The organism is Mycolicibacterium sp. XJ1819, from assembly GCF_053483675.1.
Map to the genome: position 1 here is coordinate 1 of NZ_JBEFST010000029.1, position 56,563 is coordinate 56,563.

Genomic DNA, 56,563 nt, shown 5'->3' on the forward strand with positions numbered 1-56,563 from the left:
ACTGGACAGGCGCCGAAACGACGCCCCGTGCCTACAGCGACATGACCGTCAGGACAGCAGCGCGCGCGCCATCACTACGCGCTGAATCTGGTTGGTGCCCTCGTAGATCTGGGTGATCTTCGCGTCGCGCATCATCCGCTCGACCGGGAAGTCCACCGTGTAGCCGTAGCCGCCGAACAACTGCACGGCGTCGGTGGTGACCTCCATCGCGATGTCGGAGGCAAAACACTTCGACGCCGAGGAGATGAATCCCAGTGCGGCTTCGCCGCGTTCGGCGCGCGCGGCCGCACTGTAGACCATCAGCCGGGCCGCCTCTACCTTCATCGCCATGTCGGCGAGCATGAACTGCACACCCTGGAAATCGCTGACCGGCTTGCCGAACTGCTTGCGCTCCTTGGTGTAGGCGATGGCGGCGTCGACGGCGCCCTGCGCGATACCCACCGCCTGCGCACCGATGGTGGGCCTGGTGTGGTCGAGGGTCCGCAGCGCGGTCTTGAAACCGGTACCGGGCTCGCCGATGATGCGGTCGCCGGGAATGCGGCAGTCCTCGAAGTACAGCTCCGTGGTGGGCGAGCCCTTGATGCCGAGCTTCTTTTCCTTCGGGCCGACGGTGAAGCCCTCGTCGTCCTTGTGCACCATGAACGCCGAGATACCGTTGGCGCCCTTGTCCGGATCGGTCACGGCCATCACGGTGTACCAGGTGGACCGGCCGCCGTTGGTGATCCAGCACTTGGTGCCGTTGAGAACCCAGGAGTCGCCGTCCTCGCGGGCGCGGGTGCGCATCGAGGCCGCATCGCTGCCGGCTTCGCGCTCCGAGAGCGCATAGGAGGCCATCGCCTCGCCGGCGGCCAGCGACGGCAGCACCTGCTTCTTCAGGTCCTCCGAGCCCGCCAACAGCAGGCCCGTGGTGCCGAGCTTGTTGACCGCGGGTATCAGCGAGGCCGACGCGTCGACGCGCGCGACCTCCTCGATGACGATGCAAGTGGCAACCGAGTCGGCCCCCTGCCCGCCGTACTCCTCGGGCACGTGCACCGCCGAGAAGCCCGCCTCGTTGAGCGCCTTGAGCGCCTCGTCCGGGAACCGGGAGTTCTCGTCGACGTCGGCCGCGTATGGCGCGATCTCCTTCTCACACAGCGACCGCAACACCTCACGCAGCTCGTTGTGCTCGTCGGACAGCTGGAACAGATCGAAATCGGGATTTCCCGCGAAACCGGCCATGACGAACTCCTTGCTACTCGCCAGTGAATTTACTCGCCCCCGAGCAGGCGGTCGCGAAGCGCGGCGTCCTTCTGCAACACGGTGGCGGCGAGTTCTGACTGAAATACTTCCATCCGCTGCCGCAGGCCCGGGTCGGCGGCTCCCAACATGCGCACCGCCAGCAGCCCGGCGTTGCGGGCTCCGCCGATCGACACCGTGGCCACCGGCACCCCGGCGGGCATCTGCGCGATGGACAGCAGCGAGTCCAGTCCGTCCAGTTCGGCCAGCGGCACCGGGACGCCGATCACCGGCAGCGGCGTGGCCGACGCGACCATGCCGGGCAGATGCGCGGCGCCGCCCGCGCCGGCGATGATGACCTCGATCCCCCGCCCGGCCGCGCCGTGCGCATACTCGAGCATCCGGTCCGGCGTGCGATGGGCCGAGACGACCCCGACCTCGAAGGGCACGCCGAATTCGGCCAGCGCGTGCGCGGCGGCCTCCATGACGGGCCAGTCACTGTCGCTGCCCATGATCACACCCACCCGAGGCTGCTTCGGCTGCGGCATATCAGTGGCCACCATCCCATCCGTCGGTCCATTGCGCGTGAGACAACCAGTGTGCCGCCCGCGCGGCCCGTTCACGCACGTTCGTCACGTACGCCGCGTCGTCCAGAGCGCCGTCGGCGGCGCCCAGGATGTTGACGTGGCCCAGCTTGCGGCCGGCCCGCTCGGCCTTGCCGTACAGCTCCACCCTGACCTCGGGCATTCGCCCGAACAGGTGGTGCAGTCGTTCATCGAGGCTCATCGCGGGCGGCTGCGCCGCGCCCAGCACGTTGGCCATCACGGTCACCGGGGCGATCGGCGCCGTGTCGCCGAGCGGGTAGTCCAGCACCGCGCGCAGGTGCTGTTCGAACTGGCTGGTGCGGGCGCCGTCGATGGTCCAGTGGCCGGAGTTGTGCGGTCGCATCGCCAACTCGTTGACCAGCAACGCGCCGTCGACGGTCTCGAACAGCTCGACGGCGAGCACCCCGACCACACCGAGGTCATCGGCCAGCTTCAACCCCAGGTGGGTCGCCGCCCGGGCCAGCTCGCCGTCCAGTCCCGGTGCGGGCGCGACGACCTCGACACAGATGCCGTCGCGCTGCACGGTCTGCACCACCGGCCAGGCCGCGCCCTGCCCGAACGGCGACCGCGCCACCAGCGCCGCCAGTTCCCGGCGCATCTGCACCTTCTCCTCGAGCAGCACGGCGACACCGTCGGCGAGGTAGTTGCCGACCACCTCACGGGCATCGGCGAGGTCTCGGGTCAACGTGACCCCACGGCCGTCGTAACCCCCGCGTGCGGCCTTGACCACGATCGGCCCGTCGATACGCGCGGCGAAGGCGTCCACGTCGGCAACAGTGGCGGCCTCGTCGAACCGCGGCACCGGAGCGCCGACGGCGGCAAGCCGGCGCCGCATGACGAGCTTGTCCTGGGCGTGGATCAACGCCTGCGGGGGCGGTGACACCGTCACCCCCTCGGCGACCAGTTTGTCCAGGAACTCGGTGGGCACGTGCTCGTGATCGAAGGTCAGCACGTCGGCGCCCGCGGCCGCGCGCCGCAGCGCGTCGAGGTCGGTGTGGGCACCGATCACCACGTCGGGGGTGACCTGCGCGGCCGGATCGTCGGGCGAAACGGCCAGCACACGCAGGGTCTGGCCCAGCGCGATGGCCGCCGCGTGCGTCATCCTCGCGAGCTGTCCACCGCCGATCATCGCCACCACCGGGGGCGCCTCCGAGGCTCTCAGCACACGCGTTATGTTGTCATGCCCTCGATGCGCCGTTTCACCGGCCGCGACCTGCGCGGCTACACGTAATCCCGCCGATTTCCGTACACTGTCCTGTTGTGTCCTTTACCGATGCGACCATCGCGCGGCTGCCCCGGCCCATCCGGCCGTACTTCGAACGGCACCATGAACTGATCAAGTTCGCGATCGTCGGCGCCACCACTTTCGTCATCGATTCGGCGGTGTTCTTCACGCTGAAGTTGACGGTGCTGGAGCCCAAACCCGTCACGGCGAAGATCATCGCGGGCATCGTCGCGGTGATCGCCTCCTACATCCTCAATCGGGAGTGGAGCTTCCGTGACCGTGGCGGGCGCGAACGCCACCATGAAGCGTTCATGTTCTTCGCGTTCAGCGGCGTCGGCGTGCTGCTTTCGATGGCGCCGCTGTGGTTCTCCAGTTATGTGTTGATGTTGCGGGTCCCCGAAGTCAGCCTGACCGTCGAGAACATCGCGGACTTCATCGCGGCCTACATTGTCGGCAACCTGTTGCAGATGGGCTTCCGGTTCTGGGCGTTTCGCCGCTGGGTGTTCCCCGACGAGTTCGGCCGGAACCCCGACAAGGCGATCGAGTCCACGCTCACCGACGGCGGGATCGCCGAGGCCATCGAGGATCATCTCGACCCGGCGCTGCACCCCGTCGCCGCGACCGGAAACGTCACGCCGCTGCGCAGGCCCTCCCGCCGCGCCAGGCGGCTGGCTCAGCTCGGCGACTCCTCGGAACCCAACGTGTCGAAGACTTCGTGATAGAGCAGGGAATGCACCTGCTCGACACGTGGTATGTCGTTGAACTCCAACGGGTCCTGCGACGCTGATTCGATGATCAGTGTGCCGGTCCTCAGCATCCGGTCGACCAGAGCGTGGCGGAACTCGACGCTGTTGATCCGCGCCAGCGGGATGTCGATGCCGCTGCGCGTGAGCAACCCGTGACGGAACATCACCCTGCGGTCGGTGATCACGAAATGTGTTGTCAGCCAGGACAAGAACGGCCACAGCGACAACCATCCGACGACGATCACCCAGATCGCGGCGATCACACCCAGCACGACATTGCGTGCCGTGTCTGACCAGTCGGACTGGGTGACGAACCCGACGCCGAACGCCGCAGCCGCGCTGGCGGCGATCAACACCAGCGCCGGAAAGATCAGCCGCTTCCAGTGCGGATGACGGTGAAGGACGACCTGTTCGTCCCGTGCGAGCACATTGTCGGGGTAGCCCATCGGCTGCGGCTCAGTAGGCGCCGTTGCTTCCGAGCACTGCCTTGAGGGTCTTGGCGCAGATGATCAGATCGCTTGCCATCGACCAGTTCTCGACGTAGGACAGATCCAGCCGGACCGACTCTTCCCAGGACAGATCGGAGCGTCCGCTGACTTGCCACAGACCGGTGATGCCGGGCTTGACCAGCAGGCGCCGGCGCACCGCGGGGTCATACTTCTCCACCTCGCGCGGCAGCGGCGGGCGAGGCCCGACGACGCTCATCTCGCGCCGCAGAACGTTGATGAATTGCGGTAACTCGTCGATGCTGAACCGGCGCAGGATGCGGCCGACGGGGGTGACCCGCGGGTCGTCGCGCAGCTTGAACAGCACCCCGCCCTTCACCTCGTTGAGCTGCCAGAGCACATCGAGTTGCTTGTCGGCGTCGACCACCATGGTGCGGAACTTCAGCATCCGGAACGGTTGACCGTTGAGTCCGATTCGCTCGGCGGCGTAGAACACCGGCCCGGCGCTGGTCAGCTTGACCGCGATCGCGGCCAGCAGCAGCAATGGCGACATGCCGATCAGGGCCGCCAGCGCGAAGCAGAAGTCGAAGGCCCGCTTGCCCATCCGCTCGGCGCCCTGATACTGCGGCTTCTCCACATGCACGAGCGGGAATCCCGCCACCGGCCGCATCGACAGGCGCGCGCCCGCGACGTCGACGACACCTGGCGAGACGACAAGATCGACGTCGACGGCTTCCAGCCGCCACATCAGTTCGCGGATGCCGTGCACGCCGAAATGGTCGGAACCCGTGACCGCGACGGTGTCGGCGCCGACATCCTTGACCGCGTCGAGGGCGGACACCTCGTCGCCGAGGACGGGTACCTCGTGGCCGTTGACGGTGATGGTCTCGCCGCGACCCTCTCCATAACCGGGAATGCCCACGCCGACAATGCGATAGCCGGCGCGCGGGTCGCGGGTCAGCTCACTGGCGAGCGTTTCCACCGCGTCGGCCGATCCGATCGCCACCACAGCGGTCTGGAAGTTGCCCTTGGCCCTGCCGCTGGACAACTGCTGGCGCCACAGTCGGCGGCTGATCAACAAACCGATACAGCCCGTGGGCAGCGCGATGATCAGATAGCCGCGCGCCACATCTGTCTGGGTGATGAGGCTGACGATCGCGATCAGGCCGAAGGTCCAGAACGTGGCGTTGATGATCCCCCGGTACTCCTCGGGGCCCGCCCCGAGCACGCGCGTGGAGCGGGTGCGCAGGATCGCCAGCGCCAGCAGCCAGATCACCGCGAAGGAGGTCGAGAACAAAACGATGTAGCGGTTGGTGAACTCGTCGAGGGCCGCGACCCGGCCGAACCGGACGTATTGCGCAAGCGCGATGGCCCCGCATACGACCAGCGTGTCAGTGATGACGAGGCGCCGCGCGTAGTTCTTCTGCCATGCGGTCCGCGAAACCGTGTCGCGAAGCGTCATCACAGAGGTCATCCGGCCGTTCCTCCCGGCTAATACGTCTGATGACCGGTCGCGCCGTAGGGCTGCACGTAACTCCGGCGCGCTCAAGTCGTTGATGAATGGCAACGCTAGCAGACTTCAGCTACTTCATGGAAGAAACTAGCTATTCCATTTTTCCTCGCTGCCATCAAACCGGCCACCCACACCGGCCGCACTGGCCGGTACCCAGCGGCCGCATATCGCCAGCGAAGGGAGACGGCGGAGTACCACCGTGCTAAACCGCCTGATAGGCGCATTTCAGCGAGCTTGTGGACCACGCCCATGCGGCTTCCATCGGGAGCAAGCACGCTCCGCATCCGCCATTAGCAAGCCCGGAGATTGACGAATCAAGATGCGCGTCGACGAAAGTCAGCAAAGCGCTTGTGTCATTGTGCCGAGTGCGGCCGCGGCAGGGTACTTGAACATCAAAGTTCCCGCAGAACATGCGCTGCGGCACGAAGCCAGCGAAGTACACTGAAACACGTTCTACCGGCGATTTCGTCCGGCTCAGATGCTCAGAGCCCACGCAGGTGCACCACGTCGCCTGCGGAGACGACGTGGGTCCGGCCGTCGGCCTCGACGATCAATCGGCCCTGGCCGTCCACCGACGTCGCCGTCCCGACGATCTCGGTGCCGGCCGGCAGCATGACCCGCACCTGGGTCCCGACGGTCGCGCTGCGGTCGAGGTAGTCGCGCACCAGCGTCTGTTGCGTCGCAGCGTCCCGCCAGGCGTCGATGCGGCGGGCGAGTTCGAGCAGTAGCCGGTGGGTCAGCCGGTCCCGATCCGGGTCGGTCAGCCCCAACTCCAGCAGCGAGGTGGCGTTCGGCTGGCCGACTACCTGCGGGCGCAGCGTGACGTTGAGCCCGACTCCGACGACGATCACCGGTTTCGGCGAGGCCACCTCGGCCAGAATGCCCGCCAGCTTGGCGTCGCCGACCAGCACGTCGTTGGGCCACTTCAAATGTGCCCGCAGACCGGTCTCGGCGGCCACCGCGTCGACCACCGCGACGCCGGTCGCCAGGGGCAACAGCCCCCAGCTGTCCGTGGGCACCGTCGTGGCGTCCACGCCGACCGAGAGCGCGATCTGGGCGCGTGGGGTGTCCACCCAACTGCGCCCGACCCGGCCCCGGCCCGCGGTCTGGTGTTCGGCGATCAGCACGGCGCCGCCGATGTCCTCCCCGGCGGCCGCCCTGGCGAGCAGATCGGCGTTGGTCGAGCCGGTCTGGTCGACGACGTCCAGTCGCCGCCACGGCCGCCCGGGTCCGGTGAGGCCTGCGCGCAACTCGGCGACCGACAGCGGCGGCGGACCGTGGTGTGCCGGCTCGGCGATCGCCGGGGGGCGCACCGGCGAGACCGGGTCTTCGATGACGGCCACGTCGGCCAGTTCGGGGTCGGGTTCCTTGCGGTCGACCTGCAGCCGCCAGGGCGGCCACAGGAACAGGAAGAACACTGCCGTCCCGAGCGTCTGGATCGCGAGTGCGGTCGCGACGCCGTAGGCGCTCTTGATCCACACCGCCGCCACCAGGGCGGCGGCGAGCTGCGCCACGGTGTAGGTGACCTTCATCATGAGGACCTGGCGGCTCTTGTTGAACGTGCGCAGGAACAGCGATTGCACAACCGACAGGCACGCCGCGACGAACCACGCGGTGGTCGGGATCATGATGCTCTGGGCGGGAATGAACGACTCACCGAGCAGGTAGAAGCCGACCTTGGCCGGGATCAGATAGAAGACGAGCCCGATTGTGGCGGTGGCAAGTGCCGTCCATGCCGTGATGTGCGCGAGAATCCGCCACACCTGTCGCGGGGTGGCCGAGGCCCGAACGCTCTCGGGGATCAGCACGATCTGCACGGCGGCGCCGATGATCCCGATGGGGGCGAACAGCGCCATCGCACCCCGCAGCGCGCCGGTGGTGTCGGCGCTCATCAGTGCGGTCACCAAGACGAAGACGATCAGCACACCGGTCTGCTCGAGGCCTGCGTCGACGGCGAACCGGACCCGGTGCTGCCAGTCGTTTCTGATCCACTCGACGAAGCCGCGCATCGTCGGCGCGACCCGCAGGCTGATCGCCATAGCGACGAACCCCACCGCCGCGAGGAAGCCCCAACTGGCCAGGATCGTGCCGGGGTTCACGTAGGGCAGTTGCAGCCAGGCGCACACCAGCGCCACGAACGCACCCAGACACCAGATGCCGTCCCACAGCGCCGCCACCTGGGGGCGTCCGATGGTCATCGCGACATACCGCAGCAGATCCTGGCCGAGGACGAACGGCGCGGACACCGCCAGCGCGATGGCCGCGAAACCGAGGCGTGGGGTGAAGGGCAGCATGGCGATGACGAGCACCGGGCTGACCGCCAACGCGGTGCTCACGGCCAGCGCCCCACCGCGCCGGATGTCGGCGGCGGACTGGTTGGCCGTCTGCAGCAGCGGGATGCCCAGGCCGCCGCGCAGGCAGGCCAACAGCGCCACCAGCAGGGTCATCAGAATCGTGATGAGCCCGAAGGCGTCCGGCGAGGCCGCCACGGCGACCGCGAACACGATCAGGCCGTTGCTGATGCTGGAGAAAGCTTGGTCGATGCCACCGGACATCGCCCGCAGCCGCCGCGGGGCGACGGTCTTGGTCACGGAGCCGTCACCGCAACCTCGACCAACCCTCGACCCAATTCGGCCAACATCGGCCCCTTTTCGCTTGTCCCGGATCGCCAACCGGCGTCCAGCATAGGGGTGCTGTCCGGCGTGACCTACTCGCCCGACACCGCTCAGCTCGACGGGGGTGTGTAGCGGATCCAGTCGATCAGCATGGTGGCCGGGAACACCGTGCTCTCATTGGGCGGAGGTCCCTGACCGCCGATCGTGACGCCGAAGGTCGGGAACATCGGGTGGTCGTTGAACGGCCACACCGCTCCCTGCGGCAGCGACGCCGGCGTGTAGGTCGCGATCTCGTGGTTGTCGACCCCGGTGACGATCTTGTCGGGTTCCCACCGCATCCAGAACTCGTGCCAGTTTCCGGTGACGTCGAACGGCGCCTTGTTGGCCAGGCTGAATCCGGTGCCGTGCATTCCCGACCCGGACAGCCGGTCGGCGCTGTCGATGATGTCGACCTCGCCCGCGGCCGGCCACCCCTTGCTCATGATGTCGGTGCCCAGCAGGAACAGCGCCGGCTTGACCCCCTGCCCGTTGGGAATCTTCATGCGCGCCCGCAGGGTGCCGTAGCAGATGGCGAACTTGTCCAACGAGTGCAGGCGGGCGCTGGTGTAGTCGTACCAGCCGTACGGCCACACATACACCCGCTCCTTGATCGCGTTGATCGCGAGGTTGCCGTTGCCGTCCAGCGACGCGTTCTCGGTCTTGTCGGTGTTGATCTGCAGATTGCCTCCCGCCGTCTGGTAGCTCCAGACCTGCGGGTTGGGGCGCTCGCCCGCGGGGCCCTCGAACTCGTCGGCGAAGGGCTGGGTGGCCGCCTGCGGAGAGCTCTGGCAGGTGACCGGCGGCGGCGGCGGACCCTCGCCGGCGACGATGGACACCTTGTCCAAGAAGACGCTGCGGTCACAGCCGAGCAGGTTGAAGTCGGTGTCGAACTTCACCGCAATGGTGTGGTTCCCCGCCGACAGCGAGACCGGTATCGAATACGGGGTCCACGTGGTCGGCTTCACCGATTCGGTGCGGACCGGACTGTCGTTGACGAGCACCGTCATGCTCGGCGGGCCGAAACACCATTTGCCGCGCGCCACCACCACGATCTCCTTCACCACGGTGGTGGTGACGGCGATCGACGCCACCGAGTTCGACCGCATCTGCAGCGCCTTGCCCCCCGACGCCGCGGCATCGTCGATCACCTCACCCGCGGTCGCCGGCGCCAAGGTCATGGTGTCGGCCTGGACGGTGGTGGTGTCGGCGGCCCATGCGACCGACGCGAGCGATGTCGCCGTCGCCAGGGCAACCAGTAGGGCAAAGATCGAGCGCAGACGCGGCACTGCGTGCTCCTTGGAAGTCATCAAGATCAGAGGAAGATCTGGCTCAGCTTCCCTTGTGTAAGTGGAAGTAACAACAGCCTCATCTATCACTTTGGTAACAATGCGATATCGACCTGCGGTTTGGGCACGACGATCGCGGGTACAGCCGCCTGTAGGTTGGCAAACGGACGTGCGGCGGTTCGCCGCCGTGGCTCACAGGCTTGAGGCTTGAAAGGTTGCGATGGTCGATCACGTCGCCGGAAAACGGTCGCGCCGGATATCGGGTTGGACACTGCTGCGGGCCGCCGTCGCGGTCGCCATGTCGATCTCGCTGTTGATGATGTCGGGCTGCACCAGGGTCAGCCACGCCGAGCACGCCGGGCCGAGTTGCCCGCCCGCGGCGCCGCGCGCCGACGAGTTCAACGGACCCGCGGGCGCCCCGCCGGATCCCGCCATGTGGAGCTACCAGCTGACCGGCGGCAAGCTGCAGGTCTACACCGACTCCCCGCGCAATGCGTCGCTGGACGGAAACGGCAACCTCGCGATCAACGTCCTGCGGGAGACGATCGTGGTGCCGCCGTACCCGCCGTTCGAGTACACCAGCGCGCGCGTGCACACCCTGGGCAAGTTCGAGCTGTGCTACGGCGACCTGCGCGCGCGCATCCGCGTTCCGGGCGCCACCGGGCTGCTGCCCTCGTTCTGGCTACTCGGCACCGACCTGCCCGCCGTCGGCTGGCCTCGCTCGGGCGAGATCGACATCATCGACGTGGCCGGCTACCTGGCCGGTTCCGGCCTGCACGCCCCCGGCATCGACAAGGCCGACAAGGCGCCGTTCGATGTGCTCAACGACTGGCACGAGTTCTGGATGCGGTGGGAACCCGACAAGATCGTCACCGGCGTCGACGGCACCGAGATCGCGACGTACACGCCCGACTCGGTCGGTCCGTTCGGGCGCTGGATGTTCAACAACCACCCGATGTTCGTGATCCTCAACGTGGGTGTGGGTGGCCAGGCCGGCCCGCCGGATCAGACCACCCAATTCCCGGCGACCATGCTCGTCGACTGGATCCGTTACACCCCGCTGTAGGTTCGCTGGCTAACATGGCCGCGTGACGGTCGAGGCGCTGCGTTGAAAATTCTGCACGTCCAGGAGACGCTCTCGCCTCACTACGGCGGACCGGCGAGTGTGCTGCCGAAGCTGACCAGCGCCCAGGCGGCGGCAGGCCACCAGGTGGTCATCGCGACGACCACGGCCGACCACCCCCGCGGCGTCTACCACGAACCGGGTTGGGACACCGTCGGCGACGGTTCGGTCCAAGTGCTGTACTCCGCCGTGGATTTCGAGCCCCTTCGGATTTCGCGAAGCCTGTTCGGTTATCTGCGGCGGGCCATCTCCGACTTCGACGTGGTCCACGTGCACGGGCTCTACCGGTTCCCGTCGACGGCCTCGGCCGCACTGGCCAGGCGGCGCGGGGTGCCCTACGTCATCAGACCCCACGGCTCGCTGGACCCGTACCTGTACGGCAGGAGCACCACGGGCAAACTGCGACTGAAGCGTCTCTACGAGCGGGCGTTCGACCTGCCCAACCTGCACGCGGCGGGTGCCATCCACTACACCGCCGAGGACGAGCGCGAACGGGCGGCGTTTCTGAACCTGCGGGCCCCGTCCTTCATCGTTCCCAACGGGTTGGACTGGAGCACCTACTGCACCCTGCCCGCGCGCGGCGTGCTGCGTGAGCGCTGGGGGTTGGGCGACGCACCCTTGGTGTTGTTCTTGGGACGACTGCACTTCAAGAAGGGATTGGACCTGCTGGTGCCCGCGTTCGACGAGGTCCGCAGGCGAATTCCCGACGCGCAGTTGGTCATCGCGGGGCCGGACAACGAGGAGTACGGGCAACAGGTGCGGGGCTGGGTCGCCGAACGCGGCCTGGACTCCGCCACCCACTTCGTCGGGCCGCTGGGCGGGCCCGACGTGGTACAGGCCTACGTCGACGCAGATGTGTTCGCGTTGCCCTCCTACACCGAGAACTTCGGCATGACGGTGGTGGAGGCGATGGCGTGCGCACTTCCGGTCGTCATCTCCGACCAGGTCAACATTCACTCCGAAATCTCCTCTGCCCGAGCAGGATTGGTGACGCGTTGCGATGTCGGGGAGGTGGCCGACGGGCTTGCGACTCTGCTGCTCGACGCAGACCGCCGTCGGGCCATGGGCGACGTCGGTCGCAGGCTCGCGCAGGAGCGCTACTCTTGGCCGGCCATCGTGGATGCGCTGACCAAGGAATACGAGGCCGTCGTCGAACGCGCCGCTGATCGCTGAGGACATCCGATGAACCGTGCCGCCAAGGTCGGCAAACTTGCCCGCATCCTTCCCGTCGCGGCCTGGCGTCGGGCATTGGCGCGCCACCGGGTCGCGGCGGCGGTCGAACACGTCGGTGTGCTGGGGCACCTGGCAGGCCTGCGCACCGTCGTCGACGTCGGCGCCAACCGCGGCCAGTTCGCGCTGGCCGCCCGGCACTGCCACCCCGAGGCCCGGATCGTCTCGTTCGAGCCGCTGGCCGCGCCCGCGGCGACCTTCCGCGCGGTGTTCGCCGGCGACACCCGCACGTCGCTGGTCAACGCCGCCGTCGGACCGGCGCCCGGCGAGGCGGTCATCCACGTGTCGGCACGCGACGACTCGTCGTCTCTGCTGCCGATCACCGCCGCCCAGAACACCTTGTTTCCCGGCACCGCCGAGGTCGACACCGACACCGTACGGGTGACCCGGCTGGCCGAACACGTGCCCGCGGCCGACATCGAAACGCCCGCGTTGTTGAAGATCGACGTGCAGGGTTTCGAGTTGCAGGCGTTGGCCGGCAGCGACGACGTGCTCGACCGGTTCGAGTGGGTTTACGTCGAATGCTCGTTCCTGGAGCTGTACGCCGGACAGGCCTTCGCCGACGACGTCATCGGCTGGCTGCGCGACCACGGGTTCGCGCTGACCGGGATCTATTCGGTCAGCTACGACTCCGAGGGCCGCGCCGTGCAGGCGGACTTCCTGTTCACGCGCCGGGCACGCTGAACGACTCCGCGCGCAGACCGATAGCATCGTCAAACATGACAAGCGTTAGCGAGCGGTCCGTCGAGCCCTCAGGCGAGCACGAGATCGACATCCACACCACCGCAGGCAAGCTGGCCGATCTGCGCAGGCGCGCCGAGGAGACCCTGCACCCGGTCGGTGAGGCGGCGGTCGAGAAGATCCACGCCAAGGGCAAGCTGACGGCCCGTGAGCGCATCCTGGGGCTCCTCGACGAGGGTTCGTTCGTCGAACTCGACGCACTCGCGCGCCACCGCAGCACCAACTTCGGACTGGACTCCAAGCGCCCTCTCGGCGACGGCGTGGTCACCGGTTACGGCACCATCGACGGCCGTGAGGTGTGCATCTTCAGCCAGGACGTCGCGGTGTTCGGCGGCAGCCTCGGAGAGGTCTACGGCGAGAAGATCGTGAAGGTCCAGGACCTGGCGATCAAGACAGGCCGGCCGCTGATCGGCATCAACGACGGCGCGGGCGCCCGCATCCAGGAGGGCGTGGTGTCCCTGGGTCTCTACGGCGAGATCTTCCACCGCAACATCCGCGCCTCCGGCGTCATCCCGCAGATCTCGTTGATCATGGGCGCGGCCGCGGGCGGGCACGTCTACTCCCCCGCGCTCACCGACTTCGTCGTGATGGTCGATCAGACCAGCCAGATGTTCATCACGGGACCCGACGTCATCAAGACCGTCACCGGCGAGGACGTCACGATGGAGGAACTCGGCGGCGCGCACACCCACATGGCCAAGTCCGGCACCGCGCACTACGTGGCCACCGGCGAGCACGACGCGTTCGAATACGTCCGCGAACTGCTGTCCTATCTGCCGCCCAACAACTACGCCGATCCGCCGCGCTTTCCGGTTCCGGTGCCCGAGGGCGGCATCGAGGACAACCTGACCGACGACGACCTCGAGTTGGACACGCTGATCCCCGACTCCCCCAACCAGCCCTACGACATGCACGAGGTGCTCACCCGCATTCTCGACGACGGGGAGTTCCTGGAGGTCCAGGCCGGTTACGCGCAGAACATCGTCGTCGGGTTCGGTCGCGTCGAGGGCAGGCCGGTCGGCATCGTCGCCAACCAGCCCACGCATTTCGCCGGGTGCCTCGACATCAACGCCTCCGAGAAGGCCGCGCGGTTCGTGCGCACCTGTGACTGCTTCAACGTCCCGATCGTCACGCTGGTCGACGTGCCCGGGTTCCTGCCGGGCACCGACCAGGAATACAACGGCATCATCCGCCGCGGCGCCAAGCTGCTCTACGCCTACGGCGAGGCCACGGTCGCCAAGATCACCGTGATCACCCGCAAGGCCTACGGCGGCGCCTACGACGTGATGGGCTCCAAGCACATGGGCGCCGACGTCAACGTGGCGTGGCCGACCGCGCAGATCGCGGTGATGGGCGCCTCGGGAGCCGTCGGCTTCGTCTACCGCCAACAGCTGTCGGAGGCCGCGAAGAAGGGCGAGGATGTCGACGCACTGCGCCTCAAGCTGCAGCAGGACTACGAGGACACGTTGGTCAACCCCTACATCGCCGCCGAACGCGGTTACGTCGATGCGGTGATCCCGCCATCGCACACCCGCGGCTACATCGGGACTGCGTTGCGACTGCTGGAACGCAAGATCGTGCAGTTGCCGCCGAAGAAGCACGGGAACATTCCGCTATGAGCGAGCAGCAGCCCCACGAGCCGCATCTGCAGGTCGTCAAGGGCGAGCCGACCGAGCACGAGGTGGCTGCGCTGATCGCCGTGCTGGCCGCTGCGTCGGGCGGCGCCACGGAGCCGCGCGAGCAGGAAGAGAACCTGTGGGGCCATCCGGTCGGCCGGTTGCGCTATACGACCTTCAGTTGGCAACGGGTGACGCTGTTGGAGCGCACCCACATGCGTCGCCGCTGACCCGCCCCCCACGGCCAATGTGCTTGCCGTTGCTAAGCAAATTGAGATCATTTGCGCAGTGCCGTTTCACCGGCCTCGGGGGATGCCGAATTCGACGTTTTCTTTTATTGGCCCGTGCGTAAAAATTAATTCTTTGCCTGGTGCGCCTCTCGACGTTGCCCTCGCAGTGCCCGGTCGCCGATCGACAATCCCGTCAAGAAAGCGGCGTCAACGCCGGCTTCGCTCGACTCACGTGCGACCGCGGTAGGCCGGAGACCTGCCGAGCGGACCTCATCCCAAGACTGCGGACGGGCCGACCCGGTGCCCCTGGCCCAGTTGCAGCAAAGCGCTCGCGGATCCTCCGCTCCCGGAACCGACACGGCCAAAGTCGGGGAACCCGCTAGGCAATCATGATCGACCTACGCTAAGGTTGCTGACCAATCACCTTTAATTAGCTATTCCGGATCCCAGTCGTCCGAATCTGCGAAAAGGACTTGCATATGACGGGCAGGCACACGAAGCCGAGCAAGCCGAACGCCGTTCTCTCCGCCGCGTTCACCATGGGCCTCCTGACCGCTGCGGCACCCGCTCTGCTTTACGGCTTTTCGACCGAAAAATTGCCGCAAGAGTCAATAAAGCAGCCGCAGAACATCGCGGTGTCGCTGTTCGGATCATTTACCCCAAATGCGCTTATCGCCGCCAATAACGATGTCCCGAATTCGGGCTACACGTCCCAATCCAGCGAACCGGTGATCTTTGCGCAACAGGACGTCGACGAACCCGGTACCGATGCCGGCGACCCCGCGCCGGACGACCTGTTCCCGAACCTGCCGAGCAGCATCGGCGGCGTGTCCATGCCGACGGCGCCCGACGTCACCGACGCGTTCACCTCCGTCGGCGTGAACCTGACCCAATATTTCGCGAGCTTCCCCCCGTTGCCCAACGGCAACGTCGCGTCGGCCGTCGGCACGGCACTGGAGGGGTGGCCGTCGGCCTCCCCCACGGCCTCACCCACGACGTTCACCGACGTGTACCGCGTCTTCGTCCGCCACGGTGACGAGACGAACCCGAACGCGGGCCTGCTCTTCGGCAACGGCTATGACGGCGCGGAGGGCCAAGACGGCGGCCGCGGCGGCCTGCTCTTCGGCAACGGGGGCAACGGCGGCGCAGGCGTCGAGGGCGTCAACAACGGCGCGGGCGGTAACGGCGGCGACGGCGGAATGCTCTTCGGCAGAGGCGGTAACGGCGGTGCAGGCGCCAACGTCACCGCAGAGGGCGATGCCACCGGCGGGGCGGGCGGCCATGGCGGCAACGCGGGCGGCGGCTACTTCGGAATCGGCGGCGCGGGCGGCGCGGGCGGCACGGCCACCAGTCTGTACGGCGTGGCCACCGGTGGTGTCGGCGGCAACGGCGGTAGCACCTCGTTCATCGGTGAGGGCGGGACCGGCGGCGCGGGCGGGTTGGCCACCAGCACCTCGGGCGACGCGATCGGCGGCGCCGGCGGACTGGGCGGCAACGCGGGCAAGGACAACGACCGCACCTCGGGAATCACGCTCGCCATCGGCGGAGCCGGCGGAGCCGGCGGAGACGCCGTGACCCAGACGGGCGACGCCACCGGCGGCGACGGCGGAACGGGCGGCGGCTACGGCATCGAAGGTGCGGGCGGTGTCGGTGGCGCGGGCGGCAACGCCACCACCGACCTCGGCAACGCCACCGGAGGCAACGGCGGAAACGGTGGCACAGGCACCTTCAACGGCGAGGGTGGCGCAGGCGGAAACGGCGGCACCGCCACCGTCACCACCGAGGGCACCGCAACCGGCGGCAACGGCGGCGACGGCGCGCACGGGGCCGTCGAGGGCCGCGGCGGGGTCGGCGGTAACGGCGGCGACGCCTACGGCGCCACCGGAGAAGCCAAGGGCGGCACCGGCGGCAAGGGTGGCGACAGCGGCCTCGGCGAAGGCGCGAAGGCCGGCGGCGACGGCGGCGACGCGTTCATCGTCGACGGGATCGCGATCGGCGGCGACGGCGGCGTCGGTGGTCTCAGCCCAACCCACCGCGGCGGCAACGGCGGCGACGGCGGTGACGGAACGGCCCAGAACGGGTTCGGTTTCGGTGGCCTCGGCGGCCTGGCCGGCTCGGGCGCGGGCGGCATCCTCAAGGGTGTGCTCGGCAAGAACGGCATCGGCACCGGTTCCGACAACGGCTCTGACTCCGACTCCGATTCCGGATCCGACGACTAACCGCCGCCCCGCAACAATCCGCGACGGTCGAGCCCGGCCGGGTCATCGGTCGACCATCGGGCGCAAGTGGTGTGCGGCGTGATCGCACGCATGACCGATGGTTAGGATTCCAGCCAGCGCTGGACCGCAGGAAGGACACTGGCCCCTATGATGACGCGGCGATTCTTCGCGCACAGTTGGCTGACGGGAGTACTGCGTTTCCCGGTGTCCAGGCATCTGCCCCAGGGCATTTATCTGGCCAGGGACGTGCGCCGGTTCTTCCCCGACCTGAAGGTGAACCGCATCTTCGATGTCGGCGCCAACGAGGGCCAGACCGCGATTCAGCTCGCACTGGCGTTTCGCGAGGCCCGGATCGACTCCTTCGAACCGGCTCGGGAGACATACAACAAGTTGGTCAAACGGGTCGACTGGAACAAGCGGATCCACTGCCACCAATTGGCGCTGGCGGCTGAATCGGGAACGTCGAAAATGATGACCGACACCGATTACTCGCACAGTTTCCGAATGGACGGATCGGGAACCGAAACCGTCGTCACCACGACCGCATCCGAATTCTGTTCGGAGCACAATATCGACACGGTCAACTTGATGAAAGTCGACACCGAAGGTTACGACCTGGAGGTGCTCAAAGGCGCCGAGGATTTGATCAAGGAACACCGCATTGATCTCATTCAGGTCGAGGCCGGAATGAATCCCGAGAACGACTTTCATGTCCCCTACGCGGATTTCGTCGGCTACCTCGAGGGTTTCGGCTACCGGCTATTGGGCATCTACGACCAATCCCATGAATGGCCGAACCAGGCACCCAACCTACGACGGGCAAACATCGCGTTCATGTCGGAGAAGCTCAACTACGGAAGCGCACTGACCGTCCGGTGGTGACGTAGGCAGGCGGTGAGGCCGGGCGGGCACGAAACCATCTGTCCCGCAGGCGAATCAGCGCACGTCAACCGAGCCCGCATTACCGGGCTCGGTGACGCTACCAGCCCCTAGACGCGGTGGGTGCTGCGCGCGCGCCTGGTCTGCTCGTCGTCGGCAACCCGCCGGCGTTCCTCGCTGGGCGGCTCCGCCTCGGCCTGCCGCACCGACTTCGCGGACTCGCAGTAGACCATCCCCACCACGTTGGCCTTCACGCCCGCCAGGCGGTCCTGCACCCGGTGCAGGTCCGAGAGCCGGGCGCGGCGCCGGGTCACCACCAGGATGCCGTCCGCCGCGGCCGCCGAAGCGATCGCGTCGTTGCTGCCCAAAACGGCCGCGCAGTCGACGATCACGTACTCGAAGCGGTTGCCGAGCTCGGCCAGTAGCCGGCCGAAGTCCTTGGACGCCAGCAGGTCCGCCGATCCGTTCGTGGCGTTCGAGCCGGCACCCAGAACCGCCAGACCGTCGCTCTTCGTCGGCAGCAACACGGAATCGACATTCGCTCGGCCGGCCAGCACGTCGGCCAGTCCGGCTTCGTTTCTGACGCCGGTGACGCGGCTGAGCTCGCGATCGGTCAGGTCGGCGTCCACCGCCACCACGTGGTTACCCGCGTGCGCCAGCGCCGCGGCCAGGTTGATCGCCACGGTGGTCTTCTCGGCGCCGGGCCGCGCGCTGGTCACGACGAGGCGTCGCGCGTTGTGGTCCCGCGAGCTCGCCACGAACGACGTGCGCAAACCGCGGAACGCCTCGGCCGCGGGGCCGGTGTCGGACTCGAAGTCGATGATCTTGTCGGCCGATGCGGGGACGACGCCCAGCGACCGCGCACCGAGCGCGACCTCGGCGTCCTTGTCATCGCGCACCCGGTTGTTCAGCCGTTCCAGGATCAGCGCCAACAGCACGCCGACCAGCAGGCCGACCACGGCGGCGACGGGAATGGTGATCAGCGGCTTGGGCCACACCGGGTCCGGTTCGACCTGGGCAGTGTTGATGACGGTCACCCGGGCCGCGGGGGCACCGCCACCGCTGGGCACGTCGAGGGTCGACACCGCGTCGGCCAGCGAATCCGAGACCGCGTTGGCCAGACGCTGGGCGATCAGCGGATCGTGGTCGGTGGCCGAGATCGTCATGGTGGTGATCAGCGGATCGACCTCGACCTGCACCTGCTCACGCGCCTGTTGCAGCGGAACGTCGAGACCGGCCTCGTCGATGGCGGGGGCCAGCACCGCATCCGAGTACACCAGCCGTGCATAGGTGGCCACCCGGTCCTGCGAAGACTTCACGCCGTCCCAGGCCGAAGCCATCGTCGAGGTGCCCGAAGTCACGTAGACCGTCGCGTTCGCCTTGTAGTCCGGCTGCTGCCACCAGCAATAGCCCAACGCACCCAGCGCGGCGGCGACGGTGAGACCCAAAATGAGTGCCCATGATCGGACTAGGGTGGTGACAACTCCCCGTGCGCCCGTACGAGGTGACTGGTCGTTCATTAATTTGACCTATCAGTCGACTGCTGGATTGACATGTGAGAAACGGCGTGCCGCGGTGAGGATGCTACATGACTCCGCGGCTACGAACAGTAACCTAGCAAACGATGCGCGGCGGACTTGCGCGCTGTGGCAGAATCCGACGCGCACGCCGACAGGGCGTGCGCACAGAAAGGTTCAATGGCGGTGGCCGGAAGCACTCTGACGTTTCCAAAAGCATTTCCGATGGCCGCTGTCGCCTGCCTGGCATTGGCGGCCTTTACCACGACGTGGGGTGGGCTGAGGTTTCTCCCCGCCGGGCAAATCGGCGACGTTTTCCTAATGTTGTCGCTCGGGCTGATTTTTCTGTTGATCGTGTTCGGCGATCTGCGTTTCTCGACACCGTTTTGGGTGTGGATAGCGCCCATTGCGGTGATCCTGTGTTTGGCGATCCGGTGGCTGGCTCCGATCCCTTACTCGCACATCATCATGCGCTACACCGAACCGCCCTACGAGCCGAACAACTTCCCCAAGGCAGCGTTCTGGTTGGCCGCGCTCATTCTCGTGCCGTTGGCGATCATCGCGTGCACCAAGCTCTACGAACGCACACCGCAGCTGGTGATGGGGGCCTTCACCGCCGGGGTCTGCGTTTCGAGCGCGGTGGGAGTCAGCGATCTGATGGGGTGGACCGAAATCGCCATCCGCTTCGGCTCGGGAGGTGAAGCCACCCGGCAGACCGGCCTGACCGTGCACCCGGTGATGCTGGGCTTCACCTGCGTGCTGGCGATTCCCTTCGCGCTGTACTTCCTGTATTTCCATCGATTCAAGTGGATTTGGGGCATTGCCCTGGTTCTGCTGTTCGGCGGGGTGCTCGCCTCGGGATCACGCGGCGCTCAGGTGGGGGCGCTGCTGTTCTGCGCGCTGTCGGTGCTGTTCGCCCCCCGACAGAAGGTCAGCTTCCGGCAGGCGCTGCTCACGGTCGTGATGTCCGGGGTGGTGGTGCTCCTTGTCGCCCAATTGTTCATGGGCGACGTTCTGAGCCAGCTGGTGCGGTTCGGCGGCGGCATCGACGCGGGCGGCAGCGACAACCAGCGGACCCGGCTGGCGCAGCAGGCGCTGGACGACTTCCAGAACTTCCCGATCGCCGGCCTGGGTCTGAAGTCGATTGTCAACGCGCACAGCATCTATCTGCAGTGTCTGCAGGCCGGTGGGGCCATCCTGCTGATCGGGATGCTGATCTACTGGCTGTGGTGTCTACGCGACGCCTGGGTGCTGGCCAGACGCGGGTACGTCGTCGCGCGTTATCTGTTCTTGTCGATCAGCGCCTGGCTGGTGCTGGGCATCATCGAGAACCAGCTCACCGACCGTCTGCTCTACTTCTCGATCGGTTGCGTCGCGGCCATGTCCACCCTCTACCTACAGGCTCGCAACCACGGGCCCGATCCGGTGTCGCAGGACGTCAACGATGCCACCACCGCACAGCTTCAGGACAGCAGGAGGTAGTCGTCGTGTTTCGCACCGCTACATCAAGAACAGTGGCCGCGCTCGTCATCATCGTGGGCCTCGCGGTCGCGATCGGCGGGGTGGTATGGCTGCGCAAGGACCAGTCGGTATCTCCCCCCGAGGCCGCCCCGGCCACCCTGGCGCCCAGGCCCGACGCACCTGGAGGCGAGGACTCGAACACCGGGCTGCGCAACGAGTTTCGCGTCTACCCGCGGGCCGCTGTGCTCGGCGACACGACGGCGTTGGGGTATGTGGGCGATCTCGGCCGCGGCTGGGTGGAGGAGCTGGCCAAGCAGATGTGCTGGTCCATCTCGGCGAAATCGGCCGAACTGGAGACCGGTTACACCAACCCCGGTGGAAAACCCAACACCTCGGCGTTCACCGAGCGGGCCGACGATGTGGCCATCGGACAACCGGAGATCGTGATCGTCGAGGGCGGCCTGCACGACTACCGGGCCACACCCGATCAGCTGCAGAGGGCCGCCTCGTCGGTCTTCACCACCCTGAAGAACCAGCTGCCCGCCGACACGATGATCGTCGCGGTCGGCCCGATCGCCGGCGACGTGGTGACACCCGAGGAAGTGGCCATGGTGTCGGGTCCGATCGCCGCCGCCGCCGAGGACTCCGGCGTGATCTTCATCGACCCGATGGCCGAACGCTGGCTACCCGACGCCAGCTTCTACTCCAACGACGGGTTCCTGCCCAACGGCAAGGGACAGCTGGAGTACGCCACCCGGTTCGCCGCCGATCTGCGCGGCCGCGGCGCCCCAGCGGGTTGCTGAGGTCGCCGGCGTCGTCTGCAGGCTTGGGTACCGGTTCTAGGGCGCTGCCCGGGTACCGGCCCAGACTTCGGTGAAAGCGACCGTCGAATCTGTCAGGCCGTCTTTGGCCCACGCCTCGAATGTCGCGTAGTGGCCCGCCCAGTCGGCGATACGTTTGTCCCTGACGGTGCGACGCTGCCCGTCGGGCAAGCGGATCAGCGCCCGATCACCGTTGAGAAGGACCTCAGTCTCATACACCGTGGTGCCGTCCTGCTCGAGCGGCGGATCGAACCGGCCCGCCATGATCATGTCCAACTCGGGAATCTCCTCGCCCTCCATGGGAGGCCACACTCCATAGCCCCATCCGTATGCGGTCACCGAGAGGTGCACCGGGAAGGGCGGACGAAAGATCTTGTTGGACACCACAAGCGCCATGGCGCCGTCCGGGGTGCCTTGACGTGGTTTGAAGACCCAGCGGGCGCCGATCTTGACGACCGGCTCGCCCAGGTCGGGGGTGTGAAAGTAGCTGCCCGTCTGCCCGGGCTCGGTCGGGTCGATGGTCAGCTTGCCGTCGGCGATGCGGAACCTGGCCCCAGGGTCGGTCTTGGTTTCGTTGACGGACACCTTCGAGGGTCCGTCACCGAATGTCGCGGGTGGTTCACCGTCGGGGAAATCGGAGAAATCCAGGCTGACCGTCGACAGCGGCGGCATGTTGAGGCTCTCGACATCGGCCTTCTGACAGGCTGTCCCGGCCGTGGTCAGGACAATCGCGATCGCCAACGCCGCGATCCGTCGGCGGCGCACGCTGGGGGCCTGCACGCTATGTGGCGCGCGAATTCAGCGGCGAATGCGGCGACCAGCGAGACTTCACCAGTTCCTCGCGGAACACGGTGTCGTCGAACTTGGTCTCCTTCGTATAGAAGACGGTGCGATCCCAGAACGCGAAATCCTTGAGCTCGCGGACATACTTCGCGGGGGAACCGGCGTACAGTCCGCACGGTTTCAGCGCGTCGTCACGGGACTTGATCAACACCGAACCCGCTGCCAGAACGGACTTCTCGGGCAGCCGGGCGCCCTTGAGCAGGATGCAGCCCGTGCCGGTCATCGAGTTCTCCTCGAGGATGATCTGCCCGACGGTGGTCTCGTTCTTCTGCAGGTCGATCTCGTGGCTCTGCAGGATGCTCTTGAGGCCACCGACGCCGGAATTGCGCCGCAGGACGATCTGACCGCCGCAGTCGAGATAGTGCCGGCTGGTGATTCCGGACAGCTCCTCGACGATGAAGATGCCGACGTAGTCACTGAACTTCTGATACGCGATCTGAGCGGTGATGTAGTTCCAGTTACCCAACCCGGTGTTCGCAGCCATCCGGACATGGCGCAGGTGCCGGAAGGTGTTGCCCGCGCCGATCGCCGAGTGATCGCCGATCCAGAACGGCCCACAGCCCAAAACCAGAGTCGGCCCGATCACGACGTCGTCGCCGATCCGGTTGCCCAGCTTGCGCAGTGCCCACAACTTGAACGGACCGCTCGGCAGCAGCCAGGCGAAAAGCGACAGAAGCGCATTCGGCCGAGGCTGCGAGGCAATACTTTCTGCGATCCCCGCTACCTCGTCGTCGATGCCGTCGGTGTCGGCGTCGCGAGCAATCGTCATACCCAGTACTCCCAACCTGCGTCGGTCCACTTCGTCTTGTCGAGACACATCCGGCCGTCGATGACCACCGGCCGTCGCACCCGCTCCCGGATGCGGCGCGGATCCAACTTCAAGAACTCGTCCCATTCGGTGAGCACCATCACCACATCGGCACCCTCGCATGCTTCCTGCGCCGAATGAGCGTAATGCAGCGTCGGAAACAGGTTTCGGGCGTTCTCGACAGCCTTGGGATCATATGCGGTGACCATCGCACCCTGCAGTTGAATCTGCCCGGCGACGTTGAGCGCCGGCGAGTCACGCACATCGTCACACTCGGGTTTGAAGGCCACGCCCAACACCGCGACACGCGCGCCCAGAAGGGACCCGCCGCACGCCTCCCGACACAACCGCACCATCCTGGTCCGGCGGCCCATGTTGATCGAGTCCACCTCGCGCAGGAACGTCAGCGCCTCGGCCGCGCCCAGCTCACCGGCCCTGGCCATGAAGGCACGGATGTCCTTGGGCAGGCAGCCGCCGCCGAACCCCAAGCCCGCGTTGAGGAACCGCCTGCCGATGCGCGCGTCGTACCCGATGGCGTCCGCAACGGCCTTGACGTCGGCGCCGGCCGCCGAACAAACCTCGGCGATCGCGTTGATGAACGAGATCTTCGTCGCCAGGAACGCGTTCGCGGTGGTCTTGACCAGTTCGGCCGTGGCGGTGTCGGTGACCAGAAACGGAGTCCCCTCGTCGAGCAGCCGCGCATAGACCTCCCGCGCCACCTCCTCGGCCCGGCCGCCCGGTTGGGTTCCGACCACCAGCCGATCGGGCTGCAGGGTGTCCTTGATCGCGTTGCCCTCGCGCAGAAACTCGGGGTTCCAGGCGATCTCGACCTCGACGTCCTTGGCGAGTTCGTCGGCGCGATTGGCCAACCGATGCGTGGTGCCCACGGGCACCGTCGACTTGCCGAAGATGACTGCGTCGCGGGTCAGCAGTGGAACCAGCGTCTCGATGACGGCGTCGACGTAGCTGACGTCGGCGCTGTACTCACCGTCCTTCTGTGGTGTCCCGACCGCGATGAAATGGACGTCACCCCACTCCGCGGCCTCCTCGTAAGAGGACGTGACCCGAAGCTGACCGGACGCGAGGTGGGTGCCGTACAACTCGGCCAGGCCGGGTTCATAGATCGGCACCTGGCCGGCGGCCAGCTTTTCGAGCTTGGCCGCGTCGACTTCTACGCCGAGTACTTCATGTCCTAGTTCGGCCATACAGGCCGCATGGGTAGCGCCGAGGTAGCCCATGCCGAAAACCGTCAGTCGCACGGCCACCTACACACGTTGATCCGGCGATGCGCCATCATCACTCCCTCGACCTCGGCGTAGCAACGCACCACGCTAATGTGCAGCAAAAGCTCCCGCCGGTCAAGCGGAGACACCGAACCTTTCGGTGCCGCGGCCCGCACATGACCGAACGGCCGAAAAAACACACATGCTTATCAGCAGGTTCAGCATAAACCAGCTACCAGTTCGTTCGGGCGACGGGCAATCGATACGTCGAGTGTTCGTTATCTGCAGACCTAGCCGGGCAAACAGGTGGTAGGTACGGTGAGCCGAATGACCCGACTCGTCCTCGGCTCGGCTTCTCCCGGTCGCCGCGCGGTACTGCGCCAGGCAGGAATCGACCCCCTGGTGCTGGTCTCGGGCGTGGACGAGGACGCCGTGCTGGCGTCGCTGGGGCCCGGGCCCGCACCCGCCGCCGCCACCGCCGCGCTGGCCGCCGCGAAGGCCGAGCGGGTCGCCGAGGCGCTGGATGCCGCGACGGCCGACGACGCTGCGGTGATCGGTTGCGATTCAATGCTTTATCGCGGTGAGCAGCTGCTGGGAAAACCCGACTCGGCGGATTCCGCGCGGGCCGGCTGGCGGTTGATGTCGGGCACCGCGGCGCAACTGCACACCGGGCACTGTCTGCTGCGGTTACGCGGCGGGCAAGCCGTCTATCGGGGCACCGAAACCACCGTCACCACGGTGCGTTTCGGCACGCCCACCGCGGAGGAGATCGACGCCTACATCGCCAGCGGCGAGCCGTTGCGCGTTGCCGGCGGCTTCACCATCGACGGACTGGGCGGATGGTTCGTCGACGGCGTCGACGGTGACCCGTCCGCGGTGGTCGGTATCGGCCTGCCCGCGGTTCGTCGGCTTCTGCGCGCGGCAGGTCTGACGATTCCCGCGCTGTGGGCGGCCAACCCGGTCGACTGACGACCGAGTCAGTGCCACTTGTGGATACCCGACGCCAGCGCGGACCGCACGCCGCGGACCGCCGCGAGCAACCGACTGTCGGCGTGCGGGTTTCCGCAGTGAATCACCAGGGTGGCGCGCAACGCGCCGGCGGCGGGCGCCATCGCGGCGTGCAGGCTGCGATACCCCCAGAAGACGTACGCGTCACCGGCCCGTATGCGATGCAGGTGACCGCCGTCGGGGTCGAGCACGCGGTTGCATAACGTCCGCCGATACCAGGGATCGACCAGACGGAGCTTCTCGACGATGTTGACCGTCACCGAGCGCCGGAACGGACGGTGATTGGCAAACAATGCCAATTCGCCGGACGGCACCGACCCGCCGTCGGGCGCGATCAGCGGGATGACCACCGCCACGGTGTTCGAGTCGTAGTGAAACCGTGACGCCATCGGTCGCCGCGCCCGCCCGAACGACACATTCAAGACGCCGTACGCGTCATCCTGTGCGCCGCGCGCGTTCGGGCACCCGATGCGCGCCAATTGAGTGACAAGACCGTGCAGAACGGGGTCGGTGACGATTTGGCTCAGCGAAAGTTCGGGCTTGTTCTGCACGTCGACGACGCTGAAGTCCGCGCCGTTGTTGGCGTCCGACAGGCGACGCACTTCGGTTTGCGCGGATTCGAGCAGATCGGGTGGCACGCAACCGGGCAGACACACCACGCCGAGCACATCGAGGTGCTCGGCGATATCGGCGGCGCGATCTGCGCCGGAAAGGCGTTCGACTGTCACGTCATACCTTTCGGGCGCCGACAGGCGAGGCCATCGGAGGGACTGGGCAGAGAGCGAAACCGGAACACCATAACGCGGGTTCGCCCCACGGGGTCGCCGCGGCCCGACCGCACGCCCCGAGCACCGGATCGGGTGCATCGCGCGGCACGCGCTTGAGTAGGCTCATGGTGTGTCGCTTCCTGCCGATCCCGATCCCGCCCTGCAGTCATATGCCCATCCCGAGCGGCTTGTAACAGCCGACTGGTTGTCGGGTCACCTCGGCCAACCCGGCCTGGCCATCGTGGAGTCGGACGAGGACGTGCTGCTCTACGACACCGGCCACATCCCGGGCGCGGTGAAGATCGACTGGCACACCGACCTCAACGACCCGAACGTGCGTGACTACATCACCGGCGAACAGTTCGCCGACCTGATGAACCGCAAGGGCATCTCGCGCGATGACACCGTCGTGATCTACGGCGACAAGAGCAACTGGTGGGCCGCGTATGCGCTGTGGGTGTTCACCCTGTTCGGGCACCCCGACGTGCGGCTGCTCAACGGCGGGCGCGATCTGTGGATCTCCGACGGCCGGGAGACCACCCTGGACGTGCCGACCAAGCAGACCACCGGGTATCCCGTCGTCGAGCGCAACGACGCGCCGATCCGCGCCTTCAAGGACGACGTCCTGTCCATCCTCGGCAAAGAGCCGCTGATCGACGTGCGCTCACCGCAGGAGTACACCGGCGAGCGCACACATATGCCCGACTATCCCGAGGAAGGCGCGCTGCGCGGCGGCCACATCCCGACCGCCAAGTCCATCCCGTGGGCCAAGGCCGCCGACGACAGCGGCCGGTTCCGCGGCCGCGCCGAGCTCGAGGAGCTCTACGGGTTCCTCACCCCCGAGGACAACACGGTCGTGTACTGCCGCATCGGTGAGCGCTCCAGCCACACCTGGTTCGTGCTCACCCACCTGCTCGGCCTGCCCAACGTGCGCAACTACGACGGCTCGTGGACCGAGTGGGGCAACGCGGTGCGCGTGCCCGTCGCCGTCGGCGACGAACCGGGTGAGGCGCCCTGACGCCATGAGCATGCCCGCAGCCCTGGCCGAAGTGGTGTCGGACTTCAAAGAGGTCGACGGCCAGGACAAGCTGCAGCTGCTGCTGGAGTTCGCAGGAGAACTGCCGCCGCTGCCCGCCGACCTCGAAGAGGCCGCGATGGAGCCGGTCCCGGAATGCCAGTCTCCGCTGTTTCTGCATGTCGACGCAGCCGACCGGGAGCGCGTGCGGTTGTACTTCAGTGCGCCCGCCGAGGCGCCGACCACCCGGGGCTTCGCGGCGATTCTGGCAGCCGGCCTCGACCAGCAGCCGGCCGACGCCATCCTGGCGGTGCCGGAGGACTTCTACAGCGACCTCGGTCTGGCCGCGCTGATCAGCCCGTTGCGGCTTCGCGGCATGGCCGCGATGCTCGCGCGCATCAAACGGAACCTGCGCGTCAGCTGACGCGGCCGGCTGTCCGCGACCCTGAATTGGCGGTTTGCTGGCGCGCCTGCGATATTTGACGCAAAATCTTATTAATTGCAACTAGCCCTTAGGGAGTCCTTTTGCGCAGCGGCAACCGGGACATCGTCCTGTACGAACTCAACGAAGTCCCATGGAGCGTTGTCGACTACTACGTTCGACGACGACCGAATTCGCACTTCGCCGCGCTGGTCAACACCGGTCAGTCGCTGACCACGGTCAACAGTGGACCCGTCGCGTTGCAGCCGTGGCGCACGTGGCCGACGTTGCACACGTCGTCCTATGACCACAACTCGTTCGACCTCGGACAGGATCCCGCAACCTTTCGCGGAGACCTGATCTGGGACGTTGCCGACAAGGCCGGACTGAGCGTCGGTCTGTTCGGTCCCCTGCAGAGTTGGCCGGCGCGGCCGTTCGCCCACGGCGGCTTCTACGTGCCCGACACGTTCAGCCAGGACAGCCAGACCTATCCCCCGTCGCTGCGCAAGTTCCAGGACTTCAACCTGGCGATGACCAGGAAGATGAGCTTCGACCCCAACGTCGCGCTGAACCCCCGGATGCTGGCCGGCGCGGGCCTGGACCTGTTGCGGCGGGGCCTGACGCCCAGTTCCGCGACCACGATCGCGCGCCATCTCGTTCGGGAGCGCAAAGACAGGCGGTACAAGGCGTTTCGGTCCGCACTCCAGGTGCTCCCCGGCTTCGACCTGTACTGGCGGCTGCAGACCGCGCACCGGCCGCGGCTGAGCATCTTCTTCACCAACCACGTCGCCGGGATGATGCACCGGTTCTGGGGCGATGCCATGCCCGGCTACACCGACACGTTCGACTACTCCCCCGACGCGGTGTTGGGCACATTCCTGGGCGCGGCAATGGATCTGGCGGACCGTCAGCTCGGCCGCATCCGCAAGTACCTGGCCGCCAACCCGCAGGCGATGCTCGTCGTCGCCGCCAGCATGGGCCAGGGTCCGGTGCAGGCCAGGTTCGCCGAGACCAACATGTTCTTCCTCGAACAACACGACCGCCTGATAGCCCGGCTCGGGTTGACTCCGATCGAGTGGGGAATGGCGATGTACCCGATGTTGTCGCTGGTGTTCGCCGACGAGGCGCAGGCCCGCGACGCGGTCGCCCCGCTCGAGTCGGTGTGCGCCGAGGGCATCGGCCCGCTGTTCGACCGCTTCCGGGTGGAGGGTAGGACGTTGACGTTCGCTCTGCGGGCCTACGAGAACGCCGCGAACAGCCCCGGCAAGGATCCCGACACCTCGACACCGGTGACGTTCACGCCGCTGGGCGCCGATGCACCGGCCACCGCGACACCCGCCGAACTCGGCTTCAACGTTCGGCCCAGGACCGGCGGCGACAACACGGGCTATCACATCCCGCAGGGGATGCTGCTGGCCTACGGGGCGGGTGTGCCCACCGATCCGTCCCGCCGCGAGGTCGACGTCCTCGACGTCGCCCCGTCCCTGCTGGCCAACGTGCTCGGCGTCGAGCCGGGGCCGATGATGCGCGGTACGCCCAGCCTGTTCACGCCCGCACACCAACACGTGTAGGCCGCAACTGCGGTACTGCGGTGACCGCAAGAGGCACCGCGTCGCAACGCTTGAGCCGGTGGCGCTTAGACTGCCGTGCGGACCTATTCTTAAAGACGTTTCTTAGAGAACTTGCCATCAGGAGGCGCAGTGGCCAGTCATGCCAGCTCAAAGATCTCCAAGGTGCTGGTCGCCAATCGCGGGGAGATCGCGGTCCGGGTGATCCGGGCGGCCAGGGACGCCGGACTGCAGAGCGTGGCTGTGTACGCCGAACCCGACGCCGACGCGCCTCATGTCCGCCTCGCCGACGAGGCGTTCGCTCTCGGTGGGCAGACCTCCGCGGAGTCTTACCTCGACTTCGCCAAGCTGCTGTCGGCCGCCGAGAAGTCGGGCGCCAACGCGATTCATCCCGGTTACGGATTCCTTTCGGAGAACGCCGATTTCGCGCAAGCGGTGATCGATGCCGGGCTGATCTGGATCGGCCCGAGCCCGCAGTCGATCCGCGATCTCGGCGACAAGGTCACCGCGCGCCACATCGCTGCGCGCGCCCAGGCGCCGCTGGTGCCGGGCACCTCTGATCCGGTCAAGGACGCCGACGAGGTGGTGGCCTTCGCCAAGGAGTACGGCGTGCCGATCGCGATCAAGGCGGCCTTCGGCGGCGGTGGGCGCGGGATGAAGGTCGCCCGCACCATCGAGGAGATCCCCGAACTGTTCGAGTCGGCCACCCGCGAGGCCGTCGCGGCGTTCGGCCGCGGTGAATGCTTTGTCGAGCGCTATCTGGACAAGCCGCGCCACGTCGAGGCGCAGGTGATCGCCGATCAGCACGGCAACGTCGTCGTCGCGGGCACCCGTGACTGCTCGCTGCAGCGCCGCTTCCAGAAACTGGTCGAAGAGGCGCCTGCGCCGTTCCTCACCGACGCGCAGCGCAAGGAGATCCACGAGTCCGCCAAGCGCATCTGCAGAGAGGCCGGTTACTACGGCGCGGGCACCGTCGAATACCTCGTCGGCCAGGACGGCCTGATCTCGTTCCTCGAGGTCAACACCCGCCTGCAGGTAGAGCACCCGGTGACCGAGGAGACCGCCGGAATCGACCTGGTGCGGCAGCAGTTCAAGATCGCCAACGGTGACAAGCTCGACATCACCGAAGATCCCGAACCGCGCGGGCACGCCATCGAGTTCCGCATCAACGGCGAGGACGCCGGCCGCGGCTTCCTGCCCGCCCCCGGCCCGGTGACCAAGTTCGAGCCGCCCAGCGGGCCCGGCGTCCGGATGGATTCCGGCGTGGAGACCGGTTCGGTGATCGGCGGTCAGTTCGACTCGATGCTGGCCAAGCTCATCGTCTACGGCGCCGACCGCGACGAGGCGCTGGCCCGGTCGCGGCGCGCCCTTGCCGAGTTCAACGTCGAGGGCCTGGCCACCGTGATCCCGTTCCACCGCGCGATCGTTTCCGATCCGGCGTTCATCGGCGACGACGACGGCTTCTCGGTGCACACCCGCTGGATCGAGACCGAGTGGGACAACACCGTCGAGCCGTTCACCGGTGGTGACCCCATCGAGGAAGAGGACACCATCCCGCGGCAGACGGTCGTCGTCGAGGTCAGCGGTCGACGGCTGGAGGTGTCGCTGCCCGGCGACCTCGCGCTCGGCAACGGCGGCGGGGCGGCGGCCAACGGGGTGATCCGCAAGAAGCCCAAGGCCCGCAAGCGTGGCTCCCAGTCCGGTGCCGCCGCGTCCGGCGACGCCGTGACCGCACCGATGCAAGGCACCGTGGTCAAGGTCGCCGTCGAAGAGGGCCAGCAGGTGGCCGCCGGCGATCTGGTGGTGGTGCTCGAGGCGATGAAGATGGAGAACCCCGTCACCGCGCACAAGGACGGCACCATCACCGGCCTGGCGGTGGAGCCCGGTGCGGCCATCACCCAAGGCACGGTACTGGCCGAGATCAAGTAGCACTCGCCGCAGTCGCCGAACGTCGAATTGTGTGCGAAGAATCGGCGAAATGTCGCGCGGTAATGAACGTTCGCGGATGAAGCGGATGCAATTGCATGGAGCCCGTGGAGATCAACGCAGGCGCGTGGTATCTGCGCGCCCCCCGCGATGACGACCTGATCGACGACCGTCCCGCGCTGGCGGCGTTGGGCGAGACCGATCCCGGCTACATCGCCCGCTGCCATGCGCAGTGGGCGTCTGACACGGGCTACACGTGGGCGGTCTGCGAACCGACCACCGGGGAGATGCTGGCCGAGGTGCGGGTCGACCCGATCGCGGCGACCGTACACACCCGCGCCCGCGACGGCCACGCCGACGCCGCCGACATCGCCGAACGGTCGGTGCGCCGGTTCGCGGCGGCGATGCTGGGCATCACGATCACGTGACGTCGATGTCACGCCCGGTCGCCAGGTCGGCGCAGTCCACTGCGACGACGTCGGTGCGTGCAGACAGGTATGCCCGCGCGCCACGGTCCCCGCGCAGTCGCGCCAGTAGCTCGGGCCAGTGCCTGCGCGCGATCACCACCGGGTGGCCGGGCCGGTCGCCGTAGACGGCCCTGGCAAGTCCCGACGACGACGAACGTGCGGCCTCGAGCACGCGCCGCACCACCTCGGCGCCGATGTCGGGGGTGTCGACGGTGTGCAGCACCGCGTAGTCGGCATCCACCGCCGACAGGCCCGCCCGCACCGACGCGGACATACCCTCTGACCAGGTGCGGACCACGACGGCGCGCGCGGGCGGCGGCACCTCGACCACTGCGGCGCCGAGCACCACCACCACGTCGCCGCAGCCGCCCCCACTGAGCGCGGCGATCGCCGCCTGCAGCCACTCCCCCTGTCCGGCAAGGACTTTCGGCATCCCGAACCGGGTGCCCGCACCGGCGGCGAGCAGAACACCGGCAGCCGTGCTGGACATCGGATCAGTGTATGGCTTTCGCTACCGGGCGGTGAGCCTGGCAGCTTCCTGAGAACATCCCGCTCCGATTGTCTGTCGCGCCCGCACCGCGTAGGGTTCTCAATAGGTTGAGTTCACAGCCAAGCTGCAAACGTCATCGACGGGCAGAGTGAAGTTCCTCTGCAGCGAGGCTTTGAGGACGCAGGGCCGATTTCTTGACGTGAGCCACAGTTCGAATTTCGCATTTCACTGATGGAGTCACCATGTCTACAACCATTTCCCCATCTGATCCCAGCAATGCCCCACCCGAACCGCAGTCTCTGACCGAACCGGCCGCCTCGCATGCGGCCCGGTTTGCGACCAAATGGCTGCGGCCCGATACCGCGGTGATCACCGCTCACGGCGAGATCGACGCGGCCAACGCCCACGATTTCGTCGAGTACGCGCTGCACCACGCCGACAACATCGACCGGTTGGTGCTCGATCTGTCCGGTGTCGAATTCTTCGGCACCACCGGCTTTTCCGCGCTGCATACGCTCAATGTGCGCTGTGCGGGCGAGTCCATCGACTGGGCATCGGTGCCCAGCGCCGCGGTCACCCGGTTGCTGCGCATCTGCGACCCGGACTCCACCCTGCCGTTCTTCAGCACCCTCAAGCAGGCGCTGGCGGCGCTGCAGGGCGAGCCGCGTCGACTACTCCAGCTGGTCCCGAAGACGGGCTAGCGACTTCGCCAGCAGGCGAGACACGTGCATCTGCGAGATGCCCACCCGCTCGGCGATCTGGGTCTGGGTCAGCGATTCGAAGAACCGCAACAGCAACACCGTGCGTTCGCGCTCCGGCAATGCCGCGAGCAGGGGCCGCAGTGCTTCTCGGTTCTCGATCTGGTCCAGACCCAGGTCGACGTCACCGAGCGTGTCGGCGATCGCCGGCGCCTCGTCGGTCCCGCTACCGCCCGAGTCGATGGACAAGGTGTTGTAGGAGCTACCCGCCACCAGGCCCTCGATGACCTCGTCGCGGTCCATGTCCAGTTCGGCGGCCAGTTCCGATGCCGTCGGGGCGCGGCCCAGCCGCTGCGACAACTCCGCGGTGGCCGCACCGAGCCGCAGGTGCAGTTCCTTGAGCCGGCGCGGCACCTTCACCGACCAGCTGTTGTCCCGGAAGTGTCGGCGGACCTCGCCCATGATCGTCGGGACCGCGAACGACACGAAGTCCGAGCCGGCGTTGACGTCGAACCGGATCACCGCGTTCACCAGGCCCACCCGCGCCACCTGCACCAGGTCGTCGCGAGACTCGCCGCGGCCGTCGAACCGTCGGGCGATGTGGTCGGCCAGCGGAAGGCAACGCTCGACGATGCGGTCGCGTTGCCGCTGAAACTGTGCGGATCCCTCCGGTAGACCCTCGAGTTCGCGGAACATCGCGACGACGTCCGCATACTCAGCGTTCGACCGTTTCGACGAACCCTGGGAGGTCGGCGGAGTCACCGCAGCGAGCTCGCTCGCCTCGTCGTCATGGAGATCCCGAACACCTGCGAGTCCCCCGGGCCCTGGCCGTTCTGGAATGTGCGCACCTCGTCGGTCAGCGAGCTCAACACGTGCCAACTGAAGCTGCCCGGCGCCAGGATGTCGGGGCTCTTGCATGTCGTCGACGCGTCGACGACCACCGCGTCGTCGCGGGCGTCCACCACCAGCAACAGCACCGAGTCGGGGACGGCCGAGCGGATCAGCCGGGTGCAGGCCTCGTCGACGGCCAGGCGCAGGTCGGCCACCGCGTCGAAATCGAGGTCCTCGAACGTCGCGACGGCGGCGACGAGGGTACGCAGCATCGCAAGGTTTTCCAGTTTGGCCGCCACGCGCAGTTCGACCGATCGCGGCCCCCACTGATGGCCGTTGTTTGTGTTGGCGACATCGGCCATTTGACCTCCCGGCAATATCGAAGCGAGGGTACCCCAGGACGACTCCCAGCTAACCACCCGCGCACCTATTGCCTGGTTGAGGGGACGTGTGGCAAGCGTTATGGCCGGGTATTACGCGGACATGAAGCTGACGCCGGTCGTTCTCATCCTGCTCGCGCCGGTTGGGCAGTGACATCACCATGGTGCCCCCTCCATACCCGGCGGAGGCCGGAGGTCAAACATGAGAATTCGCCGCAGCGACGTGCGGGGTCTCGGCCTGCACCGGGTGCGCCGCGGGCGCGGCTTTTCCTACACCCACGACGACGGCACCGCGGTCACCGATGCCGCGACGCTGAACCGCATCAAGGACCTCGTGATCCCGCCTGCGTGGAAGAAGGTGTGGATCTGCCCGCACCCCAACGGGCACATCCAGGCGGTCGGCACCGACGCCGCGGGCCGACGCCAATATCTGTATCACCAGCGCTGGCAACAGGAGCGCAACGAGGAGAAGTTCGACCGGGCGCTGGAGTTGTCCGCCGCGCTGCCCCGATATGCGCCGCCAGATCGCGGCCGACCTGTCCGGCCGCGGCCTGACCCGTGACCGGGTGCTCGCGCTGGCGCTGCACCTGCTCGACCTCGGATACTTCCGGGCCGGCTCCGAACAGTACGCCGAGGAGAACAATTCGTTCGGCGTCGCCACGCTGCGTTGCGAACACGTCACGGTGGCACGCGGCGGCATCGAGTTCGACTTCCCCGCCAAGTCCGGTGTGCGCCGGACGCTGACGATCGACGACCCCGAGGCCATCCGGTCGGTGCGGTCGCTGTTGCGCCGGCCCGAGCGGACCGAGCGGCTGTTGGTGTGCCGCAATGCGTCCGGCTGGACCGATATCCACGCCGACGACCTCAATGCCCGGTTCAAAGAGCTCGTCGGCGAGCATTACACGGTCAAGGATCTGCGGACCTGGCACGGCACGGTGCTGGCGGCCGCGGCGTTCGTCGACGCGGATCCACCGGTGGACAAGAAGGTGATCAAGCGGGTGGAGTCGGCGGTGATGAAGGAGGTGGCCGAGGAGCTCGGGAACACGCCCGCGGTGGCCAGGAGCTCATACGTCGACCCGCGGGTGGTCGACGGATACGAATCCGGACTGACCATCGCCGCGGCGGCACGGCGTGCCGCGCGTTCCAAGTCGGGCGCCGAACGGCAGGCCATCCTGGACAGCGGCACCGCGCGCCTGATCCGCAAGGTGGCCAAGAGCTAGCCACCGCGTCGACTCGGGTAAGCCGACCAAAGCAGCTGCGCGACACGCCTTTCCGACGTCACCGACAGTTCGGGTTTCGTCCCACGCGCCGGGGGACCGCCCACCACGACGGATTACCGATGCAGTGACGTGAACCGCCGCCTCCCGAGAGGGCCGTTTAGCGGTTCGGAGGCTCGGGAACCCCACGACCGGGTGGGGAGATTCCCCACCGCGCGGCCCGGATCGCCGGGCCATACCGATCCACGGTAGTAGCGGAAAGGTGACCATGACCGAGAAGAACAGTGGCCCGCAGGAAGGCGTCAAGGGAGTCGTCGAAGACGTCAAGGGCAAGGCGAAAGAAGCGGTCGGCTCCGTGACCGGCCGTGATGACATGGTCCGCGAGGGCCAGGTCCAGCAGGACAAGGCCGACGCACAGCAGGACGCGGCCCGCAAGGAAGCCGAGGCCGACGCCGCCCGAGCCGGCGCGAAGTCGGCAGAGGAGCGGCAGAAGCAGGAACAGTGACGTTCCGAGCGCCGACAGAGGGGCCCAGCCGAATCAGGCTGGGCCCTTCGTCATTTCAGTGACCGGCTACCGGGGTCAGCTACTCGGCCGCTGGCGTTGAGCTTCGGGATGCTCCTCGTGCCAACGGTCTTCGATCCGACGCACCCGCATGTGCTCGATCAGGAACCAGCCGAGTGAGACGACGAACAGCACGGCGGCGATCACCGCCAGGATCGCCCCGACGTCGGGGTGACCGGTGCCGAACGCAGCCAGGCAGCCGACGAACGTCACCAAGGCGATACCGAGTAACACCAGAGCCGGCATGTTCTTGGTGTCCTTCATTGTCTCGCCGGCGTGTGGTCGCGTCGTTCTGGAATGGTCGACGGGATCATTGGGGCTCTTCATCGGTACTCCTCTCTCGGCATACCTGTACCCCGTCCAGACAGGACGGGTATCACCGTAGAACTACCCGAGAGCGATGTGCGGGAAACCGACACCGAAAGTGTCGGCAAACGATGGCATGCTCATCGCCAACACCGCCAGCATCAATGTCAGCAGGAAACAGCCCGCGATCTGCCACCCCCACCAGGTGTCGGTTCGGCGCCGGGTCCGATGCGCGCCGACGAATGCACGCGCTGCCCCGAGGAGCAGGATGACCGGCGTCCCGACGGCCAGCAGTGCGCGCTGGGGAACCCCGCATGCCACGGTGTCGGCGGTGGCGCCGGTGCAGGTGCTCACCCACACCACCGCGGTGGCCAGGAACACGATGGCCACCCCGGCGACAACCAGACCGAATCGCACCGCGTCGCGGACGCCGCCCGCCTCGCCACGCACCATCTGCTCCACGCGCGAACCGTCTCGCGTATGAACCCGGCCCTCAAGCACGAGTGCCCCCTTGGAACTCCCCGCCGCGCGCCACCGCGCCGCTGCTGACGGCGCAGGGAGTTCCCGCCGTTGAAAAGCGATAAACCTCAGGAATCCAGGCGGTGGTGGGCGGTCAGCAGCAGCCGGTCGTAGACACCCCGCGCCGGTAGCTCCTCCTCGTACTTGAGGTCGAGGAAGTCCTTGGCGATCTGCTCGGCCAACCGCCGCAGCTTGGTGTTGGTCTCCTGGGACCGCCACCGAAGTAGCTCGAACGCCGAATCGGCGCTGATCCGGTAGATCAGCATGAGCATGCCCTTGGTTTGCTCGATCACCCCGCGGGCCTCGGCGATCTCCGCGACGGCCTCGGTGACGATCTCGTTGCGCTCCCGCGTCGAGGGGCTGACGTCGACATAGAAGCCATGCGTGCCGATCACCGTGCCGTCTTCGTCGAACAGTTGGTCGCCGACCACGACCACCTGGTGAACCTGGCCGCGGGTGTCGACAATGCGGTGGCGGGTGGAGAAGGCGCCCGAGGTCCGGCGAATCTCGTCGAGGGTGGCGGCGACCTGCCCGTAATCATCGGGGTGCTTGTGTGACAGCACCAGTTCGGTGGTCGGCGAGGCGGTCCCGGGTTCGTATCCGTGCATCCGCTCCACCTGCGGGGACCACTCCCAGCGTTCGTCGGCGAAGTAGAACCTGAACGAACCGACGCGCCGAGGCTCACCGCCGGCAAGGGCGTGCTCCACCGACCCCGGCCCGTCGAATTCGGCCAGTTCGTCACTCATGTCTGAAGATTAACCTTTTGCCCGACTCAAGGGATCGGAGCAGGCCGCAAGCTTTCGCTACCCGGATAATCGGTGCGTCGCTCGATCGGCCGTGTCGGTGGGTCTGCCTACCATTCGGGCGTGGCGGCCAAGGTGTATGCGGTAGTCGCTGTGGGGGCAGCGGCGGCGGCGTGGGCCCTCGGCGCTTCGCCGTGGTGGTGTCTGGCGGTCGGGATCATCGCGCCGGCGGTGCTCGCGGCGGCCCCGCGGTTCCTGGCGGGCGCCGTGGTCGGAGTGCGCACGCCTCATCCTCGCGAGGATGTGGCCGCCGCGATGTCGGGTGAGGAGTTCGAAGACCACATCGCGCGCGTCGCGCGGTCCTGCGGGGTGCCCGTCATCATGACGTCTGTCACCGGCGACTGGGGGGTGGACATCATCGTCGGTAAACGGCCGAATCGCCTGGCGATTCAGTGCAAGAGGCAGTCCCGACCGGTCGGCGCGAGCGCGGTGCAGGAGGTGGTGGCCGGCGCCCCGATGCAGGACTGCTCCACCACCATGGTCGTCACCAACCACACCTTCACCCCGGCCGCGCGCAAACTCGCGGAGTTGCACGGTTGCGAGTTGATCGGCGGCGCCGAGCTGCCCCGGCTCCGTGCGACGATCCGCCGCCTCACCGAACCGTCACAACCGACGGAGGTCTAGCGGGTCCGGCGCGAGATCACCGACGGCGCCCTCCAGGGCGTCGACGGCGGCGTCGATCTCCTGTTCCGTCACCGTCAGCGCGGGGCGGAACCGCACACTGTCTGTTCCGCTGCCCAGCATGATGACCCGGCGGTTCCACAGCCCGCGGATCACCTCGTCGCGCTGCCCGGGCGAGGGCAGGCGCAGCGCGCACATCAACCCACGGCCCCGGACGTCGAGCACCCGGTCCGGATACCGCTCGGCCAGATCCCGCAGTCGGTCGAGCAGATAGCGGCCCATCTCCGCGGCCCGGGAGATCAGCCCGTCGGCCTCGATGACCTCCAGGATGCGGCGCGCCCGCACCATGTCCACGAGGTTTCCGCCCCACGTCGAGTTGAGGCGCGAACTGACCGCGAAGACGTTGTCGGGCACCTCGTCGACCCGTCGGCCCGCCATGATCCCGCACACCTGCGTCTTCTTGCCGAAGGCCACCACATCCGGAGTCACCCCCAGATGTCGACCCAATTGCTGGTAAGCCCAAGGAGTTCCGGTCAACCCGCAGCCGGTCTGCACCTCGTCGAAGATCATCAGGGCGTCGAATTCGTCGCACAATTCGCGCATCGCGGCGAAGAACTGCGGCCGGAAGTGGCGGTCGCCGCCCTCGCCCTGGATCGGCTCGGCGATGAAGCACGCGATGTCGTGCGCGTGGGCATCGAACGCCGCCCGTGCTTGGCCCAACGAATGCGCTTCCAACGCGTCCATGGCCGCGTCGTCGAATCCGGGCCGCAGGTACGGGGCGTCGATACGCGGCCAGTCGAACTTCGGGAACCGCGCGACCTTGTTCGGATCGGTGTTGGTCAGCGACAGCGTGTATCCGCTCCGGCCGTGGAAGGCGCCACGCAGATGCATCACCTTGGAGCCGAGGTCGGGGTCGCGGCCGGCGGCTTCGTTGAGTCGGCTCTTCCAGTCGAACGCCACCTTCAGCGCGTTCTCGACGGCCAGCGCGCCGCCGTCGACGAAGAACAGGTGCGGCAGCGCCGGATCGCCGAGCACCCGGACGAACGTGTCGACGAAGCGGGCCATCGGCACGCTGTACACATCGGAGTTGCTCGGCTTGTTGACCGCCGCCTGGGCCAGTTCGGCCCGAAAGTCGTCGCTGACCAACCCGGGATGGTTCATGCCCAGCGCCGAGGACGCGAAAAAGGTGAACATGTCGAGATAACGCCCGCCCTCCCCATCGGCACAGCGGGCGTCGACCAGCCAGGCCCCCGAGGACCGGTCGATGTCGAGGACGAAGTCGTAGCCGTCGGCGAGGATGCTGCGCGACAGCAATTCGTGCACGTCGGCCGGACGGATGTCGGCCGAGTCAGGACGGGCAACATGACGGGCCCAGTCAGCCAACCCAGCGGTCATCGGGCCATTCTAACGTATTATTTACGGCATGATGCGCTCACCACCGTAAAAACAACGTGCGTTACGGGATGAACTGCCTGCCCTCGTAAAACGTCTGCAGGATGATGGTGCTGCGGGTGCGCACATTTGCCGCGGTGCGGATCTGTTGCAGCAGATCCTCGAGCGCCCGAGCGGATTCGACTCGCACCAAGAGCACGTAGCTCTCCTCGCCGGCCACCGAGTGACAGGACTCGATCGCGGCGATGTGTTCGAGTCTGGCCGGCGCATCATCGGGTTGAGAGGGATCGAGAGGGGTGATCGCGACGAACGCCGACAACTGGTGGCCGACCGCCTCGGGACGTACCCGCGCCTGGTACCCGGTCACGATGCCACGCGACTCCAGGCGCCGGACCCGAGACTGCACCGCCGACACCGACAGCCCCGCCGCCGCGGCGAGGTGGGCCAACGTCGCCCGTCCGTCGGCCACCAACTCTCGCGCCAGGATTCGATCGATCTCGTCCATCTGCACCGGTGCGTGCGGGTGGTCGTCGGATTCACCCATTGCCGCACTTTATCCGAGCCCGTCCGCCACCCAGAAAGCCGCCACAACATGACCACCGCCTACAAAGCACACCTTCCGACGGCCGACGATCTGCGTCTGCGCGCGGGTGACGCGCTGGCCGCCGTCGGTTGCCGCGTCGATCTCGCGGCGCCCGGTAACCCCGGGATACCCGCGGGCACACCGATCACCGGTGACATCCTGTTCACGATCCCTGATGCCACACCAGAACAGGTCGACGCGGCCATTGGCCAAGCGGCACAGGCGTTCACGTCATGGCGCACCACCCCGGCCCCGATCCGCGGCGCGCTGGTGGCGCGGCTCGGCGAGCTGCTCGTCGAACACAGGGCCGACATCGCCACGCTCGTCACGGTCGAAGCCGGAAAGATCACCTCCGAGGCGCTCGGTGAGGTGCAGGAGATGATCGACATCTGCCAATTCGCCGTGGGCCTGTCGCGTCAGCTCTACGGCAAGACAATCGCGTCGGAACGGTCCGGACACCGGCTGATGGAGACGTGGCATCCGCTCGGCGTGGTCGGCGTCATCACCGCGTTCAACTTCCCCGTCGCGGTGTGGTCCTGGAACGCCGCGATCGCGTTGGTGTGCGGCGACACCTTGGTCTGGAAGCCCTCGGAGCGGACGCCGTTGACCGCGCTGGCATGCCAGGCGCTCGTAAAGCGCGCGGCCGCCGACGTGGGCGCCCCGGCCGAAGTGAGCAGGCTGGTGATCGGCGGCCGCGATGTCGGGGAGCGCCTGGTCGACGACCCACGGGTGGCGCTGCTCAGCGCCACGGGGTCGGTGCGGATGGGGCAACAGGTCGGCCCCCGGGTCGCGGCGCGGTTCGGCAGGGTGCTACTGGAACTCGGCGGGAACAACGCCGCGATCGTGGCCCCGTCAGCCGACCTCGACCTGGCCGTGCGCGCCATCGTGTTCTCTGCCGCGGGTACCGCTGGCCAGCGCTGCACGACGCTGCGCAGGCTGATCGTGCACTCGTCGATCGTCGACGACGTCATCTCACGCATCGTGGCGGCCTACCGGCAGTTGCCGGTCGGCGATCCGGCTTCTGACGCGACACTGATCGGTCCGCTGATCGGTGAGACGGCGTATCGCGACATGATCGGCGCGCTGGAGCAGGCACGCGCCGACGGCGGCAAGGTGCTCGGCGGGAACCGCCACGACATCGGCAACGAGAACGCCTACTACGTCAGCCCGGCGGTGGTACGCATGCCCGCACAGACCAGTGTCGTGCACACCGAAACGTTCGCACCGATCCTCTACGTGCTCAGCTACGACGACCTCGATGAGGCGATCACCCTGAACAATGATGTGCCGCAGGGACTTTCGTCAGCCATCTTCACCACTGACCTGCGCGAGGCGGAACGCTTTCTCGCGGCCGACGGTTCCGACTGCGGCATCGCCAACGTCAACATCGGCACGTCGGGCGCGGAGATCGGCGGCGCGTTCGGCGGCGAGAAACACACCGGCGGTGGCCGCGAGTCGGGATCCGATGCGTGGAAGGCCTACATGCGCCGCGCCACCAACACCGTCAATTACTCCTCGCAGCTGCCGTTGGCCCAAGGCGTGCACTTCGGGTAGAACCACTGGTAGCGCCTAGATTGCGCACGATGCCGACCGACGTTCTTCAGGAGGTTGACGGGGTAGCCGCACAAAATGCCAGTGATTCAACAGGACAGCCAGCGCGACCTTGCCCAGCACAAGGTCGTCAATTTCGCCAGCCAACTCGACCAGGCCGCGATGGAGCAGGCCGAGCAGACCGCGTCGTTGCCGTTCATCTACCCGCACGTGGTTCTGATGCCCGACGCGCATTACGGCATGGGCGCCGCCGTCGGCACCGTCATTCCCACGTTGGGTGCGGTGATCCCGGCCGCCGTCGGCGTGGACATCGGCTGCGGCATGATCGCGGTGCGTACCCGGCTCACCAAGGCCGAACTCGGCGACAGATCCCTGGCGCCGCTGCGCAGTTCGCTCGAGTCGGCAATCCCGCTGAGCCCCGGGAATTACAACAGGTCGCTGCGTCGATTCGATTTCACCGGCGAACGCCTGGCGCGGTTGGAGGCGCTGGCCGCCGACACCGATGTCGACCTTTCCCATTCACCCAAGTGGCGTGAGCAACTCGGAAGTCTCGGCGGCGGGAACCATTTCATCGAGCTGTGTCTGGACACCGACGACACGGTGTGGTTGTTCCTGCATTCGGGCTCACGAGGTGTGGGGCACAGGATCGCAACCCGCCATATCGAGGTCGCCAAGCGACGATGCCGACGGCGAAACGTCGACCTGCCCAACCCCGACCTGGCGTACCTGGATGAAGGCACCGCCGAGTTCGACCACTACATCGCCGAACTGCAATGGGCTCAACAGTTCGCGTTGGCCAACCGCGAAGAGATGATGGACCGGTTCCGGCAGTCGTTCGCACGCTGGATGCGTGTCGACGCCGACGGTGTCGAGGTTGAACGGATCAACACCCACCACAACTACACCCAGCGCGAACATCATGCGGGTGAAGTCGTCTGGCTCACCCGCAAGGGCGCGATCGACGCGCACGAGGGCGTGATGGGCATCATCCCGGGATCGATGGGCACCCGGTCCTACATCGTGCGCGGGAAGGGAAATCCGTTGAGCCTGTGCAGCGCCCCGCACGGTGCCGGGCGGCAGTTCTCCCGGCGAGAGGCCCGCCGCCGGTTCACCGCGGCCGACCTCGCCGCGCGGATGAAGGGAATCGAATACCGCCACGGCGATCAGTGGGTCGACGAGATTCCCGACGCCTACAAGCCCATCGACGTGGTGATGGAGGATTCCAGGGACCTCGTCGACGTCGTGACCCACCTGCGTCAGATCCTCAACGTCAAGGGCACCTGACCGGTCACAGAATCGGCCGCCCCCCTGTCACAGCCACCCGCGCGCCGGTGACGTAGCTGCCCTCGTCGGAGGCCAGCAGCACGTATACCGGCGCAAGTTCGACGGGTTGGCCCGCACGGCCCAGCGGGGTGTTCTCGCCGAACGTCTTGACCCGGTCCGGCGGCATGGTCGACGGGATCAGTGGCGTCCAGATCGGCCCCGGAGCCACGCTGTTGACTCGGATCCCCTTCTCGCCCAGCATTTCTGCGAGGCTGGCCGAGAAATTGGCGATCGCCGCCTTGGTGGCGGCGTAAGGCGCCAACTTCGGGTTGGGCATGTCGGAGTTGACCGACGAACTGCCGATGATCGACGCGCCCGGGCCCATGTGCGGCAGCGCCGCCTTCACCAGGTAGAAATACGCGCCGATGTTGAGCCGGAACGTGTAATCCCATTCGTCGTCGGTGATCTCGTCGATGGTTTCGTGAGTCATCTGGTAGGCGGCGTTGCTGACCAACACATCAATACCGCCGAATTCGGCCACCGCGCGGTCGATCACCGCACGACAGTGCGCGGGATCGGACAGATCACCGGGCACGAGCACGCATCGACGTCCGGCGTCTTCGACATGGCGCGCCACTTCCGCGGCGTCGTCGTCTTCGTCGAGGTAGGACACCAGCACGTCGGCGCCTTCGCGGGCGAACGCGATCGCGACGGCACGCCCGATTCCGCTGTCGCCGCCGGTGACGACGGCCCGCTTGCCGGTCAACCGCCCCGACCCGCGGTAGCTGCGCTCCCCGCAGTCGGGGGTGGGGTCCATGCGGGCCTGGATACCGGGCGGTGACTGCTGCTGCTCAGGAAAGCCCATCGTGGCGTCCTCTCGGTGGGTGGGTGATCGGCCCTCGGATATCCCGCCTGTGACAGCACAAACCTGGCGCGCCGGTCGGCGTTTGTTAGACATGTGTTGACTAGAATGTCGGCATGACCGAGGCCCGACGGCGACTGTCTCCAGACGATCGGCGCAACGAGTTGCTGGCCCTGGGCGCCGAGGTGTTCGGTCAACGCCCCTACGACGAGGTCCGCATCGACGAGATCGCCGAGCGGGCCGGGGTTTCGCGCGCCCTGATGTACCACTACTTCCCGGACAAGCGGGCGTTCTTCGCCGCCGTGGTGCGCGCCGAGGGCGAACGGCTGTTCGCGGCGACCAACACCCCGCCAGAACCCGGCCAGAGCCTGTTCGACCAGGTGCGAGCGGGCGTACTGGCCTACCTGCGTTACGACGAGGAACACCCGCATGGCGCGTGGGCCGCCTATGTCGGCATGGGCCGCTTCGACCCGGTGCTGCGCGGTATCGAAGACATGGACAACGACCGCCAGGCCAACCGCATCATCGCGCGCATCCACGAGGCGGTCGGCGGCGATCTCGACGACAAAGTGGAGCGCGACCTGCGGATCACCGTCTACGGCTGGCTGGCGTTCACCTTCGAGATGTGCAGGCAGCGGCTGCTCGACCCGTCCGTGGACGCCGGGAATGTCGCCGACACCTGCGCGCACGCGCTGCTCGACGCGATCGGCCGGGTGGCGGGGATCCCACCCGCGCTTCGGGAAGCCGTCGCGCCGTCACACCGCTGAGGGTGAATTTTTTGTCGGTGGCTTGCTGCACCATGGCTAGATGAGCTCTGCGGCCCTCACCCGCTTCGGCCCGTTGACGCGCGAATGGTTCACGGGGACGTTCGCCGAGCCGACCGCGGCCCAGGCGCATGCCTGGTCGGCGATCGCGGACGGCGACAACACGCTGGTCATCGCGCCCACCGGGTCCGGCAAGACACTGGCCGCGTTCCTGTGGGCCATCGACCGGCTCGCATCGGCGGCGCCGCAACCGGCAGGTGGTGGGCCCAGGGTTCTCTACATCTCGCCGTTGAAGGCGCTGGCCGTCGATGTCGAACGCAACCTGCGTACCCCGCTGACCGGTATCGGTCGGGTCGCCGAGCGCCGCGGCGAACCCGCGCCGCAGATCAGGGTGGGCGTCCGGTCGGGTGACACCCCGCCCGCGCGCCGGCGTGAGCTGATCACCCGGCCCCCCGACATCCTGATCACCACGCCGGAGTCGCTGTTCTTGATGCTGACGTCGGCGGCCCGCGAGACGCTGGCCGAGGTGCAGACGGTCATCGTCGACGAGGTGCACGCGGTCGCCGCGACCAAGCGCGGCGCCCACCTGGCGTTGTCGCTGGAACGGCTCGACGAACTGCTCGACAGGCCGGCGCAACGCATCGGGTTGTCGGCCACGGTGCGGCCCGCCGAGGAGGTGGCTCGGTTCCTGTCCGGTCAGCACCCCGTGACGATCGTCGCGCCGCCCGCGGCCAAGACCTTCGACCTCTCGGTGGAGGTGCCGGTGCCCGACATGGCCAACCTGGAGAACAACACCATCTGGCCCGATGTCGAGGAACGCATCGTCGACCTCATCGAGGCGCACAACAGCTCGATCGTGTTCGCCAACTCCAGGCGGCTGGCCGAGCGACTCACCTCACGGCTCAACGAGATTCACGCCGAACGCACCGGGGTCGAGGTGTCGAACGGCCCGAATGAGGGCGTCGCAGGCGGGTCGCCCGCCCACATCATGGGCAGCGGGCAGGCCTCCGGTGCGCCGACGCTGCTGGCCAGGGCGCACCACGGTTCGGTCAGCAAAGAGCAACGCGCGCTGGTCGAGGACGACCTCAAGAGCGGACGACTCAAGGCGGTGGTCGCGACGTCGAGCCTGGAACTGGGCATCGACATGGGCGCCGTCGACCTGGTGATCCAGGTGGAGGCGCCGCCGTCGGTGGCCAGCGGGCTGCAGCGCATCGGCCGCGCCGGTCATCAGGTCGGCGAAGTCTCGCAGGGCGTGCTGTTTCCCAAGCACCGCACCGACCTGATCGGCTGTGCGGTGACCGTCAAACGGATGCTGTCCGGCGAGATCGAAACCATGAAGGTGCCCGCCAATCCGCTCGATGTGCTGGCCCAGCACACCGTGGCGGCCTGCGCGCTGGAACCGGTGGATGCCGACCGCTGGTTCGACGCGGTACGGCGCAGCGCGCCGTTCGCGACATTGCCGCGCAGCGCTTTCGAGGCCACGCTGGACCTGCTGTCGGGCAAGTATCCGTCCACCGAGTTCGCCGAACTGCGACCGCGACTGGTTTACGACCGCGACACCGGCACGTTGACGGCCCGGCCGGGCGCCCAGCGGCTCGCGGTGACGTCGGGCGGCGCCATCCCCGACCGCGGACTGTTCACCGTCTACCTGGCCACCGACTCGGAAAAGCCGTCCCGGGTCGGCGAACTCGACGAGGAGATGGTCTACGAGTCCCGGCCGGGCGACGTGATCTCGTTGGGCGCGACGAGTTGGCGGATCACCGAGATCACACACGACCGAGTGCTCGTCGTGCCCGCGCCCGGACAACCGGCGCGGCTGCCGTTCTGGCGCGGCGACGGCGTGGGCAGGCCTGCGGAGCTGGGCGCCGCGGTCGGTGCGTTCACCGGAGAGCTCGCGCAACTGAGCAGAGACGGCTTCGCCGAGCGTTGCCGCGCAATGGGTTTCGACCAGTTCGCGGCGGACAATCTGCGGCAGCTGCTCAGCGACCAGAAAGAAGCCACCGGCGTGGTGCCCACCGACGCCACGTTGGTCGTCGAACGGTTCCGCGACGAACTCGGCGACTGGCGGGTCATCCTGCATTCCCCGTACGGCCTGCGCGTACACGGGCCGCTGGCCTTGGCGGTGTCGCGACGGCTGCGGGAACGCTATGGCATCGACGAGAAGCCGACCGCCTCCGATGACGGGATCATCGTGCGGCTTCCGGACACCCTGCCTGACTCCGGAACGCCGCCCCCCGGCGCCGAGTTGTTCGTGTTCGACGCCGACGAGATCGAACCCGTCGTCACCGCGGAGGTCGGCGGGTCGGCGCTGTTCGCCTCGCGGTTCCGGGAATGCGCCGCGCGCGCACTGCTTCTGCCCCGTCGACACCCGGGGAAACGGTCACCGCTGTGGCATCAGCGGCAGCGCGCCGCCCAGCTGCTCGACATCGCGCGCAAGTACCCCGATTTCCCGATCGTGCTGGAAGCCGTGCGCGAATGTCTGCAGGACGTCTACGACGTGCCCGCGTTGACCGAGTTGATGCACCGAGTCGCCCAACGACGCCTGCGGGTGGTCGAGGTCGAGACGGCCACGCCCTCGCCGTTCGCGGCGTCGCTGCTGTTCGGCTATGTGGGCGCGTTCATGTACGAGGGCGACAGTCCGCTGGCCGAGCGTCGCGCCGCGGCGCTGTCCCTGGACAGCGTGCTGCTGTCCGAACTGCTCGGCCGCGTCGAGCTGCGCGAACTGCTGGACCCGCAGGTCATCACGGCCACCACACGCCAACTGCAGCATCTCGGCGAGGACCGGCGAGCCCGCGACGCCGAGGGGGTGGCCGATCTGCTGCGGCTGCTGGGCCCGATGACCGAAATCGAGATCGCCGAGCGCAGCACGACGGCCGAAGTAGGCGGCTGGCTCGACGGGCTGTTGGCCGCGAAGCGGGCCCTGACCGTCTCGTTCGCCGATCGAACCTGGTGGGTCGCCGTCGAGGACATCGGCCTGCTGCGCGACGGGATCGGGGTGGCGGTTCCGGTCGGTGTGCCGACGGCGTTCACGGAGTCGGTCGACGATCCCCTCGGTGAACTGCTGGGCCGCTTCGCGCGCACCCGCGGCCCATTCACCACCACCGAGGCCGCGGGCCGGTTCGGGCTCGGGTTGCGGGTGACCGCCGACGTGCTGGGCCGGATGGCCATCGACGGCAAGCTCATCCGGGGCGAGTTCACCGACGCCACCGACGGCGAGCAGTGGTGTGACGCCGAGGTGTTGAGGATTTTGCGGCGCCGGTCGCTGGCCGCGCTGCGCGCGCAGGTCGAGCCGGTGAGCACGACGGCCTACGGACGGTTCCTGCCGGCGTGGCAGCAGGTGGGCTCGGCCCACTGTTCGGGTGTGGACGGCCTGGCGGCGGTCATCGATCAACTGGCGGGAGTGCCGCTGCCGGCATCGGCGGTCGAGCCACTGATCTTCGGTCAGCGGGTGCGCGACTACCAACCGGCCATGCTCGACGAGTTGCTGGCCTCCGGGGAGGTGATGTGGTCGGGCGCGGGGCAGATCGGCGGCGGCGACGGGTGGATCGCGTTTCACCACGCCGATTCGGTGCCACTGACGTTGGCCCCCGCGGCAGAGATCGAGTTCGACGACCACCATCGCGCCATCATGGACAGGCTCGGCTCACCCGGCCAGCCCGGCGGTGCGTACTTCTTCCGCCAGCTCGCCGACAATCCCGGTGACGAACTCAAGCGCGCACTGTGGGAGTTGATCTGGGCGGGCCGGGTCACCGGGGACACGTTCGCACCGGTGCGGGCCGTCCTTTCCGGACTCGCGGGTTCCGGGCGTGCCACCGGGCGGCGCGGCGCACCCGCGCATCGACAGCGCAGGCGTCCGCCACGGTTGAGCAGCTACAGCGTCGCCCACGCCCAGGCCCGCGTTTCCGACCCCACCGTGGCGGGACGCTGGTCGGCCCTGCCGGCCGCGGAGCCGGAATCCACGGTGCGGGCTCACTTCTCGGCCGAGCTGCTACTGAGTCGCCACGGTGTGCTGACCAAGGGCGCGGTCGGAGCCGAGCAGGTTCCCGGCGGTTTCGCGATGCTCTACAAGGTGCTCACCGCTTTCGAGGACGCCGGGCGCTGCCAACGCGGGTACTTCGTCGAATCGCTGGGCGGTGCGCAGTTCGCGGTAGCCTCCACGGTGGACCGACTGCGGACCTACCTGGACAGCGTCGATCCCGAGAAGCGGGAGTACCAGGCGGTGGTGCTGGCCGCGGCCGACCCGGCCAACCCGTACGGTGCGGCGCTGCCGTGGCCCACGCGTCAGGGTGTCGACGACTCCCATCGGCCGGGCCGCAAGGCCGGCGCGCTGGTGGCGATCGTCGACGGCGAACTGGTGTGGTTTCTCGAGCGCGGCGGGCGCTCGCTGCTGAGCTTCACCGATGACGTCGAGGCGCACCTCCCGGCGGCGACGACGCTGGCCGATCTGGTACAAGCGGGCCGGGTGCAGTCGCTGTTGGTGGAGAAGGTCAACGGTGCATCGGTGCTGGAACCGGGCGCTGAAGGTGAGCGCGCGGCGGTGCAGAATGCGTTGACCGCGGCGGGTTTCGCGCGCACGCCGCGCGGCCTGAGGCTGCGATGACCCATGCCCGAGGGTGACACCGTCTTTCATACCGCCGCCGTGCTGCGCGAGGCGCTGGTCGGAAAAACCTTGACCCGCTGCGATGTTCGGGTGCCCCGGTACGCGGCGGTGGACCTCACCGGTCAGCTGGTCGACGAAGTGCTCAGCCGGGGCAAGCACCTGTTCATCCGGGTCGGCCAGGCGAGTATCCACTCCCATCTGAAGATGGAGGGCAGCTGGAAGGTCAACCCGATCGACACGCCGAGCCGGGCGGGCTACCGGATCCGGATCATCCTGGAGACGGCAGACGTCCAAGCCGCCGGTATCGACCTCGGGGTGTTGGAGGTGCTCGAGCGCGAACAGGACATGACCGCGGTCTCTCACCTGGGCCCCGATCTTCTCGGCGGCGACTGGCAGCCGCGTCTGGCCGCCGCCAACCTGGTGGCCGACCCCGATCGCGCGCTGTCCGAGGCGCTGCTGGATCAGCGGGTGATGGCCGGAGTCGGCAACGTCTACTGCAATGAACTGTGCTTCGTCACCGGGCATCTGCCCACGGCGCCGGTCAGCGACCTCAAAGATCCGCTGCGGGTGGTACAACGGGCCCGAGACATGTTGTGGCTGAACCGGAGCCGGTGGAACCGCACGACGACCGGCGACACCAGGCCCGGCCGGGACCTGTGGGTGTACGGCCGCCGGGGCAAGCCGTGCCGGCGATGCGGCACCCCGATCCGATCAGACAGCAGCGCAGAGCGCGTCGCCTACTGGTGCCCGGCCTGCCAGAGGTGAAAGGCCCGGCAGCGCCAGCTTGACGATCTTTCGGACCACCGTGCCGAATTGGCGGTGCAAGGGGCCCGTGTTGTACGGCAGGCCGTAGCGCCGGCAGATCTGCCTGACCTCGACCGAGATCTCGGCATGTCGATGAGCCGGGATGTCCGGGAACAGGTGGTGTTCGATCTGAAACGACAGGTTGCCGCTCAGAATGTGGAAGAGCTTGGTGCCAGTCAGATTGGCCGACCCGAGCAACTGACGGAAGTACCACATGCCCCGAGATTCGGCCTTGGTCTCCTCAATGGTGAATTCCTGCACGTCCTCGGGAAAGTGCCCGCAGAAGATGATCATGTACGACCAGACGTTGCGGATCAGGTTGGCGGTCAGGTTGCCGGTGAAGACGAACGGCGCGAACGGTCCGGCGAGCAGCGGAAAGGCGACATAGTCCTTGAGCAGTTGGCGCTTGGACTTGCGCCATATTCCCTGCAGAATCTCGCGCTTGTCGGCCAGGGTGATCTCACCGGCCCGGATGCGTTCGGTCTCCAGTTCGTGCAGTGCGACGCCGTACTGGAAGAGGACCATGAGAAGGAACGCGTACAGCGGATTGCCGAGAAAGTATGGGCGCCACTGTTGTTGATCGCTCATGCGCAGGATGCCGTAGCCGACATCGCGGTCCATCCCCACGATATTGGTGTAGGTGTGATGCATGTAGTTGTGGGAGTGGCGCCACTGGTCGGCCGGGCACGCGGTGTCCCACTCGAAGGCTTTGCCGGAAAGCGCGGGGTCGCCGGTCCAGTCGTACTGGCCGTGCATGACGTTGTGGCCGATCTCCATGTTGTCGAGGATCTTCGAGACGGCGAGCATCGCGGTACCCGCCAGCCACGCGGGCGGGAAGAACAGCAGTGCTCGACCACCGACTTCGAGCGCGCGCTGCGTCTTGATGACGCGCCGGATATAGGTGGTGTCTCGTTCTCCGAGGTCGGCGAGCACACGCTCCTTGAGCGCGTCGAGTTCGCGGCCGAACGCCTCGGCCTGTTCGGGTGTCATGGTGACGGGCCTACCGGCGACCGTCTTCGTGATGGTGGTCATCAGAGATTCCTTTCGGCTCAGAGCGCGAGTTCGACGTCGCCGACGGGGACGGTCACGCAGATCTGCACGTCCTCCTCTTCGGTGGTCGACACCGCGCCGGTGATCAGGTTGCGCACTGCCCCGCGCGTCTTGCGGCGGGTGCAGCTGTGGCAGATGCCCATGCGGCAGCCGCTTTCGGGCGCCAGGCCGGCCGCTTCGGCTTGTTCGAGCAGTGGCCTGCCGTCGTCTTCGACGTCAACGGCCGCATCGGTGAAAGTGACCTTGCCGCCCGCGGCTCCCGACGGCGCGAAGGTGGGCGGAACGAACGATTCCGACTTGGCGTCCGGGCGATATGCGCGCACCGCGTCGACGAGCGCGGGGGGTCCGCACACGTAGACGGCCTCGGCGTCGGCCATGGCGGCGCTGAGATGTTCCTGGCCGAAGTGGCCGTCGAGGTCAGCCCCGGCCGGCGACCTCGTGTAGCCGTGCAGCACTCGCACACCCGTCATCGCGGCCAGTTCGTCCCGATAGCACGCCTCCTCGGCGGTGCGTGCGTAGTGGATGAACGCGATCTCGCCGTCGAAGTGCTCGGCTTGCAGCGTGCGCAGCATCGACATCACCGGGGTGATACCGCTTCCTCCCGAGACGAACAGGATGCGCTGGGGTCGGACGGTCGGCAGCACGAAGTCGCCGCCCACCGAGTCGAGGCCGACCACCATCCCGGGACGGGCATGCTCGCACAGGTACGTGGAGACCAGGCCGCCGTCATGGTGGCCGACGGTCAGTTCGATGACGGGAGCGCCCTGGGCACTGGCGGGCGAGTAGCAGCGGGTGCGCCGGCGGCCGGCGATCTCCACGGTCAGGTTGATGTGCTGGCCTGCGGTGAATCCAGTGAACGCGTGATTCGGTTCGAGCGTGAGGGTGACGCTGCGCGGTGTCTGTCGGCGCACCGCGACCACCTTGGCGCGGGCCTCGTCGCGGGTCCACGTCGGCTCGACGAGCTCGGTATACCGGTCGACGCCGTGCGGGCCGGCCAGCAAGTCCAGGATCGGCGAGCCGAGAACCCGACGTGTCAACATTTGAGTGAACATGTGTATACCGTCAGGCGTCAATGCTCCTTGCGTCAACACATCTGGCCAGGTTGTGGTAGGTTTCACAAAGTGAACAGTCGTACGCCCAGTTCACGAACAAGGCATTCCAGCAGGTCGAAGAAGCCTCGGTCGCGGGACTCGCTGACTCGAGAGGAACGCAAGGAGGCCACCCGGCGGGCGATCGTCGCGGCCGCACTACACCTCCTCGAAGACCGCAGCTTCGCCGCGCTGAGCCTGCGGGAAGTCACCCGCGAGGCCGGCATCGCCCCCGCAGCGTTCTACCGTCACTTCGAGTCGATGGAGGCGCTGGGACTGGTGTTGATCGACGAGTCCTTTCGGGCGCTGCGCGACATGCTGCGTGGCGCACGCGCGGGCCGACTCGACCCCAACCGGGTCATCGAGTCGTCCGTCGACATCCTCATCGAAGGCGTCAACGAACGACGCGAACACTGGCGGTTCATCGGGCGCGAGCGCTCCAGCGGGCTGTCGGTGCTGCGCTACGCCATCCGAACCGAGATCCGGTTGATCACTTCGGAATTGGCGATCGACCTGGCCCGCTTTCCCGGCCTCAACACCTGGAGCGGTGAGGATCTCAACATCTTGGCCAGCCTGTTCGTCAACGCGATGATCTCGATCGCCGAAGCCATCGAGGACGCACACGATCCCGCTGCCATTGACGAGATCAGGCGTGTCGCGGTCAAGCAATTGCGGATGATCGTCGTCGGCGTCACGGGCTGGCGCAGCGCCCTCTAGCCTGTGCTGCATGGCGATCCTGCACACCACGTTCCCGCGCTCCGACGTCGCGGTGCTCACGCTGAACCGGCCGGAGAAACTCAACGCGTTGTCGTATGACCTGGTCGAGGAACTGCATGTCGCCCTCGACGGGCTGGCCGCCAACAACGAGTGCCGGGTGGTCGTGCTCACCGGGGCGGGCCGCGGCTTTTGCTCGGGACTGGACCTGACCGACCCCAACCCCAACAGGGCAGGCGAGGGCACCGAGTTCCCGAGGTCGGGGATGCGGTGGCAGGAACGCATCGCCGACCTCACCGTGAAGCTGCACCGTCTCCGACAGCCGGTGATCGCCGCCGTCAACGGCCCCGCGTACGGCGGCGGCATGGGCATCGCGTTGGCATGCGACATCCGGGTCGTCGCCGAATCGGCCCGCTTCTGTACCCAGTTCATCAAGCTGGGCCTCGGCGGCTGTGACATCGGGGTCAGCTACACGCTGCCGCGCATCGTGGGCGCCGGGCCGGCGTTCGACCTCATCTTGACCGCGCGTGCGGTGGACGCCCAGGAGGCGCTGCGGCTTGGCCTGGCCTCACGGATCTGCGCCGATGACGCGCTGCTTGATGAAGCGATGGACATCGCGGAAACACTCTGCGGCTACGGCAAATTCGGCGTCGAATCGACCAAGCAGGTGCTCTGGGCGAACCTGACGGCGTCAAGCTTGGAAGCGGCCTTGCACCTGGAGAACCGCAGCCAGATCCTGGCGTCGACGGGCGGGGTGATGAGCGAGGCCACCGAGGCGTTCCGCAACCGCCGGCGATGACCAATCCAGCAAACGCCTATCCAGCCGTATAGCCGCCAACAAGGGGTCGTGGCGAATTTGTCTTCGATAGCGTAAATTTGACGTCGACGTAAATGCCGAACGGTTCTGGGGCTGCGTACGCCCGGATCGGGGGCCTGGCAGGCCCTGAGCACCTGAGGACGACGTACATTGGCCGACACGCAGCGTGGCGGGCGGGCTAGACCTCGCCACCGCAAAGCACGCCGCCCCACTCGGGCGCAGGCGGTCTATCCGTCGTTTCGGGTCGAGCCGCAACGATGTGTCAGCCCCTTGACTCCGCTTCCGTTCAACAGCGGCGCCAGCAAATATGTCGGCCGGGTCGGGGCCTTGGCGGTGGCGCTGGGCGTCGGCGTCGTGGCAGCCACCAACGGACTGGGGCTGGCTCGCGCCGAGACCGGCGCGGAATCGACCGACACCGCTGCCGCGACCGAGACCGAGGCCACCGACACCGACACCAATTCCGACACAGTGACGGCCGAGCCTGGGACGCTGACCGACGACGTCTCGCTCGACACCTCACTCGAAGACGACCCTCCCGACGACATCACCGAGCCTCCGCCCGACCCGGACCCCGAGGGAGACACCGAACCCGACGCCGAACTCGAGGACCTCACACCCGCCGACACCGACCCGGACCCGGACCCGCCGGACACACAACCCCCGCCCGCCGTAGCGAACCCGGAAGTCGATGTTTCCAACCCCTCCGGGAAAGCGTCATCCCCACCGGAGCCGGCCGAACCGCTGCCAAATGCGTTGGCTGACTCGTCAGGCGGCGAGGTCGAGCAAGCCGAGCTGTGGTCGTCGACCACCCTGGTCGACGACACATCGGCCGACGACGAGCACGCGTTCACCACCCTGTCGACACCGTTCAGCAGCTCCGGGGGGTTCGAGACCTTCCACCATGTCGCGCCCCGACCGCTGGAACTGGTGGGTGTGGTCATCCCGCGCGCCCTGGTGACTGCCGCCACCGCGATGGTGGGCGTGCTTCTGACGCCGTTTCTGGCGCCGGGCCCGATCCAGCCGGCCCAGCCACCGTTGCTGTGGGTGGTGTTGGCGTGGGTACGGCGCGAAGTCCAACGAACCTTCTTCAATTACCCGCCGCACATCCGGTCCCAGGACATCACCCTGACGCTGGAGCCAGGGCAGACCAGCGGGCCCATCGCATTCGACGCGCACGACGGTGACGGTGACCCGCTGACCTATCGCGTGGCGCAACGCGGCCGCGTCGGCGCCCCTCAGCACGGCACCGTGACAGTCGATCAGGCGACCGGCACCTTCACGTATACGCCCGACGCCGGCTTCACCGGCTCCGACCAGTTCACGGTCGCGGTCTCCGATCAGGGCGCACGCTTTCACATACACGGTCTCCTCAGTCTGCTGGGCTGGCATCGAGCGCACACCGACCGAGCCAAAGTGCGGATCACTGTCCTCGCACCCAATGGCGCACCAATTGCCAACGCCGACAACGTCAGTACACCTCAAGATATGACGGTGTCAGGTGATGTGTTGGCCAACGACACCGATCCTGATGACGATCCGCTGACGGCCGAACTCATCTCGGGCCCGGGCAACGGAACACTCACCTTCGACAGCGACGGCTCGTTCAGCTACACCCCCGACCCCGGCTGGAGCGGCGTCGACACCTTCACCTACCAGGCCAGCGACGGACAGTTGACCAGTGGTCCGGCGGTGGTGACCATCGCCGTCACGGCGATCAATCACGCACCCGTCGCGGAGGACGATTCTTACACGGTCGCCGAAGATGGAACGCTCACCGTACCGGGGGCCGGAGGCCTGCTCGCCAATGACAGCGATGCCGATGGGACCGCACTGACGGTCGACCTGGTCGACGGCCCGGCCAACGGCACCCTGACGCTGAACCAAGATGGGTCTTTCGTTTACAAACCGGACGAAGACTTCGCAGGCACAGACACATTCACCTATGTCGCTTCAGATGGTCAGCTGTCGAGCAACGAGGCTGTCGTGACGATCACCGTCACGGCGGTCAACGACAGCCCGCTCGCGCTGGATGACTCATATGAGGTCGATGAAGACGGCGAACTGACGGTCACGGGCCCCGGTGTGTTGGCCAACGATTCGGATATCGAGGGTGACGCGTTGACCGCGGTACTGGTCGATGGGCCCGCGAACGGCGAGTTGACACTCAACGAGGATGGGTCGTTCACCTACACCCCCGACGCCGACTTCTACGGCACGGATTCGTTCACCTATCTGGCCAACGACGGTGAACTCGACGGTAATACCGCGACCGTCACCATCACCGTGATCGCTGTCAACGATGCTCCAGTTGCCATCGACGACAACTACGAGGTGGACGAGGACGGCACACTGACCGTCACTGGTCCCGGCGTGTTGGGTAACGACACGGATGCCGACGACACCGATTTGCTCACAGCACAATTGGTGACGAACCCTAGCCATGGAACTCTCACGCTGAATGCGGACGGGTCGTTCACCTATACTCCGGAACCCGACTACAGCGGCGCCGACTCGTTCACCTACCGGGCATACGACGGCACGGACACAAGTAGTCTGGCCACCGTCACCATTCGTGTGAACGCGGTCAACGACGAAGCACCGGTCGCCGCCGATGACGCCTACGCCGTCGATGAAGACGGCGTGTTGACCGTGCCGGTCGGCGGCGGCGTGTTGGCCAACGACAGTGATTTTGACGACGACGACCTGACCGCCGTGTTGGTGGACGGGCCGGCCAACGGCACCCTGGTGCTCAACGCCGACGGGTCGTTTACCTACACCCCGGATGCCGATTTCTACGGCACGGATTCGTTCACCTATATGGCCAACGACGGCACCGCCGATGGGAACACCGCCACCGTCACCATCACCGTCAACCCGGTCAACGACGAAGCACCCGTCACGATTGACGACGCCTACGCCGTCGATGAGGACGGTGTGCTGACCGTGCCGGTCGCCGGCGGCGTGTTGGCCAATGACACCGACTTCGACAACGACGACCTGACAGCGGTGTTGGTGGACGGGCCGGCCAACGGCACGCTGACACTGAACGCGGACGGCTCGTTCACCTACACCCCG

The 56,563-nt window shown here is 67.2% G+C and carries 50 protein-coding genes and 1 pseudogene; 28 read left to right on the top strand and 23 right to left on the bottom strand.

Annotated elements, in window-relative coordinates; genetic code table 11:
* Positions 1–48: 48 nt before the first annotated feature.
* From ABQE89_RS24855 to ABQE89_RS24865, 3 genes are read right to left on the bottom strand one after another with little or no spacing between them, the layout of a single operon-like run.
* Positions 49–1,218, bottom strand: a complete 1,170-nt coding sequence (locus ABQE89_RS24855) for an acyl-CoA dehydrogenase (protein WP_448421659.1) — start codon at positions 1,216–1,218, stop codon at positions 49–51.
* Positions 1,219–1,247: 29 nt separating this feature from the next.
* Positions 1,248–1,763: a 5-(carboxyamino)imidazole ribonucleotide mutase gene (gene purE, locus ABQE89_RS24860; RefSeq protein ID WP_448421750.1), complete on the bottom strand. Its 516-nt coding sequence runs from the start codon at positions 1,761–1,763 to the stop codon at positions 1,248–1,250.
* Position 1,764: 1 nt separating this feature from the next.
* On the bottom strand, positions 1,765–2,985 hold the full coding sequence (locus ABQE89_RS24865) for a 5-(carboxyamino)imidazole ribonucleotide synthase (RefSeq protein ID WP_448421661.1): 1,221 nt from the start codon (positions 2,983–2,985) through the stop codon (positions 1,765–1,767).
* 95 nt (positions 2,986–3,080) lie between these two features.
* On the opposite strand from ABQE89_RS24865, the gene ABQE89_RS24870 reads away from it, so the two are divergent.
* Positions 3,081–3,764, top strand: a complete 684-nt coding sequence (locus ABQE89_RS24870; RefSeq protein WP_448421663.1) for a GtrA family protein — start codon at positions 3,081–3,083, stop codon at positions 3,762–3,764.
* On the opposite strand, the gene ABQE89_RS24875 is transcribed toward ABQE89_RS24870, so the two are convergent.
* The 4 genes from ABQE89_RS24875 to ABQE89_RS24890 form a co-directional block, all read right to left on the bottom strand.
* Positions 3,719–4,237 carry a PH domain-containing protein gene (locus tag ABQE89_RS24875; RefSeq protein ID WP_448421666.1) on the bottom strand — a complete coding sequence of 173 codons (519 nt, stop codon included), beginning with the start codon at positions 4,235–4,237 and terminating at the stop codon, positions 3,719–3,721. The two genes, ABQE89_RS24870 and ABQE89_RS24875, sit on opposite strands and share 46 nt — an antisense overlap.
* 10 nt (positions 4,238–4,247) lie before the next feature.
* A complete protein-coding gene (locus ABQE89_RS24880; protein WP_448421668.1) occupies positions 4,248–5,711 on the bottom strand; it encodes a sugar transferase in 1,464 nt (487 codons plus the stop codon).
* Positions 5,712–6,232: 521 nt separating this feature from the next.
* Positions 6,233–7,048 (bottom strand): biotin--[acetyl-CoA-carboxylase] ligase, encoded by an 816-nt coding sequence (locus ABQE89_RS24885; protein ID WP_448421752.1) that lies wholly within the window; start codon positions 7,046–7,048, stop codon positions 6,233–6,235.
* Between the two features lie 1,427 nt (positions 7,049–8,475).
* Positions 8,476–9,711, bottom strand: coding sequence for a family 16 glycosylhydrolase (locus ABQE89_RS24890; protein WP_448421670.1), 1,236 nt, complete (start codon positions 9,709–9,711; stop codon positions 8,476–8,478).
* Between the two features lie 199 nt (positions 9,712–9,910).
* Between ABQE89_RS24890 and ABQE89_RS24895 the strand changes: the two genes are divergently transcribed.
* The 7 genes from ABQE89_RS24895 to ABQE89_RS24925 all read left to right on the top strand — a co-directional run bounded on the left by ABQE89_RS24895 (position 9,911) and on the right by ABQE89_RS24925 (position 17,731).
* Positions 9,911–10,756 (top strand): glycoside hydrolase family 16 protein, encoded by an 846-nt coding sequence (locus tag ABQE89_RS24895; protein ID WP_448421672.1) that lies wholly within the window; start codon positions 9,911–9,913, stop codon positions 10,754–10,756.
* 42 nt (positions 10,757–10,798) lie between these two features.
* Positions 10,799–11,986, top strand: a complete 1,188-nt coding sequence (locus ABQE89_RS24900; protein ID WP_448421674.1) for a glycosyltransferase — start codon at positions 10,799–10,801, stop codon at positions 11,984–11,986.
* A gap of 9 nt (positions 11,987–11,995) precedes the next feature.
* Entirely contained in the window at positions 11,996–12,727 is a 732-nt protein-coding gene (locus tag ABQE89_RS24905) for an FkbM family methyltransferase (protein ID WP_448421676.1), read from the top strand.
* 35 nt (positions 12,728–12,762) lie between these two features.
* On the top strand, positions 12,763–14,403 hold the full coding sequence (locus tag ABQE89_RS24910) for an acyl-CoA carboxylase subunit beta (RefSeq protein WP_448421678.1): 1,641 nt from the start codon (positions 12,763–12,765) through the stop codon (positions 14,401–14,403).
* Positions 14,400–14,630, top strand: coding sequence for an acyl-CoA carboxylase epsilon subunit (locus ABQE89_RS24915; RefSeq protein WP_448421680.1), 231 nt, complete (start codon positions 14,400–14,402; stop codon positions 14,628–14,630). Before ABQE89_RS24910 ends, ABQE89_RS24915 begins: the two co-directional genes overlap by 4 nt.
* Positions 14,631–15,358: 728 nt before the next feature.
* Positions 15,359–16,849 (top strand): PGRS repeat-containing protein, encoded by a 1,491-nt coding sequence (locus tag ABQE89_RS24920; RefSeq protein ID WP_448421682.1) that lies wholly within the window; start codon positions 15,359–15,361, stop codon positions 16,847–16,849.
* 147 nt (positions 16,850–16,996) lie between these two features.
* A complete protein-coding gene (locus tag ABQE89_RS24925) occupies positions 16,997–17,731 on the top strand; it encodes an FkbM family methyltransferase (RefSeq protein ID WP_448421684.1) in 735 nt (244 codons plus the stop codon).
* A 107-nt stretch (positions 17,732–17,838) separates the two neighbouring features.
* On the opposite strand, the gene ABQE89_RS24930 is transcribed toward ABQE89_RS24925, so the two are convergent.
* Complete coding sequence (locus tag ABQE89_RS24930) at positions 17,839–19,248, bottom strand: tyrosine-protein kinase domain-containing protein (RefSeq protein ID WP_448421686.1); 1,410 nt, start codon at positions 19,246–19,248, stop codon at positions 17,839–17,841.
* A 222-nt stretch (positions 19,249–19,470) separates the two neighbouring features.
* Here ABQE89_RS24930 and ABQE89_RS24935 point away from each other — a divergent pair, with 222 nt between their 5' ends.
* Both ABQE89_RS24935 and ABQE89_RS24940 read left to right on the top strand, forming a co-directional pair.
* On the top strand, positions 19,471–20,727 hold the full coding sequence (locus tag ABQE89_RS24935) for an O-antigen ligase family protein (protein WP_448421688.1): 1,257 nt from the start codon (positions 19,471–19,473) through the stop codon (positions 20,725–20,727).
* 32 nt (positions 20,728–20,759) lie between these two features.
* Positions 20,760–21,509, top strand: coding sequence for an SGNH/GDSL hydrolase family protein (locus ABQE89_RS24940; protein ID WP_448421690.1), 750 nt, complete (start codon positions 20,760–20,762; stop codon positions 21,507–21,509).
* A gap of 36 nt (positions 21,510–21,545) precedes the next feature.
* Here ABQE89_RS24940 and ABQE89_RS24945 read toward each other — a convergent pair whose 3' ends face one another.
* The 3 genes from ABQE89_RS24945 to ABQE89_RS24955 are packed head-to-tail and all read right to left on the bottom strand — an operon-like array spanning position 21,546 to position 24,437.
* Positions 21,546–22,292, bottom strand: a complete 747-nt coding sequence (locus ABQE89_RS24945) for a hypothetical protein (protein WP_448421692.1) — start codon at positions 22,290–22,292, stop codon at positions 21,546–21,548.
* 16 nt (positions 22,293–22,308) lie between these two features.
* Positions 22,309–23,139, bottom strand: a complete 831-nt coding sequence (locus ABQE89_RS24950) for an acyltransferase (protein ID WP_448421694.1) — start codon at positions 23,137–23,139, stop codon at positions 22,309–22,311.
* Positions 23,136–24,437, bottom strand: a complete 1,302-nt coding sequence (locus ABQE89_RS24955) for a UDP-glucose dehydrogenase family protein (RefSeq protein WP_448421754.1) — start codon at positions 24,435–24,437, stop codon at positions 23,136–23,138. The genes ABQE89_RS24950 and ABQE89_RS24955 overlap by 4 nt, the downstream gene beginning before the upstream one ends.
* Before the next feature lie 291 nt (positions 24,438–24,728).
* On the opposite strand from ABQE89_RS24955, the gene ABQE89_RS24960 reads away from it, so the two are divergent.
* A complete protein-coding gene (locus ABQE89_RS24960) occupies positions 24,729–25,370 on the top strand; it encodes a Maf family protein (RefSeq protein WP_448421696.1) in 642 nt (213 codons plus the stop codon).
* 8 nt (positions 25,371–25,378) lie between these two features.
* Here the strand turns inward: ABQE89_RS24960 and ABQE89_RS24965 are convergent, their stop codons facing one another.
* Positions 25,379–26,137: a hypothetical protein gene (locus ABQE89_RS24965; RefSeq protein ID WP_448421698.1), complete on the bottom strand. Its 759-nt coding sequence runs from the start codon at positions 26,135–26,137 to the stop codon at positions 25,379–25,381.
* A gap of 169 nt (positions 26,138–26,306) precedes the next feature.
* Between ABQE89_RS24965 and ABQE89_RS24970 the strand changes: the two genes are divergently transcribed.
* The 5 genes from ABQE89_RS24970 (at position 26,307) to ABQE89_RS24990 (ending at position 31,534) form a co-directional block, all read left to right on the top strand.
* On the top strand, positions 26,307–27,194 hold the full coding sequence (locus tag ABQE89_RS24970; RefSeq protein ID WP_448421700.1) for a sulfurtransferase: 888 nt from the start codon (positions 26,307–26,309) through the stop codon (positions 27,192–27,194).
* 4 nt (positions 27,195–27,198) lie between these two features.
* Entirely contained in the window at positions 27,199–27,615 is a 417-nt protein-coding gene (locus ABQE89_RS24975; RefSeq protein ID WP_448421702.1) for a SufE family protein, read from the top strand.
* A gap of 101 nt (positions 27,616–27,716) precedes the next feature.
* Complete coding sequence (locus ABQE89_RS24980; RefSeq protein WP_448421704.1) at positions 27,717–29,183, top strand: hypothetical protein; 1,467 nt, start codon at positions 27,717–27,719, stop codon at positions 29,181–29,183.
* A gap of 129 nt (positions 29,184–29,312) precedes the next feature.
* Positions 29,313–31,109, top strand: a complete 1,797-nt coding sequence (locus tag ABQE89_RS24985) for an acetyl/propionyl/methylcrotonyl-CoA carboxylase subunit alpha (protein ID WP_448421706.1) — start codon at positions 29,313–29,315, stop codon at positions 31,107–31,109.
* A gap of 95 nt (positions 31,110–31,204) precedes the next feature.
* On the top strand, positions 31,205–31,534 hold the full coding sequence (locus ABQE89_RS24990) for a hypothetical protein (protein ID WP_448421708.1): 330 nt from the start codon (positions 31,205–31,207) through the stop codon (positions 31,532–31,534).
* On the opposite strand, the gene ABQE89_RS24995 is transcribed toward ABQE89_RS24990, so the two are convergent.
* The gene (locus ABQE89_RS24995; protein ID WP_448421710.1) at positions 31,527–32,063 is read right to left on the bottom strand and encodes a nucleotidyltransferase family protein; all 537 of its coding nucleotides are present in this window, start codon (positions 32,061–32,063) and stop codon (positions 31,527–31,529) included. The two genes, ABQE89_RS24990 and ABQE89_RS24995, sit on opposite strands and share 8 nt — an antisense overlap.
* Positions 32,064–32,305: 242 nt before the next feature.
* On the opposite strand from ABQE89_RS24995, the gene ABQE89_RS25000 reads away from it, so the two are divergent.
* Entirely contained in the window at positions 32,306–32,764 is a 459-nt protein-coding gene (locus ABQE89_RS25000; RefSeq protein ID WP_448421712.1) for an STAS domain-containing protein, read from the top strand.
* On the opposite strand, the gene ABQE89_RS25005 is transcribed toward ABQE89_RS25000, so the two are convergent.
* Positions 32,735–33,457: an RNA polymerase sigma factor SigF gene (locus tag ABQE89_RS25005; RefSeq protein ID WP_448421756.1), complete on the bottom strand. Its 723-nt coding sequence runs from the start codon at positions 33,455–33,457 to the stop codon at positions 32,735–32,737. The two genes, ABQE89_RS25000 and ABQE89_RS25005, sit on opposite strands and share 30 nt — an antisense overlap.
* Before the next feature lie 62 nt (positions 33,458–33,519).
* Positions 33,520–33,954, bottom strand: coding sequence for an ATP-binding protein (locus ABQE89_RS25010; RefSeq protein ID WP_448421714.1), 435 nt, complete (start codon positions 33,952–33,954; stop codon positions 33,520–33,522).
* Between the two features lie 220 nt (positions 33,955–34,174).
* Here ABQE89_RS25010 and ABQE89_RS25015 point away from each other — a divergent pair.
* Together ABQE89_RS25015 and mbp1 are read left to right on the top strand one after the other, a co-directional pair.
* A pseudogene (locus ABQE89_RS25015) lies at positions 34,175–35,192 on the top strand (DNA topoisomerase IB).
* Positions 35,193–35,457: 265 nt separating this feature from the next.
* Positions 35,458–35,694, top strand: coding sequence for a microaggregate-binding protein 1 (mbp1, locus tag ABQE89_RS25020; protein WP_448421716.1), 237 nt, complete (start codon positions 35,458–35,460; stop codon positions 35,692–35,694).
* A gap of 75 nt (positions 35,695–35,769) precedes the next feature.
* Here the strand turns inward: mbp1 and usfY are convergent, their stop codons facing one another.
* From usfY to ABQE89_RS25035, 3 genes are all read right to left on the bottom strand, one after another.
* Positions 35,770–36,078 carry a protein UsfY gene (gene usfY, locus ABQE89_RS25025; protein ID WP_448421718.1) on the bottom strand — a complete coding sequence of 103 codons (309 nt, stop codon included), beginning with the start codon at positions 36,076–36,078 and terminating at the stop codon, positions 35,770–35,772.
* A gap of 60 nt (positions 36,079–36,138) precedes the next feature.
* Positions 36,139–36,510 carry a hypothetical protein gene (locus ABQE89_RS25030; protein ID WP_448421758.1) on the bottom strand — a complete coding sequence of 124 codons (372 nt, stop codon included), beginning with the start codon at positions 36,508–36,510 and terminating at the stop codon, positions 36,139–36,141.
* 134 nt (positions 36,511–36,644) lie between these two features.
* Positions 36,645–37,322: a PAS and ANTAR domain-containing protein gene (locus ABQE89_RS25035; protein ID WP_448421720.1), complete on the bottom strand. Its 678-nt coding sequence runs from the start codon at positions 37,320–37,322 to the stop codon at positions 36,645–36,647.
* Between the two features lie 120 nt (positions 37,323–37,442).
* On the opposite strand from ABQE89_RS25035, the gene ABQE89_RS25040 reads away from it, so the two are divergent.
* Positions 37,443–38,003, top strand: a complete 561-nt coding sequence (locus ABQE89_RS25040) for a restriction endonuclease (RefSeq protein ID WP_448421722.1) — start codon at positions 37,443–37,445, stop codon at positions 38,001–38,003.
* On the opposite strand, the gene lat is transcribed toward ABQE89_RS25040, so the two are convergent.
* Positions 37,983–39,395 carry an L-lysine 6-transaminase gene (gene lat / locus ABQE89_RS25045; RefSeq protein ID WP_448421724.1) on the bottom strand — a complete coding sequence of 471 codons (1,413 nt, stop codon included), beginning with the start codon at positions 39,393–39,395 and terminating at the stop codon, positions 37,983–37,985. The two genes, ABQE89_RS25040 and lat, sit on opposite strands and share 21 nt — an antisense overlap.
* Before the next feature lie 61 nt (positions 39,396–39,456).
* The gene (locus ABQE89_RS25050; protein WP_448421726.1) at positions 39,457–39,936 is read right to left on the bottom strand and encodes an Lrp/AsnC family transcriptional regulator; all 480 of its coding nucleotides are present in this window, start codon (positions 39,934–39,936) and stop codon (positions 39,457–39,459) included.
* A gap of 48 nt (positions 39,937–39,984) precedes the next feature.
* On the opposite strand from ABQE89_RS25050, the gene amaB reads away from it, so the two are divergent.
* Together amaB and ABQE89_RS25060 are read left to right on the top strand one after the other, a co-directional pair.
* The gene (gene amaB, locus ABQE89_RS25055) at positions 39,985–41,529 is read left to right on the top strand and encodes an L-piperidine-6-carboxylate dehydrogenase (protein WP_448421728.1); all 1,545 of its coding nucleotides are present in this window, start codon (positions 39,985–39,987) and stop codon (positions 41,527–41,529) included.
* 75 nt (positions 41,530–41,604) lie between these two features.
* Positions 41,605–42,810, top strand: a complete 1,206-nt coding sequence (locus tag ABQE89_RS25060; RefSeq protein ID WP_448421730.1) for an RtcB family protein — start codon at positions 41,605–41,607, stop codon at positions 42,808–42,810.
* Between the two features lie 4 nt (positions 42,811–42,814).
* On the opposite strand, the gene ABQE89_RS25065 is transcribed toward ABQE89_RS25060, so the two are convergent.
* Complete coding sequence (locus ABQE89_RS25065) at positions 42,815–43,654, bottom strand: SDR family oxidoreductase (RefSeq protein ID WP_448421732.1); 840 nt, start codon at positions 43,652–43,654, stop codon at positions 42,815–42,817.
* Between the two features lie 113 nt (positions 43,655–43,767).
* Between ABQE89_RS25065 and ABQE89_RS25070 the strand changes: the two genes are divergently transcribed.
* The 3 genes from ABQE89_RS25070 to nei2 are packed head-to-tail and all read left to right on the top strand — an operon-like array spanning position 43,768 to position 49,780.
* Positions 43,768–44,418 (top strand): TetR/AcrR family transcriptional regulator, encoded by a 651-nt coding sequence (locus ABQE89_RS25070; protein ID WP_448421734.1) that lies wholly within the window; start codon positions 43,768–43,770, stop codon positions 44,416–44,418.
* A gap of 40 nt (positions 44,419–44,458) precedes the next feature.
* Positions 44,459–49,015: an ATP-dependent helicase gene (locus ABQE89_RS25075; RefSeq protein ID WP_448421736.1), complete on the top strand. Its 4,557-nt coding sequence runs from the start codon at positions 44,459–44,461 to the stop codon at positions 49,013–49,015.
* 3 nt (positions 49,016–49,018) lie between these two features.
* On the top strand, positions 49,019–49,780 hold the full coding sequence (gene nei2, locus ABQE89_RS25080; RefSeq protein ID WP_448421738.1) for an endonuclease VIII Nei2: 762 nt from the start codon (positions 49,019–49,021) through the stop codon (positions 49,778–49,780).
* Here the strand turns inward: nei2 and ABQE89_RS25085 are convergent.
* A complete protein-coding gene (locus ABQE89_RS25085) occupies positions 49,727–50,851 on the bottom strand; it encodes a fatty acid desaturase family protein (protein WP_448421740.1) in 1,125 nt (374 codons plus the stop codon). The two genes, nei2 and ABQE89_RS25085, sit on opposite strands and share 54 nt — an antisense overlap.
* 17 nt (positions 50,852–50,868) lie before the next feature.
* A complete protein-coding gene (locus tag ABQE89_RS25090; protein WP_448421742.1) occupies positions 50,869–51,921 on the bottom strand; it encodes a ferredoxin reductase in 1,053 nt (350 codons plus the stop codon).
* Between the two features lie 69 nt (positions 51,922–51,990).
* Between ABQE89_RS25090 and ABQE89_RS25095 the strand changes: the two genes are divergently transcribed.
* From ABQE89_RS25095 to ABQE89_RS25105, 3 genes are all read left to right on the top strand, one after another.
* A complete protein-coding gene (locus ABQE89_RS25095) occupies positions 51,991–52,674 on the top strand; it encodes a TetR family transcriptional regulator (RefSeq protein ID WP_448421744.1) in 684 nt (227 codons plus the stop codon).
* 10 nt (positions 52,675–52,684) lie between these two features.
* Positions 52,685–53,470 carry an enoyl-CoA hydratase/isomerase family protein gene (locus tag ABQE89_RS25100; protein WP_448421746.1) on the top strand — a complete coding sequence of 262 codons (786 nt, stop codon included), beginning with the start codon at positions 52,685–52,687 and terminating at the stop codon, positions 53,468–53,470.
* A gap of 288 nt (positions 53,471–53,758) precedes the next feature.
* Positions 53,759–56,563: cadherin-like domain-containing protein (locus ABQE89_RS25105; protein ID WP_448421748.1), on the top strand; the 2,805-nt coding region annotated here is incomplete at its 3' end.

Bases quoted from the DNA above. Each gene is read 5' to 3' on its own strand.
- ABQE89_RS25030 (WP_448421758.1), bottom strand. From the start codon at position 36,510: ATGGTGCGTGGCGAGGCGGGCGGCGTCCGCGACGCGGTGCGATTCGGT.
- ABQE89_RS25010 (WP_448421714.1), bottom strand. From the start codon at position 33,954: ATGGCCGATGTCGCCAACACAAACAACGGCCATCAGTGGGGGCCGCGA.
- ABQE89_RS24915 (WP_448421680.1), top strand. From the start codon at position 14,400: ATGAGCGAGCAGCAGCCCCACGAGCCGCATCTGCAGGTCGTCAAGGGC.
- ABQE89_RS25100 (WP_448421746.1), top strand. From the start codon at position 52,685: ATGGCGATCCTGCACACCACGTTCCCGCGCTCCGACGTCGCGGTGCTC.
- ABQE89_RS24975 (WP_448421702.1), top strand. From the start codon at position 27,199: ATGAGCATGCCCGCAGCCCTGGCCGAAGTGGTGTCGGACTTCAAAGAG.
- purE (WP_448421750.1), bottom strand. From the start codon at position 1,763: ATGCCGCAGCCGAAGCAGCCTCGGGTGGGTGTGATCATGGGCAGCGAC.
- ABQE89_RS24895 (WP_448421672.1), top strand. From the start codon at position 9,911: ATGGTCGATCACGTCGCCGGAAAACGGTCGCGCCGGATATCGGGTTGG.
- ABQE89_RS25035 (WP_448421720.1), bottom strand. From the start codon at position 37,322: ATGAGTGACGAACTGGCCGAATTCGACGGGCCGGGGTCGGTGGAGCAC.
- ABQE89_RS24905 (WP_448421676.1), top strand. From the start codon at position 11,996: ATGAACCGTGCCGCCAAGGTCGGCAAACTTGCCCGCATCCTTCCCGTC.
- ABQE89_RS24890 (WP_448421670.1), bottom strand. From the start codon at position 9,711: ATGACTTCCAAGGAGCACGCAGTGCCGCGTCTGCGCTCGATCTTTGCC.
- ABQE89_RS25005 (WP_448421756.1), bottom strand. From the start codon at position 33,457: ATGTTCCGCGAACTCGAGGGTCTACCGGAGGGATCCGCACAGTTTCAG.
- amaB (WP_448421728.1), top strand. From the start codon at position 39,985: ATGACCACCGCCTACAAAGCACACCTTCCGACGGCCGACGATCTGCGT.
- ABQE89_RS25085 (WP_448421740.1), bottom strand. From the start codon at position 50,851: ATGACCACCATCACGAAGACGGTCGCCGGTAGGCCCGTCACCATGACA.
- ABQE89_RS25000 (WP_448421712.1), top strand. From the start codon at position 32,306: ATGTCTACAACCATTTCCCCATCTGATCCCAGCAATGCCCCACCCGAA.
- mbp1 (WP_448421716.1), top strand. From the start codon at position 35,458: ATGACCGAGAAGAACAGTGGCCCGCAGGAAGGCGTCAAGGGAGTCGTC.
- ABQE89_RS25065 (WP_448421732.1), bottom strand. From the start codon at position 43,654: ATGGGCTTTCCTGAGCAGCAGCAGTCACCGCCCGGTATCCAGGCCCGC.
- ABQE89_RS25060 (WP_448421730.1), top strand. From the start codon at position 41,605: ATGCCAGTGATTCAACAGGACAGCCAGCGCGACCTTGCCCAGCACAAG.
- ABQE89_RS24855 (WP_448421659.1), bottom strand. From the start codon at position 1,218: ATGGCCGGTTTCGCGGGAAATCCCGATTTCGATCTGTTCCAGCTGTCC.
- nei2 (WP_448421738.1), top strand. From the start codon at position 49,019: ATGCCCGAGGGTGACACCGTCTTTCATACCGCCGCCGTGCTGCGCGAG.
- ABQE89_RS24950 (WP_448421694.1), bottom strand. From the start codon at position 23,139: ATGACGATTGCTCGCGACGCCGACACCGACGGCATCGACGACGAGGTA.
- ABQE89_RS24990 (WP_448421708.1), top strand. From the start codon at position 31,205: ATGGAGCCCGTGGAGATCAACGCAGGCGCGTGGTATCTGCGCGCCCCC.
- ABQE89_RS24880 (WP_448421668.1), bottom strand. From the start codon at position 5,711: ATGACCTCTGTGATGACGCTTCGCGACACGGTTTCGCGGACCGCATGG.
- ABQE89_RS24910 (WP_448421678.1), top strand. From the start codon at position 12,763: ATGACAAGCGTTAGCGAGCGGTCCGTCGAGCCCTCAGGCGAGCACGAG.
- ABQE89_RS25075 (WP_448421736.1), top strand. From the start codon at position 44,459: ATGAGCTCTGCGGCCCTCACCCGCTTCGGCCCGTTGACGCGCGAATGG.
- ABQE89_RS24925 (WP_448421684.1), top strand. From the start codon at position 16,997: ATGATGACGCGGCGATTCTTCGCGCACAGTTGGCTGACGGGAGTACTG.
- ABQE89_RS25070 (WP_448421734.1), top strand. From the start codon at position 43,768: ATGACCGAGGCCCGACGGCGACTGTCTCCAGACGATCGGCGCAACGAG.
- ABQE89_RS24875 (WP_448421666.1), bottom strand. From the start codon at position 4,237: ATGGGCTACCCCGACAATGTGCTCGCACGGGACGAACAGGTCGTCCTT.
- ABQE89_RS24930 (WP_448421686.1), bottom strand. From the start codon at position 19,248: ATGAACGACCAGTCACCTCGTACGGGCGCACGGGGAGTTGTCACCACC.
- lat (WP_448421724.1), bottom strand. From the start codon at position 39,395: ATGACCGCTGGGTTGGCTGACTGGGCCCGTCATGTTGCCCGTCCTGAC.
- ABQE89_RS24935 (WP_448421688.1), top strand. From the start codon at position 19,471: ATGGCCGCTGTCGCCTGCCTGGCATTGGCGGCCTTTACCACGACGTGG.
- ABQE89_RS25050 (WP_448421726.1), bottom strand. From the start codon at position 39,936: ATGGGTGAATCCGACGACCACCCGCACGCACCGGTGCAGATGGACGAG.
- ABQE89_RS24995 (WP_448421710.1), bottom strand. From the start codon at position 32,063: ATGTCCAGCACGGCTGCCGGTGTTCTGCTCGCCGCCGGTGCGGGCACC.
- usfY (WP_448421718.1), bottom strand. From the start codon at position 36,078: ATGAAGAGCCCCAATGATCCCGTCGACCATTCCAGAACGACGCGACCA.
- ABQE89_RS25090 (WP_448421742.1), bottom strand. From the start codon at position 51,921: ATGTTCACTCAAATGTTGACACGTCGGGTTCTCGGCTCGCCGATCCTG.
- ABQE89_RS24960 (WP_448421696.1), top strand. From the start codon at position 24,729: ATGACCCGACTCGTCCTCGGCTCGGCTTCTCCCGGTCGCCGCGCGGTA.